The sequence below is a fragment of the Streptomyces kryoterrae genome (assembly GCF_054072135.1).
The window spans coordinates 6,214,611-6,272,281 of sequence record NZ_CM133358.1 but is presented as its reverse complement, the minus strand read 5'-3'; the positions used below and the strand labels follow the sequence as shown (position 1 = coordinate 6,272,281).

The window sequence follows — 57,671 nt, the reverse complement described above, 5'->3', positions numbered from 1 at the left end:
TCGGCCGGTCGATCACCAGCCACGGCACCGACGACTCCACCCGGTACTCGAAGGGCGTACGCCCCCGGTTGAACACCTCGACGTACTGGCCGGGCCGCGTCTGGTACGGGCTGAACACCGGCAGCGCGGCCGGACCGGAGGATCCCCCCGGCCACCACTCCCCCGCGTCCTCGGCCCCGTCGACCGACACCCCCAACTCCCCGCCCACCGGCAGCTCCAGCCGCCGCACGGCCGGGAACAGCACATCCGGGAGCGCCACGTTGTCCTTCTCGGGCTGCTGCCAGGGCGCGTTGGGGCCGTACCGTGCCACGTCCCCGTAGTCGATGTGCGGCTGGGTCTGGAAGCCCTCCCACTTGCCGCCCGCCACCTGGTGGTTGAAGCGGTCGGCGAGCGCGAAGTCCCGTTCCAGGCCGGCTTCCGCCTCCGCCGCGCGGTCGTCGGTCGCCGCGCGTCCCTGGGACGCGTACAGGAGGTTCTCGAACTCGGCCTCGCGCAGGCCGTACAGGTTGGCGGTCGCCTCCACCGCGTACCCGACGAGTTCGTACCAGGCGTCCTGCACCCGGGCGGGCAGGCGTCCGCGCACCCGCTCCGCCTCCTTCGCCAGCCTCCGCCAGTCCTCCGTCACCCGCTCCAACTCCCGGTGGCCGAAGGCGAAGGGGGTCTCCTGGTCGTCGTACACGACCGCCGACTCGTCCTTCGTCGGGTCCTTCGCGGGGTTGAGCGTGATGCGGCGGTTGAGTAACTCGGGCTTGCGGCGGGCCTGGAGCCGTCCGTACTCGGCGAGCACCGAGGCGATCGCCGTGGCGTGCTCGGCGCCGAAGTTCTGGCGGGCGTACCGCCGTTCCCACTCCTCCAGGTTCGTCAGATCCCAACGGGCCGGATTCCAGGCATAGTTCAGGAAGAACTCCGCCGGGAGTTCGTTGCCCTTCAGGTCTCCGACGTTCGCCACCCACAGGCCGTGGTTGCCGTACGCGTGGGCCTGGTGGAGCTGGTCCCAGAGGTTCTGGAGGTTAGTGGTGTCCACCCACTTGTAGTTGCGGCCGACGCCCACGTAGTCGAAGTGGTAGTACAGGCCGTATCCGCCGCTCCTCGCCGGCTCCGCCGGGTCCGGGTGCCTGCGGATGTTGCCCCAGTTGTCGTCGGTGAGGACGACGGTGACATCGCCAGGGACCCGCAACCCCCGGTCCCAGTAGCGCTGGACCTCCTTGTAGAGGGTCCACACCTGCGGGGTTTCCCCTACGGGCTTGCCGGTCACCTCCGCGATGATCCCGCGCTGCGCCTCGATGATCTCCCGCATCAGCTCGATGCCGTCGCCGTCCGGGAGGCTCGTGTCGCCGTTGCCGCGCATGCCCAGGGTGACGACGCCCTCGAAGTCCTCGTCCACCATCCGCCGGATGCCGTCGCGCCAGTACGCCCGGACAGCCTCCGCGTTGCGACGGTACGACCACTCGCCCGTACCCCCGTAGGGGTCCCGACCCGGAGTCACCACATTTCCCGCGCTGTCGCGCACCGCCGGCACCGCGTGCCGGTTCCACTCCTCGATGCCCCGCATCATCGGCGCCTCGTGGGACGTGCCCATGACGATGCCGTACGCCTTCGCCCTCGCGTGGTTCTCCGGGTCGTCCTCGGCGAACGCCCTGCCCCACACGGCCGGCCAGAGATAGTTCGCCTTCAGGCGCAGCAGCACTTCGAATACCCGTTCGAAGAAGGCCGCGTTGAAGCCTCCGGGGTGGCCCGGCGCCTTTCCGGGGCCGAAGAAGCGAGGGGCCCAGGTGCCGAGTGCCGGGTTCTCGTCGTTGATGAAGACGCCCCGGTACTTCACGGCCGGGGTGCCCTGCGTATGCCTCCCCGGCAGCACGTACACCGCGTCCCGGTGGACCGGCGGCACGTCGTCCCACCAGTACCAGGGCGAGACCCCGATGCCGTACGAGACGTCGTACACCCCGAAGATCGTGCCGCGCGGGTCGCTGCCCGCGATGACGAATGCCCGGTCGACGCCGGGCATCGGGCGCTCCACGACCGTCTGGAGCGAGGTCTCCCAGCGGCCGGCGATGCCCCTGACGTCCAGCTTGCCGGCGCGGATCAGACCGTCGATCAGCGGGCTGCGGCCGATCGTGCCGACGAGGATCACCTCACGGGTGACGGTGGCGGCCGGACGTACGCCCGTGACGCGTTCGATGTCGTCCCGCAGGTCACCGGCGACCCGTACGACTCCGGGGTGGTCCTCGGCGCTGACGACGACCGGCGCCCCGACGACCGCGAACACGCCACCGGTGAACGAGATGTACGCCCCGGATTCCGTGCGGCGCACCGCGCCCTGCCCCGCCCACGCGGCCCCCGACAGCACCGGCACCGCGGTAAGACCGGCCCCCGCACCGAGCACAGCCCTTCGGCTGACGGACCCAGACATGACGTACCCACCCCTCCGCCCGAATTTGGTCAGTGGCATGACAAATAGTGGGGGGAGTGACCAGCGGGGGGAACGGGTCGTGCGCGCCGAATAGTTTCGTTACAGCAACCAGGCAAACCCGGGCACAGCGAAGAGGCCCGTACGACCGAAGTCGTACGGGCCTCCTCAGGAAGCTCGTGAGAGCTGCCGGGGTCAGGCTGTCAAGCCAACAAGAACTACTTGTTGATCTTGATGACCTGGCCGGCGCCCACGGTCCGGCCACCCTCACGGATGGCGAACTTCAGGCCCTCTTCCATGGCGATGGGCTGGATGAGCTCGACGGTCATCTCAGTGTTGTCGCCCGGCATGACCATCTCGGTGCCCTCGGGGAGGGTAACGACACCGGTCACGTCCGTGGTACGGAAGTAGAACTGGGGGCGGTAGTTGTTGAAGAACGGCGTGTGACGGCCGCCCTCGTCCTTGGACAGGATGTAGGCCTGCGCCTCGAACGAGGTGTGCGGGGTGACCGAGCCCGGCTTGATGATGACCTGGCCGCGCTCGACGTCCTCGCGCTTGATGCCACGGAGGAGCAGACCGACGTTCTCGCCCGCCTGGCCCTCGTCGAGCAGCTTGCGGAACATCTCGATGCCGGTGACCGTGGTGGTGGTCTTCTCCTGCTTGATGCCGATGATGTCAACGGTCTCGTTGACCTTCAGGACACCACGCTCGATACGGCCGGTGACGACCGTACCGCGACCGGTGATCGTGAAGACGTCCTCGACGGGCATGAGGAACGGCTTGTCGACGTCACGCTCGGGGGTCGGGATCGCCTCGTCGACGGCGGCCATGAGGTCGAGAACCGACTGACCCCACTCGGCGTCGCCCTCGAGCGCCTTGAGCGCCGAGACCTTGACGACCGGCAGGTCGTCGCCCGGGAACTCGTACTCGGAGAGGAGCTCACGAACCTCGAGCTCGACGAGCTCCAGGATCTCCTCGTCGTCCACCATGTCGGCCTTGTTCAGGGCGACGACGATGTACGGCACGCCGACCTGGCGGGCCAGGAGCACGTGCTCCTTGGTCTGCGGCATCGGGCCGTCGGTGGCGGCCACGACCAGGATCGCGCCGTCCATCTGCGCGGCACCGGTGATCATGTTCTTGATGTAGTCCGCGTGACCCGGGCAGTCGACGTGGGCGTAGTGACGGCCCTCCGTCTGGTACTCGACGTGCGCGATCGAGATCGTGATACCGCGCTGACGCTCTTCCGGAGCCTTGTCAATCTGATCGAAGGCCGAGGCCTCGTTCAGGTTGGGGAACTTGTCGTGCAGCACCTTGGTAATGGCGGCCGTGAGGGTCGTCTTACCGTGGTCGATGTGACCGATGGTGCCGATGTTGACGTGCGGCTTAGTCCGCTCGAACTTTGCCTTCGCCACTGGGGTCCTCCTGCGGAGTGGTTCTGGTACGCCTTACTCATCGGCGCCAGGTGATCTTTGCTGGGATGCCGTCCGCCGGGGATTTCCCTCCCGGGTCTCCCCGGCGGTCGGGTCAAGCCTAAAGCGTGTAAAGGGGGTGCGTTACTCGCCCTTGGCCTTCGCGATGATCTCCTCGGCGACGTTCCTGGGAACCTCGGCGTAGGAGTCGAACTGCATCGAGTAGCTTGCGCGACCCGAGGTCTTGCTGCGGAGGTCACCGACGTACCCGAACATCTCCGAGAGGGGCACGAGGCCCTTCACGACACGGGCACCGGCACGCTCCTCCATGGCCTGGATCTGGCCACGGCGGGAGTTGATGTCACCGATGACTTCACCCATGTAGTCCTCGGGCGTGGTGACCTCAACGGCCATCATCGGCTCCAGGAGCACAGGGCTCGCCTTGCGCGCGGCCTCCTTGAAGGCCTGCGAGCCGGCGATCTTGAACGCCAGTTCGGAGGAGTCGACCTCGTGGTAGCCGCCGTCGAGAAGGATGACGCGGACGCCAGTCATCTCGTAGCCGGCCAGGATGCCGAACTGCATGGCCTCCTGCGCACCGGCGTCCACCGACGGGATGTACTCCCGCGGGATACGGCCACCGGTGACCTTGTTCACGAACTCGTACGAAGCGTCGCCGTCGACGATCGGCTCGATCGCGATCTGCACCTTGGCGAACTGACCGGTACCACCGGTCTGCTTCTTGTGCGTGTAGTCGTGACGCTCGACGGTCTTGCGGATCGTCTCGCGGTACGCGACCTGCGGCTTGCCGACGTTGGCCTCGACCTTGAACTCGCGCTTCATACGGTCGACCAGCACCTCGAGGTGCAGCTCGCCCATACCGCCGAGGATGGTCTGGCCCGTCTCCTCGTCCGAGTGAACGTGGAAGGAGGGGTCCTCCTCCGCGAGACGCTGGATGGCTACACCCAGCTTCTCCTGGTCACCCTTGGACTTGGGCTCGATGGCGACCTGGATGACCGGCGCCGGGAAGTCCATGGACTCCAGGATCACCGGGTTCTTGTCATCGCAGAGCGTCTCGCCGGTCGTGGTCTGCTTCAGACCCATCACGGCGACGATGTCACCGGCGCCCACCGCTTCGATCTCCTCACGCTTGTTCGCGTGCATACGGTAGATCTTGCCGATGCGCTCCTTCTTGCCCTTGACGGAGTTCAGCACCGCGGTGCCGGTCTCCAGGCGGCCCGAGTACACCCGGACGAAGGTGAGCTTGCCCAGGTGCGGGTCGCTCATGATCTTGAACGCCAGTGCGGACAGCGGCTCGTCCACGGACGGCTTGCGCTTGACGACGACCTCGGGGTCCTTGACGTCGTGGCCTTCGATGGCCTCGACGTCGAGCGGGGTCGGCAGGTAGCGCACGACCGCGTCGAGCAGGGGCTGAACGCCCTTGTTCTTGAACGCGGTGCCACAGAACACCGGGGTGACCGTGATGCCGTTGGACTTGCCGGACGCGATGGTGATGCGACGGATCGCGGCGTACAGCTGCTCCTCGGTGGGCTCCTGGCCCTCCAGGAACAGCTCCATGATGTCGTCGTCGTGCTCCGCGACGGCCTCGACCAGCTTGCCGCGGTACTCCTCGGCAGCCTCGGTGTGCGTGGCCGGGATGTCGACGACGTCGTACATCTCGCCCTTGGCGGCCTCGGCGGACCATACGAGCGCCTTCATGCGGACCAGGTCCACAACGCCCTTGAAGTCCATCTCGGCACCGATCGGAAGCTGCATGATCAGCGGCACCGCACCGAGGCGGTCCTTGATCATGTCGACGCAGCGGTGGAACTCCGCGCCGGTCCGGTCGAGCTTGTTGACGAAGCAGATGCGCGGCACGCCGTAACGGTCGGCCTGACGCCACACCGTCTCGGACTGCGGCTCGACACCGGCGACGCCGTCGAACACGGTGACGGCACCGTCGAGGACGCGCAGCGAGCGCTCTACCTCAACGGTGAAGTCGACGTGCCCGGGGGTGTCGATGATGTTGATCGTGTAGTCGTTGTCCTCAAGCGGCCAGTGACAGGTGGTGGCAGCAGAGGTGATCGTGATGCCACGCTCCTGCTCCTGCTCCATCCAGTCCATGGTGGCAGCGCCGTCGTGGACTTCACCGATCTTGTAGCTGACGCCGGTGTAGAAGAGGATCCGCTCAGTGGTGGTCGTCTTACCCGCGTCGATGTGAGCCATGATCCCGATGTTGCGGACCCTGGCCAGGTCAAGTGAAGTGGTAGCCATAAGGCTTCGGTCTTCTCTCGGTCTCGATGTGGGGTGCGACTACCAGCGGTAGTGCGCGAAGGCCTTGTTGGACTCGGCCATCTTGTGGGTGTCCTCGCGCTTCTTGACGGCCGCACCGAGGCCGTTCGAAGCGTCGAGAAGCTCGTTGAGCAGACGCTCGGTCATCGTCTTCTCGCGACGGGCGCGGGAGTAACCGACCAGCCAGCGCAGCGCGAGCGTGTTGGCGCGACCGGGCTTGACCTCGATCGGAACCTGGTACGTCGCACCACCGACACGGCGGGACTTGACCTCAAGGGTCGGCTTGATGTTCTCCAGCGCGCGCTTCAGCGTGATGACCGGGTCGTTGCTGGTCTTCTCGCGCAGGCCCTCCATGGCGCCGTACACGATGCGCTCGGCGGTGGAGCGCTTGCCGTTCATCAGGATCTTGTTGATCAGCGACGTGACAAGAGGAGAGCTGTAGACCGGGTCGATGATGACCGGGCGCTTCGGGGCGGGGCCCTTACGAGGCATTCTTACTTCTCCTTCTTGGCGCCGTAGCGGCTGCGGGCCTGCTTGCGGTTCTTGACACCCTGGGTGTCGAGAGAACCGCGGATGATCTTGTAGCGAACACCGGGCAGGTCCTTCACACGGCCGCCGCGCACGAGCACGATGGAGTGCTCCTGCAGGTTGTGTCCCTCACCCGGAATGTAAGCGGTGACCTCGATGCCGCTGGTCAAACGCACACGCGCGACCTTGCGCAGGGCCGAGTTCGGCTTCTTCGGGGTGGTCGTGAACACACGCGTGCAGACGCCACGCCGCTGAGGCGAGTTCTCGAGCGCGGGCGTCATGTTCTTCTTGACCTTGTCTTGCCGGCCATTCCGGACCAGCTGCTGGATCGTAGGCACTACTTCTCCGGTTTCTGTGTGCCGATGGTGAAGCTAACCTGGAACATCGCCGACCCACGCGGTCGGGTGTGTCGAATACTGCAGACTCCCACCGCGAGGCGGGAAGGGCGCAGATTGCGGTGGTCGCTTACGGCTCCCCGCGCGGTTCGCAGGCACGCACGAGGGCCAGGGCACACCCCAGGCACAAGGTCTGAGCGTACCTACCTCAACGACTTCGGTCAAAACAAATGGAGGCGGGTACGACACGCCGGGCCGCGAACGGCCCCAGCGCCCCCTTTTGACCACTTTCGAAAGCTTCTGCCACCTCTTGATCACTTACGAGCCAAGGTGGCTGAATCCATCCCTTTACGGCCCCGCGGGACCGCCCGTTCAGTAGCTTGATCCGTCCGCTGCGACGATTCCGCGACGATTCGAGGGCTGAGCGTGATCAGGACGTCCGCGTACTCACTGGACGACGGGGGCCTGGACGACCGGGTGCCCTTCCTCGCCCGCCTTGAACAGGAAGACCGCACGGCTCTCCTGGCCCTGGGCCGCGAGCTGGGTTTCGCCACCCGGGTGACCCTGATCCACCAGAGCGAACCCTCCTCCCACGTCCTCTTCCTGGTCCAGGGCTGGACAAAGGTCACCGCGTCGGCCGCCAACGGCTACGAGGCGCTCCTCTCCCTGCGCGGCCCCGGCGACATCGTCGGCGAGTCGGCGGCACTCACCGGGCGCCCCCGGTCGGCCACGGTGACCGCGCTGGAGGCGGTGCGGGCGGTGGTCGTCGAACACGAACGCTTCAAGGACTTCCTGGCCCGTTCACCAGCTGTTTCGTTCGCCCTGCTGGGCCTCACGGCCGACCGCACCCGGGCAGCGGACCGCCGCCGCCTGGAGTTCGCGTCCACGAACGTACGGGAACGCTTCGCGATACTCCTCCTCGACCTCGCCCGCACCCACGGCCGCCGCACCCCCGACGGCATCGAACTCTCCGTCCCCCTGAGCAAACAGGAACTGGCGGGCTCGGTGGGCGCCTCCAGGGAGATGGTCCAGCGCCTGCTGCGGGAACTCCGCGAGAAGGACGCGGTGGAAACGGGAAGGCGAGCGATGCTGATACGCCGACCGGACATCCTGCGAAGGATCGCGGCGACGGAGGGGTGACGGCGTCCAGCACATCCGGAGTCGCACCAGACACGTCCACCGCGCCCCGGACCGCGCTTCCCACCTTCCCACCCGTTTGGCGGATCCATCCAGCGCGGGCGTCGGCATTTCGAGCGGGGATGTCGGCATCTGCAGCGCGGGCGTCGGCGTCTCAAGCGGGGATGTCGGAGTCTCCAGCGCCGGCCTCGGCATTTCGAGCGCGGGCCTCGGCGTCTCAGGAGCCGGCCTCCGCGTCTCAAGAGCCGGCCTCGACATCTCCAGCGCCGGCCCGCGTTTCCAGCCCGTCCGGGGGTCCCCCCTCTGGGGGAGATTGAGGACGAGCGCGTTCAGCGCGAACGGGGGGCTGGAGGCAGCGCCCCCAGCAGACGACAACTCCAGCGCGGGCCTCAGCATCTCCAGCGCCGGCCCGCATTTCCAGCCCGTCCGGCGATTGAGGACGAGCGCGTTCAGCGCGAACGGGGGTCTGGGGGCAGCGCCCCCAGCAGAGGGCAACGCCAGCCAACCCGCACCCCCCAATCACCCCTTCTGTGTACCCCGTCACACTCCGACTGCGTCATCCTCCCTCACACCCCACCGCCCCCACCCCCCACGCTGCTGCAAGCAACCACGTGTCGAAGGGCGACCATGACCGACCCCGTGAGCCGCACCATCCTGCTGCTGGACATAGAGAGGTTCAGCGACCGGGACGACGTGGAACAGGCGTACCTGCGACGCATGCTCTACGCCCTCACCGACCGCGCGCTGGAAAGCGCCGGCATCGACGAGACCCGCCGCCTGCGCGCCGACCGCGGGGACTCCGTGATGGAGCTCATCGACGCGAACGCCCCGGTCACCGCCCTGCTGCGGGCCCTGCTCGTGGAGGTGCCGGCGCAGTTGCGGGACGTCAACCGTATGGCGTCCAGCTCGGCCCAGATCCGGCTGCGGGGGGTCGTCGCCACCGGGTACGTGGCCGTGGACGAGCGCGACGGCTGGGTCGGCACCGACCTGAACAACGCCTGCCGCCTGCTGGACGCCCAGCTGCTGCGGGCCGCCCTGCGCGAACGCCCCCACGACTTCGCGCTGCTCGTCTCGGACGCCCTGTACAGCGGAGTCGTACGGCACGGCCACCGCGGCATCCCGGCCGACGAGTTCCACCCGGTCGGGGTGGACACCAAGAACGGCCCGATGAGGGCCTGGCTGCACGGCCCGCCGCCCAGCGGCCACCAGGCGGCCTCGGCCGAGGAAGACCACCGTGACACGGGGACGGGGGAGGCGCCGGGCGGTCCGGGGGACCGCCCGGCGCCACAGACCCCGCCCGCGCCGCGAGTGCCCGCGCAGGGCGCCTCCCCCGAGAGCCGTCCCGCCCCGGGCCCCGTCCTCAACTTCAACGGTGCCGTGACCATCGGCGGCAGCGTGGTGACCGGCGACCAGCACGGCGTCAGCGGCGGCCAGGTCACCGGTGACGTCAACCTCGGCGGCCACAACGGGGGTGACGGCGCATGAGCACCCCGGACGCGTCGGAGGCCGCCCGCCCCGGGCCGGAGGACACGTCCGCCTCCGACGACGGCAGGGACGGCGCCGCGAAGGATGCCGAGGGCTCGGAAGGGTCGGAGGGATCGGAGGAGCGCGAGCAGCCCCAGACCGCCTGGTCGGCCCGGCGCGACCTGATCGACCACAGCCCCAGGACCATGAACGTCGGCGACCGTTCCCGCTTCGGCGGCAGCATGGTCGGCGGCAGCCAGCACGGCGTCAGCGGCGGCCGGGTCGCCGGTGACGTGATCATGGGCAGCAAGACGGAGATCCACCAGTGGTCGATACCCGGGTGGTCCGCCCCGTCCGCAGCCGGCTCCGCCTCCGGCGAGGTCCCGCAGGCCACGCTGGACCGGCTCGCCGCCTCGTTCGTCGCCGCCGACGCGACCGTGGAGGCGCTGCTCGCCCGGCTGCGCAGAGACCGCGTCCTCGTCCTGTCGGGCGCCCGCTTCACCGGCAGACACACGGCCGCCCTGATGCTCCTGCACCGGCTCGGAGCGGCCCCCGTACGCACGCTCGACCGCGACACGAACCCGGGCACCCTGGCGGACAGGTTCACCGCACCGGACGCGACCGCCGGGACAACCGCCGCCGGAACCTCGGACCGGGCCCCGGCCCACCCTCGCGGCTACGTCCTCGCCGATCTCGCCACCCGCCGCGACCGCCCCCTGCGCGAGCACCACCTCCTCGCCGCCCGCGACCGCCTCACCGCGCAGGACGCGTACCTCCTCGTCACCGTCGGCCCGACGGCCGTCCTGGAGGACGTACCGGTCGTCAACTGGCAGCCGCCGGACACGGCCGACGTACTGGCCGCCCACCTCCGTACCCGCGTCGACACCGAGGCGACGGCGGTGAAGCTGCTCGAACTCCCGGACGTCACCGAGTTCCTGGGCCGCAGCCACCAGCTCCGCGAGGTCGCCCACTTCGCCCAGCTGCTCGGCCGGTACGCGGCCGGTGAGGTCGCCGAGAACGCCGTCGCCCAGTTCTCCCTGATCTCCCTGGAGAACCAGGTCCAGGAGTGGTTCGAGGAGGACGAGGCGTCGATCCATCTGCGCGACAAGGCGTTCCTGGTCGCGCCGCGTTCGACGACGGCCCGTACGCCCTCACCGCCGAACTCAGCGATCTGCTCTACCGCTTCCTCCAGCAGACCCAGAACCCGGCAAGCGTTCCCGAGGTCCCCGTCTTCGGCACCCACATCGGCAAACGCCTCCAGCTCGCCCGCGCCGAGCGGTACGAGGACGACGAGCACACCGAGTGGGGCCCGGTCACCCAGCAGAAGGCCCGGTTCACCGACGACCGCGCCTCCCTCGTACTCCTGCGCGAGGTCTGGACGGGCCACCCCTCGGCGCGCCCCGCGCTGATCGACTGGCTGCGCCGGCTGGCCGACGACGGCCGCCCTCTCGTCCGTACCCGGGCCGCGTCCACGGTGGCCGTCCTGGCCCGTACGGACCTGCCCTCGGCCATGGCCCTGGTCATCGAGCCCTGGGCGACCTCCAACCGCTTCCGGCACCGCCTGGTGGCCGTCAACGCGCTCACCCTCGCCCATCTCATCGACACGCCGAACATCCCGCGCATCCTCGACGAGTGGTCCAGGGGCGAGGACCGGCGACTGCGCTGGGTGGCCGTCCGGGCGTACGCGCTGATCGGCGCCGAACGCCCCGAACAGGCCCTGGCCGCCCTGCGCACCGCGGCCCGCGGGCTGTACGGGAATCACGGGACCTACGGGAACACAGCCGCCCAGGACGCCTTCGACCGCGAGATGACCGGCGAACTGCGCGAGGCAGTCGCCCTGTTGCTCCTCTCCGAGGCCGGCGACCGCGTGCTCGCCGAACTGCGCCTGCACCTCCCCGACGACCGCGCGGTGCACGACCTGACCGTCGGCGGCTTCGTCAGCGCCTGCCGCCACACCCAGGACGACGAGCGGTACGGACATCCACTGGTCCTCGGCTGGTACGCGCGGTCGGCCACCGAGGGCTCGGCCGCCGCCCAGGGCATCCCGTTCCTGTGGCGGGCGGCGCTGGGCGACCCGGACGAGACCCGGCACGCCCTGGACGTGCTGCGCGAGTGGGTCCTGATCGCCGACCGCTCGACGACCACGGAGTGGGCCCTGGCGGCCCTGTTCCCGGCCCTGGTCACCACCCCGGCGGAGTACCAGCGCCTGGGCCACCTCCTGCGGACGATGCCGGGCGAGGACGGCGCCCAACCGCCCGCGGTGGCGGCCCGCCTCCTGACGACGCTCCCCATCCGCTAGCACGTCACATCCCCGCCCACCGAGGAGCAACGCACGATGCCCGCCTTCCACCGCCCGCCCGAGTGGCAGCAGTCCGCGGACCGGCACACCCAGTTGATCGACCCCGTGCTCACCGTGCGGCAGCTGTCGCGCTTCGAACTCTCCCTGAAGTCGACGGTCCGCATCGACCACGCCCTCGTCTTCGCGACCGCCAAGGGCGGCTACGAGGCCTACCTCCCGCCCCGCCGCCCGACGCGCAGCGAGATCGCGGCCCGCCACTACACGGCCGTGTACGAGGTCGACATGGGCGTACACCCCTGCTCCGGCACGCTCACGCTCCCCAGTGACAACGACGCGTTCGAGTTCTCGGCCGAGATCGACCTGTCCTGGCAGGTCGTCGACCCGGCCCGGTTCGTGGGCAGCGGCCACCGGGACGTACCGGGCCTGCTCATCGGCGAACTCCAGCGCGCGGCCCGCCCGGTGAGCAGGCGCTTCCCGATCGCGGACAGCGCGGCGGCGGAGGGAGAGCTCCTCCAGGCGATCAACGTCCTGGGCCCGCTGGGCGCCCCGGCCGGCCTCCAGACCACCTGGACCCTGCGCCTGCGCCGCGACCAGGAGAATATCGACCACCAGCGCCGCCTGCAGGCGATCGACCACTCGGCGACCGAGCAGGTCTGGGCGGCCCAGCGCGGCTCAGACATCGACGTGGAGGTGGACCGCCGCAACCGAGGGCAGGACGCCCTCCAGATCGAGCGCTCGCTGGCGTACGGCGCCCAGCAACAGCACCTGGCCCTCCAGCAGCAGCGCTGGGACTACGAGCAGGCGGCCCTGCAGAGCGGCCAGCAGCACCAGCTCTCCATCCAACAGGGCCACCAGGAACTGGAGTTGCAGCAGATCGAGGCGCAGAAGGTCGCCTTCTACCAGTGGCACCTGCAACAGGGCGGCGTCCATGCCTGGGCCCTGCACCTCGCCCAGCACCCCGAGGACTCCCGCATGGTCATGACGAGCATGCGGGACGACCAACTCCGCATGATCCAGGCCCAGATGGACCTGGTGAAGGACCTGCTGCACGGCGACAACGCGGAGAAGTTCGAGCTGGAGGGCCCCAAGCAACTGGCCCTGCGCACGGTGAGCGACATCCTCACCCAACGCCTCCCGGGCGTCCCCCAGACACCTCCCCCACTCCCGGGCGGCGCCCAGGCGCTGGACGACCCGTACGCGGCGTACGGCCAGGGGCCACCGGCGGCGCCCGCACAGCCCGGATTCGTCCCGGGCCGTCCGGGCCCCGGCCGCCCCGAGCCCGCGTACGCCGACCAGCCGCCGCACGACGCGCCCCCGGCCCAGGCCCAGCCGCCGATGCCTCCGTCCGCCGCCTGGGGCACACAGGCCCCGATGCCGGGCACCGCCGCGCCCTACGGAGTCATCCCCTCGTACGACGTCCCGGACTCCGCCGACACCCCTGGGGCACCCACGCCCGTCGCTCCCCCCGCCTACTCGCCGCCGATCCCGCCCGTGCGTCCGCCGGGTGGCCCGGGCCCGTACCAGCAGCCGTACGCCGCGCCCGCGGCCCCCGCCTGGCAGCCGCCCCCGGGCTACGGCAGCACCCCGACCCTTCCCGACCAGCAGAGCGCGGCACCGGGCGAGCCGACCGAGGGCCCCGATGCCGAGACCAAGGAGGACAGGGCAGGCAGCGGCACATGACGACGCTCGACCCCAGCCCCAGCCCCACCCCGACACCGCCCCCACCGGGCGCCCCCGCCACCCCCGCCGACCCCACCCAGCTCTGCGAGCGCCTCCTGACCGACCTCCGCACGGAGATCGCCCGCGCCGACAACAAGGCGTCCGTCCTGGTCGCCGCACTGGGGACGACCGCCGGTGTGTTCAGCGGGCTGCTCGCCGGGCGGAACTGGAACCCGGCCGCGCTCAGCACTGCCGGCACCGTCGTCTGGGCCCTCGGGGCCGCGTCCCTGGTGCTGTCCCTGTTCGCGCTGCTCCTCGCGGTCCTGCCCCGCTACCGCTCCGAACCGTGGGCTCCGGGCCAGCCCCTCTCCTACTTCGGCGACATCCAACAGGCCGTGCGGCTCGGCCAGTTGGATGCAGCGCTCGCCGACACCCAGCACGACCCCACGGCCGCGCTCACCTTGGCGCTCACCGAGACGAGCCGCATCGCCGCACGCAAGCACCAGTGGATCCGTACCGGCCTGATCTCCTTCTGCGCCGGCACGCTCCTCCTCCCCGCCTCACTGCTCATCGGCTGAACACACCGGACCGCTCAGCACCGTCCCCGCACGTGAAGGAAGACCATGACCCAGCCACCCTCCTCACCACCGGAACACCCCGAGCAGACAGCGTCCCAGCAGCCGCCGCAGTACCCGGGCCGGCCCACTCCCCCGTACCCGCAGGCCGAGCAACAACCACCCCGGTACCCGAACCCGGCCCAGCAACCCCGCTCCCCGCGCTCCGCCGAACCCCGGACCTACCCGGACGCCACCCAGCCACCCCCACACCTCGCCCAGCCCCCGACCTCGCCGGGCGCCACCCAGCCACCCCGCTACCCGAGCACTGCCGAACCCCCGACCGCGCCGGGCACGACCCAGCCACCCGCCTACCCGGGCCCCACCCAGCCACCCCGCTACCCGAGCACTGCCGAACCCCCGACCGCGCCGGGCACGACCCAGCCACCCGCCTACCCGGGCCCCACCCAGGAACCCCGCTACCCCGGATCCGCCGAACCCCCGCCCTCGCCGGGCGCGAACCAGCCATCCTCGTACTCGGCCCCCACCCAACCCCCGGCCTACCCGGACTCCGCCGCCCCGCCCGAGTACCCGGGTTCCGCCCAGCCCCCGACCCACCCCGGTGCTGCCCAGCAACCCCAGTACCCGAACTCCGCCCAACCCCCGGCCTACCCGGGCGGGACCCCGACCCAGCCCCAGCCCCAGTCCCAGCCGCCCGCCTACCCCGGTCCGACCCCCAACCAGCCCCCGACCCACCCCCAGGCCACCGCCCAGGTCATCCCCCCGCAGTACGCTCCCCCGCGGCAACCCCCGACCACACCCACCACACCCTTAACGCCCCCGGCGGAGAGCCCCACGTCTCCGCCGCCCCCGGCGCCCGCCGCCGCGCACCCCCACCACATCCCCACCGACCGCCGGCGTGTCCACATCTCCGCCCACCAGCGCCGTACCGACGCCACCGCTGTGGGCAACCTGCTCCTCTACCTGCCGAACTTCCTCTGCAGCCTCCTTGTCGTCAGCATGTTCTCCCTCTTCTTCGGCGACCTCGCGTTCCTCGTGATCATCGCCTGGATACTGAGCGGCGCACTCGTCTTCCACCGGCCCACCGAAAGCGCCCTCGCGCGCCGTTTGCTCCACCTGCGCTACCCCACTCCACAAGAACGAGCCAAACTCGAACCCGTCTGGCGCGAGGTCACCGCGCGCGCGGGCGTCGAGGGCCGCAACTACGAGCTCTGGGTCGAGGACAGCGACGGCCTGAACGCGGTCGCCGCCGCCGGCCACATCGTCGGTGTCACCCGCTTCGCCATGAACGAGCTGCCCAACGGCGAACTCGCCGCCGTCATGGCACACGAGCTGGGCCACCACGTCGGCGGCCACGCCTGGTCCGGGCTCCTCGGCTACTGGTACGCGCAGCCCGGCCGTCTCGCCTGGCGGTTCCTGCGCGCCTTCTCCGTGATCGTCTTCAGGGTGTCCCGCGCCTTCTCCTGCTTCGGCGTCGCCTTCGTCGTACTCGTCCTCGGCGGCATCGCCATGGCGACCATCAGCACCCTGTACGGCCTGCCCCTGCTGATCCTCGGGGTGCCGTACGCGCTCGCCGCCGTCGGCCGCCGCGCCGAACTCCGCGCCGACGAGCACGCGGCGGCCCTCGGCTTCGCCCCGATGCTGGCCTCCGTACTCGACAAGCTCCACCAGGAGGAGCAGCGGCAGACGGCCGCGCTCGCCGCGCTCAACAACGGCGTGGCGCCGGAGGAGAGCCCGCTGAGCAAGCTGCTCTCCTCGCACCCGGACCACCACACCCGGCTGCACCATCTACAGCCCTACCTGCAGCAACAGCGCTGAGCACACGCCGAACGCCGAAGGGCGGCCACCCCGCAACGGGGGTGACCGCCCTTCAGATCAAGCAGATCAAGCAGATCGAACTGCCCGCTTACTGGTTGTACGGACCGTAGTCGTAGTCCTCCAGCGGAACGGCCTGGCCGGAGCCCGTGCCGAACGGCGAGTAGTCGATGTCGTCGTAGCCGACGGCCGAGTACATCGCGGCCTTCGCTTCCTCGGTCGGCTCGACCCGGATGTTGCGGTAGCGGGACAGACCCGTACCGGCCGGGATGAGCTTACCGATGATGACGTTCTCCTTGAGGCCGATGAGGCTGTCGGACTTGGCGTTGATCGCCGCGTCCGTCAGAACTCGGGTCGTCTCCTGGAAGGAGGCGGCCGACAGCCAGGACTCCGTCGCCAGCGAGGCCTTGGTGATACCCATCAGCTGCGGACGGCCGGAGGCCGGGTGGCCGCCTTCCTGGACCACACGACGGTTCTCGGTCTCGAACTTGCCACGCTCGACCAGCTCGCCGGGCAGCAGCTCGGCGTCGCCGGACTCGATGATCGTCACGCGGCGGAGCATCTGCCGGATGATGATCTCGATGTGCTTGTCGTGGATCGACACACCCTGCGAGTTGTAGACCTTCTGGACCTCGCCGACCAGGTGGACCTGGACCGCGCGCTGACCGAGGATCCGCAGCACGTCGTGCGGGTTGGTGGCACCGAAGGTGAGCTTCTGGCCCACCTCGACGTGGTCACCCTCACGCACCATGACCTTGGCACGCTTGGAGATCGGGAACGCCGTCTCCTCGCTGCCGTCGTCCGGGGTGATGACGATCTTCTTGGTCTTCTCGGTCTCCTCGATACGGACGCGGCCGGCCGCCTCCGAGATCGGGGCGACACCCTTGGGCGTACGAGCCTCGAAGAGCTCGACGACACGGGGCAGACCCTGGGTGATGTCGTCACCGGCCACACCACCGGTGTGGAAGGTACGCATCGTCAGCTGGGTACCGGGCTCACCGATGGACTGGGCGGCGATGATGCCGACCGCCTCACCGATGTCGACCAGCTTGCCGGTGGCCAGCGAACGGCCGTAGCACATGGCGCAGGTGCCGACGGCGGACTCGCAGGTCAGGACCGAGCGGGTCTTGACCTCCTCGACGCCGTGCCTGACCAGCTCGTCGATGAGGACGTCACCGAGGTCGGTGTTGGCCGGGGCCAGCACACGTCCGTCGATGGTGATGTCCTCGGCCAGCGCACGGGCGTACACCGACGTCTCGACGTTCTCGGTCTTGCGCAGCACACCGGCTTCGTCGCGCTCGGCGATCGCCAGCTTGAGGCCGCGGTCGGTGCCGCAGTCCTCCTCGCGGATGATGACGTCCTGCGAGACGTCCACCAGACGACGGGTGAGGTAACCCGAGTCGGCGGTACGCAGGGCGGTGTCGGCGAGACCCTTACGGGCACCGTGGGTGGAGATGAAGTACTCCAGCACGGACAGGCCCTCGCGGAAGGACGCCTTGATGGGACGAGGAATCGTCTCGTTCTTGGCGTTCGACACCAGACCACGCATACCGGCGATCTGCCGCATCTGCATCATGTTTCCTCGGGCACCCGAGTCAACCATCATGAAGATGGGGTTCGTCTTGGGGAAGTTCGCGTTCATCGCCTCGGCAACCTCGTTGGTCGCCTTGGTCCAGATCGCGATGAGCTCCTGCGTGCGCTCGTCCTTGGTGATCAGACCGCGCTCGTACTGCTTCTGGACCTTCTCGTCCTGCGCCTCGTAGCCCTTGACGATCTCCTTCTTCGCCTCGGGAACGACGATGTCGGAGATGGCCACGGTGACACCGGAGCGCGTGCCCCAGTAGAAGCCCGCCGCCTTCAGGTTGTCGAGCGTCGCCGCCACGATGACCTTGGGGTAGCGCTCAGCGAGGTCGTTGACGATCTCGCCGAGCTGCTTCTTGCCCACCGAGTAGTCGACGAACGGGTAGTCCTCGGGCAGCAGCTCGTTGAAGAGCGCGCGGCCCAGGGTGGTGCGCAGACGGAAGGTGTCCCCCTGCTGCCACTCCGGGTCGCTCTCCTCGCGGGCCGGCGGGGTCCAGCCGCGCGGCGGGATGGTGCCCACCGGGAAGCGGATGTCGACCGCCGACTGCAGCGCGAGCTCACCGTTGTCGAACGCCATGGTCGCCTCGGCGGTGGAGCCGAACGCACGGCCCTCGCCCTTGACGTCACGCAGTTCACCGTCGGTGGTGAGGAAGAACAGACCGAGGACCATGTCCTGGGTCGGCATCGTCACCGGACGGCCGTCGGCGGGCTTGAGGATGTTGTTCGAGGACAGCATCAGGATGCGGGCCTCGGCCTGCGCCTCCGCGGAGAGCGGCAGGTGGACGGCCATCTGGTCACCGTCGAAGTCCGCGTTGAACGCGGTGCAGACGAGCGGGTGGATCTGGATGGCCTTGCCCTCGACGAGCTGCGGCTCGAAGGCCTGGATGCCGAGGCGGTGCAGCGTGGGCGCACGGTTCAGCAGCACCGGGTGCTCGGCGATGACCTCTTCGAGGACGTCGTACACGACGGTGCGGCCGCGCTCGACCATGCGCTTGGCGCTCTTGATGTTCTGCGCGTGGTTGAGGTCCACGAGCCGCTTCATGACGAACGGCTTGAAGAGCTCCAGCGCCATCGCCTTCGGCAGACCGCACTGGTGCAGCTTCAGCTGCGGACCGACGACGATCACGGAACGCGCGGAGTAGTCCACACGCTTGCCGAGCAGGTTCTGACGGAATCGACCCTGCTTGCCCTTCAGCATGTCGCTGAGGGACTTCAGCGGGCGGTTACCGGGACCGGTGACCGGACGGCCACGACGACCGTTGTCGAACAGCGCGTCAACGGCCTCCTGGAGCATGCGCTTCTCGTTGTTCACGATGATCTCGGGAGCACCGAGGTCGAGAAGCCGCTTCAGACGGTTGTTCCGGTTGATCACACGGCGGTACAGGTCGTTCAGGTCGGAGGTCGCGAAGCGGCCACCGTCCAGCTGCACCATCGGGCGAAGGTCCGGCGGGATGACCGGGACGCAGTCGAGGACCATGCCCTTGGGGCTGTTGGAGGTCTGCAGGAAGGCAGACACGACCTTCAGCCGCTTCAGGGCGCGGGTCTTCTTCTGGCCCTTGCCGGTACGGATGATCTCGCGGAGGCGCTCGGCCTCCTCCTCCAGGTCGAAGGACTCCAGGCGCTTCTGCAGCGCCGCGGCACCCATCGAACCGTCGAAGTAGGTCCCGAAGCGGTCGCGCAGCTCGCGGTAGAGCAGCTCGTCGCCCTCCAGGTCCTGGACCTTGAGGTTCTTGAACCGGGTCCACACCTCGTCGAGCCGGTCGATCTCGCGCTGCGAACGGTCCCGCAGCTGCTTCATCTCCCGCTCGGCACCTTCGCGCACCTTGCGGCGTACGTCGGCCTTGGCGCCCTCGGCCTCCAGCTCGCCCAGGTCGCTTTCCAGCTTCTTGGCGCGGGCTTCGAGGTCCGAGTCACGGCGGTTCTCGATCTGCTGCCGCTCGACCGAGACATGCGCCTCCAGGGAGGGCAGGTCACGCGTACGGCGCTCGTCGTCGACGAACGTGATCATGTACGCCGCGAAGTAGATGACCTTCTCGAGGTCCTTCGGGGCGAGGTCGAGCAGGTAGCCAAGACGCGACGGAACGCCCTTGAAGTACCAGATGTGGGTGACGGGAGCGGCGAGCTCGATGTGGCCCATCCGCTCACGGCGCACCTTCGCGCGAGTGACCTCGACGCCACAGCGCTCACAGATGATGCCCTTGAAGCGGACACGCTTGTACTTGCCGCAGTAGCACTCCCAGTCCCGGGTCGGACCGAAGATCTTCTCGCAGAAGAGTCCGTCCTTTTCGGGCTTGAGCGTGCGGTAGTTGATCGTCTCGGGCTTCTTGACCTCGCCGTGGCTCCACTGACGGATGTCGTCAGCGGTGGCCAGACCGATCCGGAGCTCGTCGAAGAAGTTGACGTCGAGCACTATGCGTCAATCCCTCTCAGGGTTGTAAGTCATGGGGTCTGATACGGGGGTCCTGGGGCCGGCGGGCCTTGTCTCACCTTTTCCAAAGGCGCTCAAAGGCCCGCCGAACTCCCGTCAGACCTCTTCGACGCTGCTCGGCTCACGCCGGGACAGGTCGATGCCGAGTTCCTCCGCCGCGCGGAAGACGTCCTCGTCGGTGTCACGCATTTCGATGGACATACCGTCACTGGACAGCACCTCCACGTTGAGGCAGAGAGACTGCATCTCCTTGATGAGCACCTTGAAGGACTCGGGGATGCCGGGCTCGGGGATGTTCTCGCCCTTGACGATGGCCTCGTAGACCTTCACGCGGCCGGTCACGTCGTCGGACTTGATGGTCAGCAGCTCCTGGAGGGCGTAAGCGGCGCCGTATGCCTCCAGCGCCCACACCTCCATCTCACCGAATCGCTGGCCACCGAACTGGGCCTTACCACCCAGCGGCTGCTGGGTGATCATCGAGTACGGACCGGTCGAACGGGCGTGGAGCTTGTCGTCGACCAGGTGGTGGAGCTTGAGGATGTACATGTAACCGACGGAGACGGGCTCCGGGAACGGCTCGCCGGAGCGGCCGTCGTACAGCGGCGCCTTGCCGGTCGGGAGCACCATGCGCGAACCGTCGCGGTTCGGGAACGTGTGGTTCAGCAGACCGGACAGCTCGTCCTCACGCGCACCGTCGAAGACGGGGGTGGCGACGTTGGTGCCGGGGGCGACCACGTCGGCCCCGATGACCTGGAGGCGCTGCGCCCACTCGTCCTTCAGCCCGGAGACGTCCCAGCCACGACTGGCGAGCCAGCCGAGGTGGATCTCCAGCACCTGTCCCGGGTTCATTCGGGACGGCACACCCAGCGGGTTGAGGATGATGTCGACCGGAGTTCCGTCCTCGAGGAACGGCATGTCCTCGATCGGCAGGATCTTCGAGATAACACCCTTGTTGCCGTGGCGGCCGGCGAGCTTGTCACCGTCCGTGATCTTGCGCTTCTGCGCCACGTAGACCCGAACCAGCTGGTTCACGCCCGGCGGCAGCTCGTCGCCCTCCTCACGGTCGAAGACGCGGACGCCGATGACCTTGCCGATCTCGCCGTGCGGCACCTTCAGCGAGGTGTCACGGACCTCGCGCGCCTTCTCACCGAAGATCGCGCGGAGCAGGCGCTCCTCGGGGGTCAGCTCGGTCTCACCCTTGGGCGTGACCTTGCCGACGAGGATGTCACCGGCGACGACCTCGGCACCGATACGGATGATGCCGCGCTCGTCGAGGTCGGCGAGGACCTCCTCGGAGACGTTCGGGATGTCCCGGGTGATCTCCTCGGGGCCGAGCTTGGTGTCACGGGCGTCGACCTCGTGCTCCTCGATGTGGATCGAGGAGAGGACGTCGTCCTGGACGAGGCGCTGCGACAGGATGATCGCGTCCTCGTAGTTGTGACCCTCCCAGGGCATGAAGGCGACGAGCAGGTTCTTGCCCAGCGCCATCTCGCCTTCCTGGGTGGCCGGACCGTCGGCGAGCACCTGGTGCTCGACGACCCGGTCGCCCTCGTCCACGACGACCTTCTGGTTGACCGAGGTGCCCTGGTTGGAGCGCGAGAACTTCGCGACGCGGTACGTGGTGTACGTGCCGTCGTCGTTGGCGACGGTGACGTAGTCCGCGGAGACCTCCTGGACCACACCCGCCTTCTCGGCCTTGATGACGTCACCGGCGTCGACGGCGCAGCGGTACTCCATGCCCGTACCGACGAGGGGTGCCTCGGCGGTGATCAGCGGCACGGCCTGGCGCATCATGTTCGCGCCCATGAGGGCACGGTTGGCGTCGTCGTGCTCCAGGAAGGGGATCATCGCGGTCGCGACGGACACCATCTGGCGCGGCGAGACGTCCATGTAGTCGACGTCGTCGCCGGGGATGTAGTCGATCTCTCCGCCACGGCGGCGGACGAGAACGCGGGACTCCTCGAAGCGCATGTCCTCGGAGAGGATCGCGTTCGCCTGGGCGATGACGAAGCGGTCTTCCTCGTCGGCGGTCAGGTAGTCGACGTCGTCGGTGACGACACCCTCGACGACCTTGCGGTACGGGGTCTCGACGAACCCGAACGCGTTGACCCGGCCGTAGGAGGCGAGCGAGCCGATCAGACCGATGTTCGGGCCTTCGGGGGTCTCGATCGGACACATGCGGCCGTAGTGCGAGGGGTGCACGTCACGGACCTCGAAGCCGGCCCGCTCACGGGAGAGACCACCCGGGCCAAGAGCCGACAGACGGCGCTTGTGGGTGAGACCCGACAGCGGGTTGTTCTGGTCCATGAACTGCGACAGCTGGCTGGTGCCGAAGAACTCCTTGATGGAGGCGACGACCGGCCGGATGTTGATCAGGGTCTGCGGCGTGATCGCCTCGACGTCCTGGGTCGTCATGCGCTCGCGGACGACTCGCTCCATACGCGCCAGACCCGTACGGACCTGGTTCTGGATGAGCTCGCCGACGTTGCGCAGACGACGGTTGCCGAAGTGGTCGATGTCGTCGGTCTCGACGACCATCGACGTGCCGTTGTTGCCAACGGTCTCGGTCTCACCGGCGTGCAGCTTCACCAGGTACTTGATCGTCGAGATGATGTCCTCGACGGTCAGCACACCGGCGTCCAGCGGGGCCTCGCCGCCCAGCTTCTTGTTGACCTTGTAACGGCCGACCTTGGCGAGGTCGTAACGCTTCGGGTTGAAGTAGAGGTTCTCCAGAAGCGTCTGCGCGGCCTCACGGGTCGGCGGCTCGCCAGGACGGAGCTTGCGGTAGATGTCGAGCAGCGCGTCGTCCTGGCCCTGGGTGTGGTCCTTCTCCAGGGTGGCGCGCATCGACTCGTACTCGCCGAACTCCTCGAGGATCTGCTCGGTCGTCCAGCCGAGAGCCTTGAGGAGGACGGTGACGGACTGCTTGCGCTTGCGGTCGATGCGGACACCGACCATGTCGCGCTTGTCGATCTCCATCTCCAGCCAGGCACCCCGGGAGGGGATCACCTTGGACGCGAAGATGTCCTTGTCGGACGTCTTGTCGATGGAGGAGTCGAAGTAGACACCCGGCGAACGGACCAGCTGCGACACGACGACACGCTCGGTGCCGTTGATGACGAAGGTGCCCTTGTTGGTCATGAGCGGGAAGTCGCCCATGAAGACCGTCTGGGACTTGATCTCGCCGGTCTCGTTGTTGGTGAACTCGGCCGTGACGAAGAGGGGCGCGGAGTACGTGAAGTCACGGTCCTTGCACTCGTCGATCGAGTTCTTCGGAGGCTCGAAGCGGTGGTCGCGGAACGTCAGGGACATCGACCCGGAGAAGTCCTCGATCGGGGAGATCTCCTCGAAGATCTCCTCCAGACCGGACTTGGTGGGGACGTCCTGTCCGCTGTCCAGAGCAGCCTCGACACGAGCCTTCCACGCGGCGTTGCCGAGCAGCCAGTCGAAGCTCTCGGTTTGCAGCGCAAGGAGGTTCGGAACCTCGAGGGGCTCCTTGATTTTTGCAAAAGAGATGCGCAGCGGGGCAGTGCTGGCGCCGTGGTTTGAATTCGCGGAGGCAGTGCGCGAGGCGGCCAAGAGGGGGTCCTTCCGAGGGCTCGGACTCACTACGCGCGTACCGGCCCCTCACCGGTGCACAGAGACAGGCGCTTCACGACCAGCCGGAAAAGGCCAGGTCGGAAAAGGTCCGATCGTCGGTGCTCAAGCGAGGGCATGCCCCTGGTGACGGGCAGGAGGCAGCTAACAGGCAGCGCAAAGGGTCAGTGTAGCCACTAGGCCCACTGATGTCCAGTGCGGGTTTTTGAAGACCCTCGTTGTTCTCAACCCCTGCTGCAAGCCGCGCCTCGATGCCACATCGATACTGCCCTCTTCGCCACCGATCCAACCTCGGATTCGGATCCTTGTGACGACGCGTCCTGAGAATTGCGCGCTCCGTGCGGTTCGTCAAGGCCTCCAAGCCCAAACCCGGTGCTGCCATCGTCACGTGCGGCACAGCATCAGGGGCGTCCGGAGGCACGACGAAGATCACCTTACTCGCCGTCACCGACCGTGCAAGGCAGCCACGACCCGACCCCTCGAACGCCGAAGAGCGACCACCCAAATGGATGATCGCTCTTCACCGCGTCAGCGTTACAGGGCTACCAGTAGCCCTACGTCAGCTGTCGCGAGAGTCCTCGACGGACCCTCAGTGGGGTCACTTGACCTCGACGCCCGCGCCGGCGGCCTTGAGGGACTCGGCAGCCTTCTCGGCGGCCTCCTTGGTGACCTTCTCGAGAACGGGCTTCGGGGCGCCGTCCACGAGGTCCTTGGCCTCCTTGAGACCCAGCGAGGTCAGCTCACGCACGACCTTGATGACCTGGATCTTCTTCTCGCCGGGACCGGTGAGGATGACGTCGAACTCGTCCTGCTCCTCGACGGCCTCAGCGGCGGCGGCGGGGCCGACCGGGGCAGCGGCGACGGCCGCGGCGGCGGTGACGTCGAACTTCTCCTCGAAGGCCTTAACGAACTCGGAGAGCTCGATGAGGGTGAGGGTCTCGAACTGCGCGAGCAGCTCTTCCTGGGACAGCTTCGTCGCCATGATGGGCGATCCTTCCAGTCAATTCGGCAGGTGCCGATGTAAGTGTCGGCGGGCGTACGTTCGGCCCGCGTCGACCGCCACGTCAGGCGGCGGTCAGAGTGCGAGCCGAATTACTCGGCACCGCCCTGCTCGGCGAGCTTGACGCGAAGCGCTTCCGCGGTGCGGACGAACTTCGACGGAAGCGCCTGGAAGAGCGAGGCAGCCTGAGACTGCTTGCCCTTCATGGCGCCCGCCAGCTTGGCGAGCAGAACCTCGCGGGACTCGAGGTCCGCAAGCTTCTTGATCTCGTCGGCGGACAGCGCCTTACCGTCAAGGACACCGCCCTTGATGACGAGGTTCGGGTTGTCCTTGGCGAAGTCACGAAGACCCTTCGCCGACGTCACCGGGTCACCGGTGATGAAGGCAACCGCCGTCGGACCGTTGAACAGGTCGTCGAGCGTCGAGATCCCGGCCTCGTTGGCCGCGATCTTGGTCAGCGTGTTCTTCACCACGGCGTACTGGGCGTCTTCACCGAGCGAACGACGCAGCGTCTTGAGCTGCGCCACGGTGAGACCCCGGTACTCGGTCAGCACGGCGGCGTTCGAGCTACGGAACTGGTCCGCGAGCTCGGCTACCGCGGCAGCCTTGTCGGGCCTTGCCATAAGCGTGGCCTCCTTCCGGGTGATGAGGACCGCTCAGAAGGAGACTGGGAAAACGAAACGCCCCGGCGCAGGCGCTCGGGGCGTGAGCTCGACCAACCGAATTCCGTGAGCGGATTCCGTCCGGGAGCACATCCACAGTCACACCTGCGCGGGTCGTCCGCAGTTCAGCGGATCCTTCGGTCACCAGGTCCTCTTACGAGGACAAGGCAACGACCAGCGGTCTTTGGCTTCTGGACGAGAGTACGTGAGGGTGTCCCCGCCAAGCAAATCCGCCCGTACGGAGCAGCTACGGGCAGGTCAGCCCTCCTGCGCACCCTTCATCATTTCGGCCAGGTCCGCGACGTCCTTGGCCGGCGGGGCGGCGATCGTCACCGGCTTGTTGAAGTCGTCGAAGGTGATCGTCATGTCGAGCGGCCCCTTGTCGGCCGCGCCGCGCATCCGGAACTGCTTGGTGACGTCGCCCTCGCCGATCCACATGTCCATCGTGAACTTGTCGATGCCCAGCTTCTCGTACTGCTCAAGGCTCTTCTCGCGCTGCTCGCGGGTCACCTTGCTCTGGGACTTGAGGGAGGCGCGGAACTGGTCGAGGGTGACCGTGCCCTTGTAGTGGGTGGTCTTCACCCCGTCCACGGTCTCCGTGCCGACCTTCTTCACGTCCTTGGAACCGGTGAGGAAGGTGGATTCCTGGGCAGGGTTCTTGTCTGCCTGTCCGGCGGCCCCGAGGGACTCACCGGCGGCGCCCATCGCGGCCATGTCGAACTTGATCCAGCTCTTGCCGTCCATCTCCTTGGCGGCCGCCGCGCCCCCGCCTATGAACATCGCCTTGTCGACGAGACGGATCTCGGCGGTGCCGTCCGCGCCCTTGTCCAGGGCGGTGATCTTCATGCTCATCGCCACGTCGGGCTTGAGGCGCATCTTGGCCTCGGCCTTGACGCGGCCCTCCTCGGGCGTCTTGCCGGTCATCCGGTAGCTGAGGGAGGTGATGTCCTCGACGTTCTTCGCCGCCTTGGCGACAGCCGCCGCCGGCGTCATCTTCGGCGACTCCTCCGACGCCCCCTTGGAACAGGCCACAGCGCCGGTACCGAGAAGCAGCACAGCGAGGCCTACACGTCCTGCGCGCACAGAAGTAGAACCCATGATTCCCCCAAAAAACACAGACCAAAGAACACAGAACACAGAACGCTGTGAACACATGGTCGATTCACAGAAACGACCGTGAGCCTAACCCGGCGGGGCGGACGAGGCCTCTGAATTCCCCAACAGGTCCTTGAAGTCCACGGTGTCCCCGCCCTCCGGCGCCGCCACCGCCGCCTTCACCCCGTACGCGCTGTAGTACGCCGTGGAGGACATCCGCCCGCTCGACAGCTCACCCCGCTCGACCTTCTTGACCAGCAGGTTCCGGTCGTTGACCCAGATGTCGACCGTCTCGGTGGTGACGCCGGCCTGGACGAGCTGCTCCTTCAGAGCGGAGTCGGTGAGGCCGACCACCTCCACCGCGCCCGAGTAGTGCGTCGTACGCTCCCCGCGCACCGTCTCGGTCCCGGCCCTGCGGACGTCACCGGAGGCCAGCAGGAGCTTGACCGGCTGGATCGGGGCGGTGTTGCGCAGCTGGTCCTTCAGATACGTCCCCGAGCCGCCGGGCAGGTCCGCCAGGTCGTCGTAGTCGTACCTGATCCAGTGCTTGCCGTGCATCTGGGCGGCGAACTTGTCGCCGACCTTGGCGTAGTAGGCGTCGGGCAGCAGCCTGGCCTCCATGGAGGAGCTGTTGAGCGCCCGCATGGACTCGGCCAGTTCGCCGCCGGTGTAGGTGATGCTGAGCCTGCCGACCGGCTCGCCGGCCCAGCCGAGGACGCCGGCAGTCCGCATGGAGAGCAGATCGCCCATGACGGAGGAGGAGCTGACCCGGGCGGAACCGGCCAGCTCGGTGGCCTCCTCCACGGCGTGCAGCGCGGCGGCCGTACGGGCGTCGAGGCGGCCCGCGCTACGGGTCGGGTCGGTGTCCTCGCCGTCGGGCCCCCCGGAGAAGCTGCACGCCGACATGGCCACGCCCACCACGACCAGCGCGGCGGTCACCGCGACCGGCCGGACTCCCCGCGGTACGCCCCGTATACCCCGTACGCCGCTGTCCGTCATGCGTCCCCTGCCCCCTCGACACCCCGTGATCTTCACGCTAACCCTTCGGTACGACAACGGGCCCCGCACCTCGAAAGGTTGCGGGGCCCGTCGTACGAAACGCGTACGCGCGGCTACCGGGGTGAGCGGGAGGCTCAGACGGAGGCCGGGTCCTCCTCGACGAGGAGGTTGCGGGTGCGGTTGGAGTCGAGCGGAATGCCGGGGCCGATCGTCGTGCTGAGGGCGGCCTTCTTGATGTAGCGGCCCTTCGCGGCGGACGGCTTCAGACGGAGGATCTCGTCCAGCGCGGCGCCGTAGTTCTCCACCAGCTTGGTGTCGTCGAACGACGTCTTGCCGATGATGAAGTGCAGGTTCGAGTGCTTGTCGACGCGGAACTCGATCTTGCCGCCCTTGATCTCGGTCACGGCCTTGACCACGTCCGGGGTCACCGTGCCCGTCTTCGGGTTCGGCATCAGACCACGCGGGCCGAGGACGCGGCCGAGGCGGCCGACCTTGCCCATGAGGTCCGGGGTGGCGACGACGGCGTCGAAGTCCAGACGGCCCTTCGCCACCTCGTCGATCAGTTCGTCGGAGCCGACGATGTCGGCGCCCGCGGCGAGCGCTGCCTCGGCACGGTCACCGGTCGCGAAGACCAGGACCCGGGCGGTCTTACCGGTGCCGTGCGGGAGGTTCACGGTGCCACGGACCATCTGGTCGGCCTTGCGCGGGTCGACACCCAGGCGGAAGGCGACCTCGACGGTGCCGTCGAACTTGCTCGTGGAGGTCTCCTTGGCGAGACGGACGGCCTCGAGCGGGGCGTAGAGCTTGTCCCGGTCGATCTTGGCGTCCGCAGCGCGGAGAGACTTGCTGCGCTTGCTCACTACTGCTCCTGATGTTGTTCCGAGGAGTCGTGGTACGGACCGAGCAGGTCCTGCCACGCACTGCTTGAAGACTTACGAGGTGGGGCTCAGCCCTCGACCGTGATGCCCATCGAACGGGCGGTGCCGGCGATGATCTTCGACGCGGCGTCCAGGTCGTTGGCGTTCAGGTCGGGAAGCTTGGTCGTGGCGATCTCGCGGACCTGCGCCTGGGTGATCTTGGCGACCTTGGTCTTGTGCGGCTCGCCGGAGCCCTTCTCGACACCCGCGGCCTTGAGGATCATCTTCGCGGCCGGCGGCGTCTTGGTGATGAAGGTGAAGGAGCGGTCTTCGTAGACCGTGATCTCCACCGGGATCACCCAGCCACGCTGCGACTCGGTCGCGGCGTTGTAGGCCTTGCAGAACTCCATGATGTTGACGCCGTGCTGACCGAGCGCGGGGCCGACCGGCGGGGCGGGGTTCGCCGCACCGGCGTTGATCTGGAGCTTGATGAGCCCCGTGACCTTCTTCTTCTTGGGAGGCATTCCGGGTCCTCTATCTTCGTTTTTCTTCGGTCTTCGCTGTGCCTGGCATCAGCCAGGCAACCGCACCACGATAAGGGACACCATGGCGAGGCGTGAAACCGAGCAGGTCAGGCCAGCTCCAAGAGAGCCGACCTGACCTGGACGGAAGTCAAATGGTGCGTGCTAGTTCTTCTGGATCTGGTCGAACGACAGCTCGACCGGAGTCTCGCGGCCGAAGATCTCGACGAGGCCCTTGACCTTCTTCGAGTCGGCGTTGATCTCGTTGATCGTCGCCTGCAGCGTCGCGAACGGGCCGTCGGTGACGGTGACCGAGTCGCCGACCTCGAAGTCCAGCACCTGGACCTCGAGCTTGCGGGCCGGAGCCGGCCTGCCCTCGGCCTCGGCGAGCTCACGGGCGGCCTTCTCCTCGGCCTCAGGAGCGAGCATCTTGACGATCTCGTCCAGCGTCAGCGGGTACGGGTCGTACGCGTTGCCCACGAAGCCGGTGACACCGGGGGTGTTCCGGACGACGCCCCAGGACTCGTTCGTCAGGTCCATGCGGACGAGAACGTACCCGGGAAGCTTGTTCTGACGGACCGTCTTGCGCTCGCCGTTCTTGATCTGGGCGACCTCTTCCTGCGGCACCTCGGCCGCGAAGATGAAGTCCTCGACGTTCAGTGAGACGGCACGCTGTTCGAGGTTGGTCTTCACACGGTTCTCGTAACCGGCGTACGTGTGGATGACGTACCACTCGCCGGGGAGGAGGCGCAGTTCCTCGCGGAGCGCCGCGACGGGGTCGACGGGCTCGGCCTCTTCTTCGGCTTCCTCAGCCTCGGCCTCTACCTCGTCGTCGCCTTCGGCGTCGGCCTCGACGAGCTCTTCGTCCTCGTCGGCCTCGGCCTCGGCGACATCGCCGTCTTCATCCCCATCGGTCTCAGCCTCATCGGCCTCGATGTGGATGGCGTCTTCCTCGGCGGGCTCCCCCACGGCGGCGTCCGCAGCGTCGACCTCGTCCTCGACCTCGTCAACGCCCTCGACGATGTCGAGCTCGTCATCCACGGACTCGTCCGGCACGAGGGCGTCGTTCAGGTTCGGGTCAGTGTCAGACACGGTGGCTGCTTCTTCCTGGATACATGTGGGTGGAACATGCGAAAGGGGCGCCGCACCCGGCGCCCTTCGCTCTTGGCTCAGCCGAAGACGTACTTGGCGGCTTTGTTGAGGCCAAAGTCAATCACAGTCACCAGGCCGATCATGACGATCACAAAGACGATCACCACGGTCGTGTACGTCGTCAGCTGGTTGCGCGTCGGCCAGACGACCTTGCGGAGCTCCGCGACGATCTGGCGGTAGAAGACCGCGAGACGCTTCAGCGGGCCCTTCTTGGCGCGCTTACCGCCCTTGCGAGTCTTCTTGTCCGACTCGGGCGCCTCATCCTGGGCATCAGGCATATCGATGGAGCCCACGGCGTCCGCCATTCGTCCTCACCTGTTCCCGGGTCGTGGCCGTGCCGCGCCCGGTCTGAGCCGCACGGCGATGCAAAAACAATGCAAGTGGTACATGCGCACACCGCCTGGTGAAAGGCGCGTGTAGCAGGGCCGGAGGGACTTGAACCCCCAACCGCTGGTTTTGGAGACCAGTGCTCTACCAATTGAGCTACGACCCTTTGTGGTTACTCCAACGTACCGTACTCGTCCGGAAGCAGGGTGTGCACCGAATAAGCGCGGGCCGCTGAAGGCCAACGAGGTGAGAGTGTACGTGCTCCGGAGCCGGTCGTCGAACAGAAAGCGCCCGCCGGGCCGTTGTGGGCGGAAGATCGCCCAGCCCAGGCGCCGGATCCGGACGCTTGTCCAGCCGTCCACCCGGCCCGGCGTCCGTCCATGGTCCCGCAGGTGGTCCGGTCCGACCAATAAGTGAAACCCGTGTGCCGCGTAGGTTTCCGGTCTGAAACGATGGGCGCCATGAGCGCTGCAACCCCTTCCACCGCGCGCCGGGTCTCCGCCCGAGTCGGCGCGATCTCCGAGTCCGCCACCCTCGCCGTGGACGCCAAGGCCAAGGCCCTGAAGGCCGCTGGGCGCCCGGTGATCGGCTTCGGCGCCGGTGAGCCGGACTTCCCGACCCCGGACTACATCGTCCAGGCCGCCATCGAGGCCTGCTCGAACCCGAAGTACCACCGCTACACGCCGGCCGGTGGTCTGCCCGAGCTGAAGGCCGCGATCGTCGCCAAGACGCTCCGCGACTCGAACTACGAGGTGGACGCCTCCCAGGTCCTGGTGACCAACGGCGGCAAGCAGGCCATCTACGAGGCGTTCGCCGCGATCCTCGACCCGGGCGACGAGGTCATCGTCCCGGCCCCGTACTGGACGACGTATCCGGAGTCGATCCGTCTCGCCGGCGGTGTCCCGGTCGAGGTCGTCGCGGACGAGACCACCGGCTACCGGGTCAGCGTGGAGCAGCTGGAGGCGGCCCGCACGGAGCGGACGAAGGTCGTCCTGTTCGTCTCCCCCTCCAACCCGACCGGCGCGGTGTACAGCCCCGAGGACACCGAGGCGATCGGCCGCTGGGCCGTGGAGCACGGCCTGTGGGTGCTGACGGACGAGATCTACGAGCACCTCGTCTACGGCGACGCGAAGTTCACCTCGCTGCCCGCGGTCCTCCCCGAGCTGCGCGACAAGTGCATCGTGGTCAACGGCGTCGCCAAGACGTACGCCATGACGGGCTGGCGGGTCGGCTGGATCATCGGCCCGAAGGACGTCGTCAAGGCCGCGACCAACCTCCAGTCGCACGCCACGTCCAACGTGTCGAACGTGGCCCAGATCGCCGCCCTCGCCGCCGTCTCCGGGAACCTGGACGCCGTCGCGGAGATGCGCGTGGCCTTCGACCGCCGCCGTCACACCATCGTGCGCATGCTCAACGAGATCGACGGCGTGGTCTGCCCGGAGCCCGAGGGCGCCTTCTACGTCTACCCGTCGGTCAAGGCCCTGCTGGGCAAGGAGATCCGCGGCAAGCGCCCGCAGGACTCGGTCGAGCTGGCCGCGCTGATCCTGGACGAGGTCGAGGTGGCCGTCGTACCCGGTGAGGCGTTCGGCACACCGGGCTACCTGCGCCTGTCGTACGCCCTGGGCGACGAGGACCTCGTCGAGGGCGTCAGCCGCGTGCAGAAGCTGCTGGCCGAGGCGACGGACTGAAGCGTGTGATGTGAGTGGCCGCTTCCTTCGGGAGGCGGCCTTCTTTCGTCTCCCGGTGCGAGCGTCAGTGCGAGCAAGACCACGTTCAGGGAAAGCGCTACCGATACGAGCCGGACGTACGGCAGGATCCGAGAATGGAGCACGTACGTGATGTCTCTGAACTGCCGAAAGCCCATCTGCACCTGCACTTCACCGGGTCGATGCGGTCCGCGACCCTGCTGGAACTCGCCGACAAGTACGGTGTGCGGCTGCCCGAGGCGCTGACCGACGCCCTGACCAGTGGTGAGCCGCCGAAACTCCGGGCGACCGACGAGCGGGGCTGGTTCCGCTTCCAGCGCCTGTACGACGCGGCCCGGTCCTGTCTGCGGGAGCCCGAGGACATCCAGCGGCTGGTCCGCGAGGCCGCCGAGGAGGACGCGAAGGACGGCTCGGGCTGGCTGGAGATCCAGGTCGACCCGACGTCGTACGCCCCTCGCCTGGGCGGTCTCATCCCGGCGCTGGAGATCATCCTGGACGCGGTGGAGACCGCGGGCCGGGAGACGGGGATCGGGATGCGGGTGCTGGTGGCCGCGAACCGTATGAAGCACCCGCTGGACGCGCGCACGCTGGCCCGCCTCGCCGTGCGGTACGCGGACCGGGGTGTCGTGGGCTTCGGGCTCTCCAACGACGAACGGCGGGGCATGGCCCGGGACTTCGACCGGGCCTTCGCCATCGCGCGCGAGGGCGGTCTGCTGTCGGCCCCGCACGGCGGCGAGCTGACGGGCCCGGCGTCGGTCCGCGACTGCCTGGACGATCTGCACGCGTCCCGGATCGGCCACGGTGTGCGGGCGGCGGAGGACCCGCGCCTGCTGAAGCGCCTCGCGGACCGCCAGATCACCTGCGAGGTGTGCCCGGCGTCGAACGTCGCCCTGGGGGTGTACGAGAAGCCCGAGGACGTGCCGCTGCGCAAGCTCTTCGAGGCGGGTGTCCCGCTGGCGCTGGGCGCCGACGACCCGCTCCTGTTCGGTTCCCGGCTGGCGGCCCAGTACGAGATCGCCCGCCGGTACCACGCCTTCACGGACGCCGAACTGGCCGAACTGGCCCGGCAGTCGGTACGCGGTTCGGCGGCGCCGGAGGACGTACAGGCGAAGCTGCTGGCGGGCATCGACAACTGGCTGGCCGACTGAAGGACACGCCTCAGAGGCTGACGCCGACCGTCACCGGTTCGTTGACGAGGGTGACCCCGAAGGTGTCCCGGACCCCGGCGACGACCTCGCGGGCGAGGGCGAGCAGGTCCTCCGTGGTGGCCCGGCCGCGGTTGGTGAGGGCCAGGGTGTGCTTGGTGGAGATACGGGCGGGGCCGGTGCCGTACCCCTTGGTGAAGCCGGCCTTGTCGATCAGCCAGGCCGCCGAGGTCTTGGTGCGGCCCTCCCCGGCCGGGTAGGCGGGCGGTACGGCGTCGGCGCCGAGCCGTTCCGCCACGCGCGCGTGGAACGCGGCGAACTCGGCGTCCGTGAGGATCGGGTTGGTGAAGAAGGACCCGGCGGACCAGGTGTCGTGGTCCTCGGGGTCCAGCACCATGCCCTTCCCGGCACGCAGTTTCAGCACCGTCTCACGGGCCGCCTCCAGCGGCACCCGCTCGCCGGGCCCGACACCGAGGGCGCGGGCCGTCTCGGCGTACTTCAGGGGCGCCGACAGCCCGCCGGCGTCCTCCAGGGCGAAGCGGACACGCAGGACGACATGGCGCTCGGGGTCGGCCTTGAAGCGGCTGTGGCGGTACGAGAAGGCGCACTCGGCGCCGGTGAGGGTGACCGTCTCGCGGGTGACCCGGTCGTAGGCGATGACCTCGGTGATCGTCGAGGACACCTCCTGCCCGTACGCCCCCACGTTCTGGATGGGCGTCGCGCCCGCGGAACCGGGAATGCCGGCGAGGCACTCGATCCCGGCGAGCCCGGCCTCGACCGTGCGCGCGACGGCGTCGGTCCACACCTCGCCGGCGGCCAGCTCCACCCCGGTCCCGTCGAGGGCAACGCCGGTCGTGGCGATCCGCAGAGCCGTCCCCGCGAACCCCTTGTCGCCGATGACCAGGTTCGAGCCACCGCCGATGACCAGCAGCGGGGTTCCGGAGTCGTCGGCCTCACGGACGGCGGCGATGATCTCGGCGTCGGTCGTCGCCGTGATCAGCCGGTCGGCGGGACCGCCGAGCCGGAAGGTGGTCAGCGGGGCGAGGGGAGCGTCGTGGATTGCCTGCACGCGCCCAAGACTACGAGACCCCACTGACAGCCCCGGACGGCAACGCGACGACAGCGGCTCGCGCGCGTACGGCCCCGCCGGTGAGCCTCGGGGCCGTACGCGCGCGTGCCGCTGTCCTACGTCGTTCAGTGGGCGGCCGTCTCCAGCACCGGCTCGGCGGGCTCCGTCACCGGCGCGGAGCGGCGGGCGGCCGGGATCAGCAGGGCCGCGACGCCCGCGAGGGCGACCACCGCGGAGCCGACCACGAGAGCGGGCCGGAGGCCGTCGACGAAGGTCTGGCCGGTCTCGTAGCCGCCCTGGGCCGCGAAGATCGAACCCATGACGGCGATTCCGAGGGCGCCGCCGACCTCGCGCAGGGCGTTGTTGGCGCCGGAGGCGATGCCCTGTTCGCTCGGGCGGACGCTGGACATCACCAGGTTGGCGGCCGGGGCGAAGAACAGGGCCATGCCGATGCCGCTGATGATCAGGCCGGGCAGCTGGACGGCGTAGGAGGCGTCCGCGGTGACCACGAAGGCCAGGTAGCCGAGACCGGTGGCCTGGAGGAAGAGACCGGTGGCGACGACGGGCCGACCGCCGATCCGGTCGGAGAGGATGCCGGCGATCGGGGCGACAAGCATCGGCATGCCGGTCCAGGGCAGCATCCGCAGGCCCGCCTCGGTGGGCGAGTAGCCGAGCACGCCCTGCATGTACTGGCTGAGCAGGAAGATCGAGCCGAACATCCCGAGGAACATCAGCAGGGAGGCCGCGTTGATCCCGGCGAAGGCGCGGGAGCGGAAGAGGCGCATGGGCAGCATCGGGTTCTTCGCCCGGGTGCCGTGGACGACGAAGGCGACGAGGAGCGCACCGCCCGCGACCAGCCCGGTCAGGACGTAGGAGCTGGTCCAGCCGTCGGCCGGGCCACGCACGAGCCCGTAGACGATGCCGAACAGACCGCCGCTGGCCAGCAGGGTGCCGGTGATGTCGAGCGGGGCGCCGGTGCCGTGCGACTCGGCGAGGCGCAGCCGGGCGAGCGGCAGCAGAACGAGGCCCAGCGGAACGTTCAGCCAGAAGATCCAGTGCCAGGAGATGTGCTCGGTGAGGCTGCCGCCGATGAGGGGTCCGGAGGCCACGGCGAGCCCGTTCACCGCACCCCAGATGCCGAACGCCATCCCGCGTTTGGCGGCCGGGACGGCGGCCGTGAGCAGGGTCAGCGTCAACGGCATCATGATCGCCGCGCCGACGCCCTGGACCGCGCGGGCCGCGATCAGCGAGTCGATGCCGGGTGCCATGGCCGCGGCGGCGGAGGCACCGGTGAAGACGGTGAGCCCGGCGAGGAACATCCGACGGCGGCCGAAGCGGTCACCGAGGGCCGCGCCGAACATCAGCAGCACGGCGAAGGTGAGTGTGTAGGCGCTCACGGTCCATTCCAGGTCGCCCAGCCCTCCCCCGAGATCCTTGCGGATGGAGGGCAGCGCGGTGGTGACGACGAGGTTGTCGAGGGCCGCCATGAACCCGGCGACGCTGGTGATGACGAGCGCCCAGACGAATCCGCCGCGCGGTGCGCCGGTCCTGCTCTCCTGCTGTGACATCGTTCCCCCTTTGAATTAGTTATTAGTCACTAACTTTTACGGCGAAAAAGATCACGCACCCGGACCCGTACCTCTCAGGCTTCGGCCCGCCCCTTGATCTGCGCCGAGGGCCACATCCCCTGCCAGACCCGATGTCCGGGCGGAAACCCCAAGGCGGCAAGGGTGTTGATGAGCATTCCGTACGCCAGGAAGGTCGTCGTCTCCTCCCCCACGGGCACCTCCACGGTGTCCCAGAGCTTCATCCAGCCTGCCCGTACGGCCTCGCCGAACTCATGCTCACCCTCGGCCTCGGCGGCGGCGACGGCCACGTAGGTCTGCATCTGCATCTGCAGCAGCTCGGGATGCTCACCGATCAACCGGGCGTACGCGTCCGCCATGGCATGCAGGGCTTCCTCACCCTCCAGCCCCTCGGCCGCCTCCCCCAGCACCCGGCACACATCACCCATGCACCGCTGGGAGGCGGCGGCGAACATCGCCTTCTTGCCCGGGAAGAGCCGGAAGAGGTACGGCTGCGAGACTCCCACCCGCTTGGCGATCGCCTCGGTGGAGGTGCCGTAGTAGCCCCTCCGCGCGAACTCTGCGATCGCCGCGCGAATGACGCTCTCGCGTCGCTCCTCTGCGCTCATCCTGACCATGCGAGTAAGTTAGTGCTCAATCACTAACTACGTCAAGGGGTGCCCAGAGAAGGTCGGGCGAGGAGGTCGGGTAAGGGGCGCCCGCCCATGGCGAACGCCCCTTACCCGAGCCGGAACCGGAATGCTCCGAACTGCCGTGCTCAGCCCAGCCGGACAACGGCCCGGGACATGCCCAGCACCTTCTGTCCGGCGCACCTCGCGACGAGGTCGACGCGGACCGTGTTGTCGTCGAGCTTGGCCGCGACCTTGCCGCTGACCTCGATGGTGGCGCCCTGGTCATCGTTGGGGACGACGACCGGCTTGGTGAAGCGGACGCCGTACTCGACGACCGCGCCCGGGTCGCCGACCCAGTCGGTGACGACGCGGATCGCCTCGGCCATCGTGAACATGCCGTGCGCGATGACGTCGGGCAGACCGACCTCGACCGCGAACTTCTCGTTCCAGTGGATGGGGTTGAAGTCCCCGGAGGCGCCCGCGTACCGGACGAGGGTGGCGCGGGTCACGGGAAACGTCTGGACGGGCAGCTCGGTGCCGACCTCGACGTCGGCGTAGGAGATCCTCGCCGGGTCGTTCGCTGAGTCGTTCGCGGAATTGGCCGTCATGGGGTCAGCCCTTCTCGGCCGCGCGGGCGACGAGCTTGGTCCAGGCGGTCACGACGTGCTCGCCCGCCTCGTCGTGGACCTCGCCGCGGATGTCGATGATCTCGTTGCCCGCCATGGACTTGATGGCCTCGATGGTCGAGGTGACGGTGAGCCGGTCGCCCGCACGGACGGGACGGACGTACGCGAACTTCTGGTCGCCGTGCACCACCCGGCTGTAGTCCAGGCCGAGCCGCGGGTCCGCCACGACATCTCCCGCCGCCTTGAAGGTGATGGCGAACACAAAGGTGGGCGGGGCGATCACATCGGCGTGGCCGAAGGCCTTGGCGGCCTCGGGGTCCGTGTACGCGGGGTTACTGTCTCCCACCGCCTCCGCGAACTCGCGGATCTTCTCCCGGCCGACCTCATAGGGCTCGGTGGGCGGATAGGACCGCCCCACGAAGGACTGGTCGAGCGCCATGGGCTCGGCACCTCCCGAATCGAAGTGGATACGCACTGGTTCGCGTGGTCGTGTGGCCGCGAGGTTCGCAGCCGGCGTGCGAGGTGATGGTGCGCCGCTGTAACGACGCGAGGCCGCCCCCCAACCAACAGGGGACGGCCTCGCGTACGAGCCTGAATTACCGCGTTTCGCGATGCGCGGTGTGCGCATTGCAACGCGGGCAGTGCTTCTTCATCTCCATTCGATCCGGGTTGTTACGCCGGTTCTTCTTGGTGATGTAGTTCCGCTCCTTGCACTCCACGCAGGCCAGCGTGATCTTCGGGCGGACGTCGGTGGCAGCCACAGGAGTGCTCCTTGACGAACGGATGGGACGTTGAACGCATAACAGAATAGCCGATCGAAGGACCGACCCCGCAATCGGCTACTGTCAGTAGCGGTGACCGGACTTGAACCGGTGACACAGCGATTATGAGCCGCTTGCTCTACCGACTGAGCTACACCGCTGTGATGCGATCGGCCCTGCCTTGCGGCAGGGGCCTCTCACACCAGAGCCCCAATACGGAATCGAACCGTAGACCTTCTCCTTACCATGGAGACGCTCTACCGACTGAGCTATTGGGGCGAGCGATGAAGACATTACACGCTCGCCACCGTTCACCCAAATCCGTTTCGCGGCACCCACCCGGGCCTGTTCCGGCCCGCGTTCCGCGCTCAGTCGGCGGTTCGGGAACCCCTCCCCCAGCGGCCTCAAAGCCCTCTCCCGCAACCCCTCCCACGACCCCTTACACACCCCCTCGCCAGCGATCTTTCCGAGCCGGCGGACCACACCGGTACGACTATTGCGCTCCTCCGCAACAGGGGCGGATGCCCGCCCTAGGCTCGACTCACTCTGCGTGATCTTGTGTCCCCGCTTGCGCGCAGCCGCCCCCGAGCACAGGAGCGCGATGCCCGACAGCCAGCCGCAGCCGCCCCACTCCTCGTCGCCCGCTCCTTCGGGGGACCCGGCAGCGCTCCTCCTCTGTGGGGCACATCTCACCGACGGCCGGACCGTGGACGTACGGCTGGGCGGCGGTCGTATCGAGGCGGTCGGCACGGTCGGCAGCCTCAGCGCGTACGCCACCCGCGTGGACCTCAGCGGCTACCTCCTCCTGCCGGCCCCCGCCGAACCGCACGCGCACGGCGACACGGCCCTGTCCGCCGACGCCGACGGCCCGGTCTCCTACGACCCCCAGGACGTCCAGCGCCGGGCCACCGAGGCCGCGCTGCTGCAACTCGGCCACGGGGCCACCGCGTTGCGCTCGCACGTCCGTATCGGCGACGTACCGGGGCTGGGCGCCCTGGCCGCCGTACTGCAGGCGCGGCGGGCGCTGCGTGGCCTCGCCGAGCTGACGGCGGTGGCGATGCCGCGCGTGCTGACCGGCGCCGCCGGGGCGGACGGTCTGGCGATGCTGCGGGACGCGGTGAAGATGGGCGCGTCGGTGGTGGGCGGCTGTCCGGACCGCGACCCCGATCCGACCGGCTACGTGGAGGCGGTCCTGGAGGTCGCATCGGAACACGGCTGCCCGGTCGACCTGCACACGGACGGTGACGACCCGGCCCGCCTGGCCCGGCTGGCGGCGATGGCGGGCGGCCTGCGCCCGGGCGTGACCATCGGCCCCTGCGGCGGCCTCGGCCGGCTGCCCGCCGAGGTGGCCTCACGGGCCGCGGACCAGCTCGCCGCGGCGGGCGTGACGGTGACGTGCCTCCCCCAGGGCGGCTGCGGGGGCGCTGAACGCCGTGCCACGGCTCCGGTACGTCTGCTGCGGGCGGCCGGGGTGCGGGTGGCCGCGGGCAGCGGCGCGCTGCGCGACGTGGCGAACCCGGTGGGCCGCGGGGACCCCCTGGAGGCGGCGTACCTGCTCGCGTCCCGCCACGGCCTGCGCCCGGAGGAGGCGTACGACGCCGTGAGCGCGTCGGCGAGGGCGGTACTCGGCCTGCCGGAGGTGCGGGTCGAGGCGGGCTTCCCGGCTGAACTGCTGGCGGTCCGGGGCGACCGTCTGGCGGGCGCGCTGTCCCTCGCCTACAGCCGGTTCGTGGTGCACAGGGGGCGCGTTGTGGCACGGACGAGCGCGGTACGGGAGTACTGCAACACACCGGCGGTGGCAGCGCTGGACCTGCCGCGGCAGGGGCGTACGGGGCGGTCGTGAGGCAAGGGAAGGGTGAGGCTTCGGCGAAGCGGACGGACGTCGTACGGACTGTGCGGCGAACGGGTTCGGCGGGGCGTACGGTCGAAGGCATGCGCATTGTCATCGCTGGAGGTCATGGTCAGATCGCGTTGCGGCTGGAGCGTCTGCTCGCCGCGCGCGGTGACGAGGTCGCGGGCATCATCCGCCGCCCCGAACAGGGCGACGACCTGCGGGCGGCCGGCGCGGAACCGGTCGTGTGCGACCTGGAGGCGGCGTCGGTGGACGAGGTCGCCGAGCTGCTGCGGGGCGCTGACGCGGCGGTCTTCGCGGCGGGCGCCGGCCCGGGCAGCGGGACGGCCCGCAAGGACACGGTGGACCGGGGAGCGGCGGTGCTGTTCGCGGACGCGGCGGTTCGGGCGGGAGTGCGCAGACATGTGGTCGTGTCGTCGATGGGCGCGGATCCGGCCCATCGGGGCGACGACGTCTTCGACGTCTACCAGCGGGCGAAGGGCGAGGCGGACGCGTACGTCAGCGGCCTGGACGCGCTCGACTGGACGATCCTGCGCCCCGGCGCATTGACGGACGACGCCGGCACGGGCCGCGTACGCCTGGAGGCCGACACGGGGCGCGGCGCGATCCCGCGCGACGACGTGGCCGCCGTCCTCACCGAGCTGCTGGACACTCCGGCGACGGCGGGCCTGACACTGGAGCTGATCGGCGGTTCGACGCCGGTTTCGGTGGCGGTGAAGTCGGTGGCGGGAAACTGAGGACGGCCGGTCGAGGGGCCGGGACTCTAGAAGAGGGGCAGCTGGCCGGGGAATGCGGGTGGGACGTACCCGTCCAACGACGGCTGGGCCGCCCCGAGTTCCGCCTGCCGCCGCGACCCCGGACACGAAACGAGTTCACCGCTCCCCCGGGCTCCCTGCGGATCGTGCCGCGCGAACCTCCCGGCGACGACAGCGATCTCCCGCCGGCACTCGGGACAGCTCCGGCGACGGGACGACGACACGAACGACGGCCGTGACTGCGATGGCATGGGGTCACTCTCCCTCATGGCTTCAGCGGGCGCCCGCAACGAAAAGACCCTCTTTTCTCTGCGTAATCGCAGAGAAAAGAGGGTCTCTCTCACCTGTGGCGGCGCCAGGGTTCGAACCTGGGTAGGCTGAGCCGGCAGATTTACAGTCTGCTCCCTTTGGCCGCTCGGGCACACCGCCAGGGTTTGCTGCCCTTTCGAACCGCTTTTCGGCGGCGCTCCGTGGCAACGACGTAAACGATACCTGATGGGTAGGGGTGCTTCGCCACCCGATTGAGCGGCGCCCGGAGGGGAGGGGGTGGCTACCCTTGTGCGGATGCGGCCCGGGACGTACACCGGGCTCGGCTGCTGTGCCCACGCATGCCGATACGCACCCCACAGTTTCCGACACGCACCCCATACAAGGAGCCACAGGACATGGCCGACTCCAGTTTCGACATCGTCTCGAAGGTCGAGCGGCAGGAGGTCGACAACGCCCTCAACCAGACCGCCAAGGAGATCTCCCAGCGCTACGACTTCAAGGGTGTGGGTGCCTCGATCTCCTGGTCCGGCGAGAAGATCCTCATGGAGGCGAACTCCGAGGAACGGGTCAAGGCGGTCCTCGACGTGTTCGAGACCAAGTTGATCAAGCGCGGCATCTCGCTGAAGTGCCTGGACGCGGGTGAGCCGCAGCTCTCCGGCAAGGAGTACAAGATCTTTTCCTCGATCGAGGAGGGCATCTCCCAGGAGAACGCCAAGAAGGTCGCGAAGATCATCCGCGACGAGGGCCCGAAGGGCGTGAAGGCCCAGGTCCAGGGGGAAGAGCTGCGCGTCAGCTCGAAGAACCGCGACGACCTTCAGGCCATCATCGCCCTTCTCAAGGGCAAGGACTTCGACTTCGCGCTGCAGTTCGTGAACTACCGGTAGTCCACGAGGGGTTGAAGAGGGGTGGGCGCCCTGCGACGCCCACCCCTCCCTTCTGCCTGCTGCGGACCCCGGCGCCCGGCCAGGTACGCGGTCAGTCGCGCGAGTTGCCGAACAGAAGGCGGTACGCGATCAGCAGCACCAGCGATCCGCCGATCGCCGCCGCCCACGTGGTGCCGTCGTAGAACTGTTTACTGATGGGGTGGTCGAGGAAGCGCGCCGAGATCCAGCCGCCGAGGAACGCGCCCGCGACGCCGATGACCGTCGTGCCGATGAAACCGCCCGGGTCGCGCCCGGGCAGCAGGAACTTGGCGATGGCCCCGGCCAACAGCCCCAGGATGATCCAGCCGATGATGCCCATGTCCTGAACCTGCCCCTCTGTGCTGTGCTCGAACTGTCCCGGCGCTGTGACTTGCGACGTTGTCGGTCTCGTCGTGTCTGTGCGTTCGGGTTGGTGCGGTGTTCGTGTCGTGTTGCTGTACACGACGTCAACGCGGTGCCTGGCGGTTGCACCGGTCAGTAGGGTGCGGCACATGACACAGCCCGGTGCCCAATCGCCCCCTGAACTGCGCCGCACGCTGGGCGTCGGGGACGCCGTGGTCATCGGGCTCGGTTCGATGGTCGGGGCCGGTGTCTTCGCGGCCCTGGGACCCGCGGCACGCGCGGCGGGGTCCGGGCTGCTGCTCGGGCTCGCCACGGCGGCCGTGGTCGCCTACTGCAACGCCATGTCGTCCGCCCGGCTGGCCGCGCTCTATCCCGCCTCCGGTGGCACCTACGTGTACGGGCGGGAGCGGCTCGGCGCCTTCTGGGGCTATCTCGCGGGCTGGTCGTTCGTCGTCGGGAAGACGGCCTCCTGTGCGGCGATGGCGCTCACTGTGGGCACGTATGTCTGGCCGGGTCAGGCGCACGCGGTGGCGGTCGCGGCCGTGGTGGCGCTGACCGCGGTGAACTACGGCGGTGTCCAGAAGTCCGCCTGGCTGACGCGGGCGATCGTGGCGGTGGTCCTCACTGTCCTCGCTTCCGTGGTGGTGGTGAGCCTGACCTCCGACGCCGCCGATGCCGGCCGACTGGAGGCCGGGGCCTCCGGGGGTGTGGGCGGAGTGCTTCAGGCGGCGGGGCTGCTGTTCTTCGCGTTCGCCGGGTACGCCCGGATCGCGACCCTCGGCGAAGAGGTCCGGGATCCCTCGCGCACCATCCCGCGCGCGATCCCGACGGCCCTGGGCATCGCGCTGGTGGTGTACGCGGCGGTGTCGGTGGCTGTCCTTTCCGTGCTGGGGTCTGGTGGGCTCGGGCAGGCGACCGCCCCACTGGTCGACGCGGTCCGGGCGGCGGGCGTGCCGGGGCTGGTGCCTGTCGTCCGGGCAGGTGCCGCCGTGGCCGCGCTCGGCTCGCTGCTCGCCCTGATCCTGGGTGTCTCACGGACGACGCTGGCCATGGCCCGTGACCGTCATCTGCCCGGCGCCCTGGCCACCGTGCATCCACGCCTCCAGGTGCCGCACCGGGCCGAGCTGGCCGTGGGCGCGGTGGTCGCGGTGCTGGCCGCGACGGTGGACGTACGGGGTGCTGTCGGCTTCTCCTCCTTCGGGGTTCTGGCGTACTACGCGGTGGCCAACGCCTCCGCCTGGACGCTGAGTTCGGCTCCGGCGTCCCGGTTGGTGCCGGCGGTGGGGTTCCTCGGCTGTGTGACGCTGGCGTTCGCGCTTCCGGGGGTGTCGGTGGTCGTGGGCGCGGGCGTGCTGGGCCTGGGGGCGGTCGCGTACGGCGTGCGGTGGTGGTCGGCGACGAATGATTCGCGGGCGTCGGCCGGGCCTCACGGCTGACGGAACTCGCGTCGGCTACGAGGGCTGGGCCGGCGCAGGCGGTGTCGCTGTCGCCGCCGCCGTCGCCATACGTATGCGGAATTCGGGCCAGGGCTCCAGGTCCGTATCGTCGCTGGACTCCTCGTACCAGCCCGAACCGTCGAGCCAGGTGGCCAGCCACTTCGCGAGGTCCGGGGCGTCGACATACCACGCGTGGTCGGCGTCGGCGGTGTTCGGTTCGAAGAGCAGTACGGTGCCTTCCCGGGTGCGGCAGTCCACGCACGCGTACATCCCGCAGCCCCAGTGGGATATCGGCAGGATGCCCTCGGGCCAGGGCCAGTCCGGGTCCTTGCGGGTCTCCTCGCGGTTGGCGAGGTACTGGGCGACGACGGGCGGCTCACCGGCGGACGAGCTGTCGAGCAGGGGCAACAGGCCGTAGGACGGGCCGAATCCGCCGTCTCCTATCCGGAGGTAGAGCTCGGCGAGGAGCGGCGGCAGCGGGAAACCGAGGGCGGTCTCGGCACGGTCGAGCGTGGCCGCGTCAACGGGGGCGGGCAGTGAAGGCCAGCCCCACGGCCGGGTGTCGCGTGCCTCAGCGGCCACCCGTGTCAGCAACTGCTCGATCTCGGTCATGGATTCATCATGCAGGCCGCCACTGACAATCGCGGCGGCCTGTGGACAACCGGCGGGCGGCTCGCTACCAGCGCGAGCTGAACGGCTCGTCCGTCGGCACGATTTCGCGGCCCAGCGGCAGCAGCGAGACGGGGATGAGCTTGAAGTTGGCGATGCCGAACGGGATGCCGATGATCGTGATGCAGAGGAGAACGCCGGTGACGACGTGGGCCAGGGCGAGCCACCAGCCCGCGAGAACCAGCCACAGGACGTTGCCGATGCAGGAGGGGGCGCCCGCGTCGCGCCGCTCGACCGTCGTGCGGCCGAAGGGCCACAAGGCGTAGGCACCGATCCGGAAAGCCGCGATTCCGAACGGAATTCCGATAATCGTGATGCAGAGCAGCGCGCCGGCCGCCAGATAGGCGAGGAACAGCCAGAAGCCGCTCAGGACGAGCCAAATGACGTTGAGGATTGTCTTCACTGGTGGCGACCTGCCATCTTTTCGAGCCGGGCGATGCGCTCCGCCATCGGCGGGTGCGTAGAGAACATCTTGGAGAGTCCCTGGCCTGGGCGGAAGGGGTTCGCGATCATCATGTGGCTCGCGGTCTCGATACGGGGCTCGGGGGGCAGCGGGAGTTGCTTCGTGCCCGCTTCCAGTTTGCGCAGGGCGCTCGCGAGGGCCAGTGGGTCGCCGGTGAGCTGGGCGCCCGACGCGTCGGCCTCGTACTCCCTGGAGCGGCTGATGGCGAGCTGGATGACAGTGGCCGCGAGCGGACCCAGGATCATGATCATCAGCATGCCGAGGATGCCGGGGCCGTCGTCGTCGTTCGAGCGGCCGATCGGGATCAGCCAGGCGAAGTTGACCAGGAACATGATCACGGAGGCCAGCGCGCCGGCGACCGACGAGATGAGGATGTCGCGGTTGTAGACATGGCTCAGCTCATGGCCGATGACGCCGCGCAGTTCGCGCTCGTCCAGGATGTGCAGGATGCCTTCGGTGCAGCACACCGCCGCGTTGCGCGGGTTGCGGCCCGTGGCGAACGCGTTCGGCGCTTCGGTGGGCGAGATGTACAGGCGAGGCATGGGCTGGCGGGCCTGGGTGGAGAGGTCACGGACCATGCGGTACAGGGCCGGGGCCTCGAATTCGCTCACCGGGCGGGCGCGCATCGCGCGTAGAGCCAGCTTGTCGCTGTTCCAGTACGCGTACGCGTTGGTGCCGATCGCGACGAAGAGTGCGATCACCAGGCCCGTACGGCCGAAGAAGCTGCCGATGACGATGATGAGTGCGGACAGTCCCCCGAGGAGCAGGGCTGTCCTGAGCCCGTTGTGCCGGCGGTGCACGGTACGCCCTCCTGGTGGTGCGGCAGGGGAACCCTGATGTCAGGTCCAGTGGACCCTTCCGTACTGGTCAACGCCAGGCGGGGATTCGCAGTTCCCTTGCGCGCTCTCAGGCGCGCGTGAGCCGTCCGGGTGGTCCACGCGCGCGTGCGGGCGTCGGGGGTCAGAAGAGGCCGGTGCCGGCGAAGCGCAGTACCAGCTGGGGTGCGCCGGAGAGGGCGATACCGAGGACGGCGGTCAGGGCGATCGCGGCCGTGAGGGGGGCCGGGACGCGGTGGCGTTCCTCGGCTCCCTCGGGGGTGCGGAAGAGCAGGGCCGTCCACTGGAGGTAGTAGAAGAGAGCGATCACCACGTTGACGGCCATGATCACGGCCAGCCAGCCGAGTCCGGCGTCGACGGCCGCGGAGAAGACGGTGACCTTCGCGAAGAGGCCGATGATGCCCGGCGGCAGGCCGGCGAGGCACAGCAGGAAGAAGCCCAGAACGAGCGCTGCGAGGGGGCGGGTGGCGTAGAGGCCCCGGTAGTCGCTGACGCGGTTCAGGGGCTTCGTACGGGCCACCAGGGCCGCCACGGCGAAGGCGCCGAGGTTCACGGCGGCGTACATGAGGGCGTACGCGACGGTGGAGCCGATCGTCTTCTGGGCGTCGTCGGAGTACGCGGCGGCGGCGATCGGTACGAGGAGGTAGCCGGCCTGGCCGACGGACGACCAGGCGAGCAGGCGTACCGCGCTGTACGCGCGCGTGCTCTGCTGGCGCAGGGCGCCGACGTTGCCGACGGTCATGGTGAGCGCGGCAAGGGCTGCCAGTGCCGGGCCCCAGACGTCCGCGTACGACGGGAAGGCGACGACCGTGACGAGGATCAGGCCGGAGAAGCCGACGGCCTTGCCGACGACCGACAGGTAGGCGGCGATCGGCAGGGGCGCCCCCACGTAGGTGTCGGGTACCCAGAAGTGGAAGGGCACGGCGGCCGTCTTGAAGGCGAAGCCGATGAGAGTGAGGACGACGCCCGCCTGGGCGAGGGTGTGGAGTTGCGGGTCGACGTGCTGGATCCGGTCGGCGATCTCGGTGAGGTAGAGGGTGCCCGTGGACGCGTACACGAAGCTGATGCCCATGAGGCTGACCGCGGTCGCCGTCACGGAGGACAGGAAGAACTTCAGGGCCGCTTCGGAGGACTTCCGGTCGCCGTGCCGGATGCCGACAAGGGCGAAGGCGGGCAGGGAGGCGACCTCCAGGGCGACGATCAGGGTCGCGAGGTCGCGGGAGGCGGGCAGCAGGGCCGCTCCGGCGGCGGAGGACAGCAGCAGGAACCAGTACTCCCCTTCGGGGAGTCCGCGGTCGGCGTCCTTGAGGGCGGTGACCGAGAGAAGGGCGGCGAGCAGCGCGCCACCGAGCACCAGGAACTGGATGACGAGGGTAAAGCGGTCGGCCGTGTAGCTGCACGCGTGCGTGCTGCCGGTGAGGCAGAAGGTGGAGCGGTCGCCGTCCAGGAGGGGCAGCAGGAGGAGGCCGGACGCGGCGAGGCCGGCGACCGAGGTCCAGCCGAGGAGTGCCTTCCTGTTGTCGCCGATGAACAGGTCGGCGACCAGCACGGCGAGCCCCACGAGGGCCGCGACGGTGGGCGGCGCGATGGCGAGCCAGTCGACGGACTGGACGACTGACTGAGCCGCGGACTGGGCCGGGGAGCTCATCGGGGGCCTCCTGAGAGGAGCTGCTGCACGGCCGGGTCGGTCAGGCCGAGGAGGGCCTTCGGCCAGAGTCCGGCGACGACGGTGAGGGCGACGAGCGGGGTCCAGGCCGCGAGTTCGTACGTCTGTACGTCGGCGAGCCGGGGGGCGTCCGGCTGCGGGGCGGCGCCCATGCAGACGCGGCGTACGACGATGAGCATGTAGGCGGCGGTGAGCAGGGTGCCGAAGGCGGCGATCGCCGTGTAGGTGAGGAAGGCGGGGCGGCTGAGGTCGTCGGCGGGGTCGAACGCGCCGAACAGGGCCAGCATCTCGCCCCAGAACCCGGCGAGGCCGGGCAGTCCGAGCGAGGCGACGGCGGCGAAGGCAACGAGGCCGCCGAGGCGCGGGGCCCGGCCGTAGAGGGCGGCGCCGGTGCGGTCGGCGAGGGTGTCGAGGTCGGTGGTGCCCGTGCGGTCCTTCAGCGCGCCGACCAGGAAGAAGAGGAGGCCGGTGATGAGGCCGTGGGCGATGTTGGCGAACAGGGCGCCGTTCACGCCGGTCGGGGTCATGGTCGAGATGCCGAGCAGGACGAAGCCCATGTGGCCGACTGAGGAGTAGGCGATGAGCCGCTTGAGGTCGCCCTTCGCGCCCTGCCGGGCGAGGGCCAGGCAGGCCAGGGATCCGTAGATGATCCCGACGACGGCGAACGCGGCGAGGTAGGGCGCGAACGTCCGGAATCCGTCGGGTGTGACCGGCAGCAGGATGCGTACGAACCCGTACGTGCCCATCTTGAGCAGGACGCCTGCCAGCAGGACCGAGCCGACGGTCGGGGCGGCGGTGTGGGCGTCCGGCAGCCAGCTGTGCAGCGGCCACATCGGCGTCTTGACCGCGAGCCCGATCCCGATCGCCAAAGCGGCGGTGACCTGCACGGATGTGGTCAGTCCTGAGCCGTTGTCAGTGGTGAGTGCCATGATGTCGAACGTGCCCGCTTTGATCCCGATCTGGAGCAGGCCCAGCAGCATGACCACGGATCCGAGCAGGGTGTAGAGGATGAACTTCCAGGCCGCTCGGGTCCGTTGCTCACCGCCCCAGCGGGCGATGAGGAAGTACATCGGGATGAGCACCGTCTCGAAGGCGAGGAAGAACAGCAGCAGGTCGAGGACGGCGAAGGTCGCGAGGGTGCCGGACTCCAGGACGAGGAGGAGTGCGACGAAGGCCTTCGGGGAGGGGCCGACGGGCAGCTTGAAGTAGGAGTAGAGCGCGCAGAGGAAGGTCAGGAGCGCGCTCAGGACCAGAAGGGGGAGGGAAATGCCGTCGACGCCGAGGTGGATGCGCACGTCGAGTGCGGGGATCCAGCTGATGTCGGTCGTGGCCTGCATCTTCGACGGATGGTCGTGGTCGAAGCCGAGCGCCAGGACGATCGCGGCGATGAGCACCACGCCGGTGACGGTCACGCCGTGCCGCAGCACGGCCTGCTCGGGCGACTTCCCTCTCAGTCCGGGCGGGGCCGGCAGGAGAGCGGCGACGGCACCGATCAGCGGGCCTACGACGAGAAATGCCAGAAGGAACCGCATCACTGACTCGTTGATATCGATCACGCCTGCTCACGCTCCCGTGGCGACGAGGAGGACGGCGACCACCAGGACGACGGTGCCGGCGAGCAGCGCGCTCACATAGGTCTGGACGTTGCCGGTCTGGGCGCGCCGTACGGCGGTACCCAGCAGGCGGGGCACGGCGCTCGCGCCGCGTACGTAGGTGTCGACGACCTCTCGGTCGAGGAAGCGGACGAGGGTGGCGGCGGCCTGGACCGGGCGGACGAACAGTGCCGTGTACAGGGCGTCCAGGTGGAAGCCGACGGCCGCGTGGCGGTGGAGCGGGCCGAGCAGGAGGCGTCCGGGATCGGCCGGGTCGGGTGCGGTGGCCATGTCTCCGTATGCGGGGGTGTGGGTGGCGATGGCCTCGGCCTCGACCAGGCCGCCGTCCCCTTCCGGATGGGCCGCGACCGCACCCAGGGGGACGCGGGCCGCCAGGGCGGTGAGCTGGCGCCAGGCTCCGTAGGTGACGAGGCCACCGACGAGGGCCGTTCCCGTGCCGAGGACGGAGGTGGTGAGGGTCGGGGTCAGGCCGTGTCCGTCGAACCAGTCGGGCAGCCTGCCGTAGGCGAGCCCGCCGAGGGCGAGGGACGGGACCGCGAGCGCCCAGAGCACCGATGTCATCGCGACGGGCTGTCTTCCGTGGTCGGGGGCCTCGACGCCCCGGCCGCGGAAGGCGAGCAGCCACAGGCGGGTCGCGTAGGCGGCGGTGAGCAGGGCCGAGACCAGGCCTGCGACGAGGACGATCCAGCCTGCGGCACCGGGGATGCCCCCGGCGTGGCCGGTGGTGACGTCCTCGGCGGCGCCGAGTACGGACTCCTTGGAGAAGAAGCCGCTGAAGGGCGGGATCGCGGCGAGCGCGAGGAGCGCCACGGTCATCGTCCAGTAGGCGTCGGGGATGCGGGCGCGCAGGTTGCCCATGCGGGACATGGCGGCCAGCGAGTTGGTGCCGGAGGCGTGGATGATCACGCCGGCCGCGAGGAAGAGCAGCGCCTTGAAGGCGCCGTGGGTGAGGAGGTGGAAGACGGCGGCACCGCGGTCGCCGACGGCGAGGGCGCCGGTCATGTAGCCGAGCTGGCCGATCGTCGAGTAGGCGAGGACGCGTTTGATGTCGTCCTGGGCGAGGGCGGCGAGGGCTGAGCCGGTCATCGTGACGGCTGCCATGACGGCGAGGACGACCAGTGCGGCCGAGGAGGCCGCGAAGACCGGGAGGAGCCGGGCGATGAAGTAGACACCGGCGGCGACCATCGTCGCGGCGTGGATCAGCGCGGAGACGGGAGTGGGGCCCGCCATCGCGTCGGGGAGCCAGGTGTGCAGCGGGAACTGCGCCGACTTGCCCGCCACGCCGGCCAGGAGCAGCAGGGCGACCAGTGTCGGGTGGTCGAGTCCGCCGCTCGCGACGGAGCCGAGGATCTTCGTGATCCGGAAGGACCCGGCGTCGGTGGCGAGCGCGAACAGGCCGATCAGGAAGGGGACATCGCCGAGTTTGGTGACGAGGAAGGCCTTGAGGGAGGCGGCGCGGGCTTCCGGGGTCTCCCAGTAGTGGCCGACCAGGAAGTAGGAGCAGATGCCCATGATCTCCCAGCCGACCAGCAGCACCATCAGGTCGCCGGAGTAGACGACGAGCAGCATCGCGGAGGTGAAGAGGGAGACGAGAGCGGCGTACGACGGGTAGCGCGGGTCGTCGCGCAGATAGGCCGTCGAGTAGATCTGCACACAGGTCGCGACCAGGGCGACCAGGACGGCGACGAGGGCGGCGAAGCCGTCGATGTGCAGGGCGAGTTCGACGGGTACCGAGCCGGTGGGCGTGAGCTCGGTGGCGGCGTCGACGGCCCGGTCGCCACCCTGGCGTACGGCGACGACCACGGCGAGGGCGAGCGCCGTGAGGGGCGGCAGTACGGCGAGGGGGCGTACGAAGCCGGGGGCCGTGCGGCCCAGGAGCAGGCCGGCCGCGGCGCCCAGGAACGGGAGAAGGGGGACGAGGACGGCGAGGGTGGTCGTGGTCACGCGGTGGCCTCAGCCTTCTCGTCTTCCGTGAGGGTGGCTTCGTCGGGGCCGTGCGGCTCGGCGGTGTCGCGGAGCTTGTCGATGTCCGCGGTGCCGCGGCCCCGGTGGACGGCGAGGACGATCGCCAGGCCGATGCCGATCTCTGCGGCGGCGATGGCGATGGTGAACAGGGTGAGGGCCTGGCCGGAGTGCAGGGTCTCCCGGGTGGTTCTGCTGAGCCAGACGTCGAAGGCGACGAGGTTGAGGTTGACGGCGTTGAGCATCAGCTCGACGGACATCAGGACCAGGATCGCGTTGCGGCGGGCCAGGACGCCGTAGAGGCCGGTGCAGAAGAGGAGGGCGGAGAGTACGGCGGGATAGGCGAGGTGCATCAGAGGGCACCTTCCTGATCGGCCGGGCTGGTTCGCTCGATCGGGTGATTCCGGGAATCCGGGACAGAGGGGGAACCACCGGTCGCGGCTCGGGAGTTCACAAGGGGAGAGCTCGACTCCGCCTTCGTCTTGCGGGACAGGACGATCGCGCCGACCAGGGCCGCGAGGAGGAGGACGGAGAGGGCCTCGAAGGGGAGGACCCAGTTCTGGAAGAGGCTCGCGCCGGTGACTGCGGTGGAACCGGCGGCGGCGCCGTCCAGGTCGATCCAGGTTGCGCGGAAGGCGTCGACGACGACCCAGACCAGGGCGGCGGCGGAGGCGAGGGCCACAGCGAGGGCGGCCCACCGGTTGCCGGAGTCGGCGTCCGGGGAGCGGCCGATGGGGGCCCTGGTGAGCATCAGGCCGAAGAGGAGGAGGACGACGACGGAACCGACGTAGATGAGGACCTGTACCCAGGCGATGAACTCGGCTGTGAGGAGGAGGTATTCGACGGCGAGGCCGCCGAGGGTCACCACCAGCCACAGGGCAGCGTGCACCAGTTGCCGGGTGGTGACGGTGACGAGCGCGGCGCCGAAGGTGACGAGGCCGACAAGGAGGAAGGCGATCTCGACGCCGGTCGGGGAGAGGAAGCCGTGGGTTGCGGCGGCGAGGGTCACGACGTTCCCTCCTGCGGCTCGGTGGACACGCTGGGCTCGTGCGGCTCAGCCTCTGTGGCCTGCGTGGTCGCCAGTTTCTCCGCCGTCTTTCGGGCGGTGGCGATCTCCTTCGGTTCCTCGGCGGCGGGGTCGAGGGCGGGCGGGGCCGGGACCGTCCACATCCACTCGCGGAGCTTGTCGCGTTCGTGGGTGAGTTCGTGGATGTCGGTCTCGGCGTACTCGAACTCCGGGGACCAGAAGAGGGCGTCGAAGGGGCACACCTCGATGCAGATACCGCAGTACATGCAGAGGGAGAAGTCGATGGCGAAGCGGTCGAGGACGTTGCGGCTGCGCTCGCGGCCACCGGGGGCGGCGGCCGGGACCGTCTCCTTGTGGGAGTCGATGTAGATGCACCAGTCCGGGCACTCGCGGGCACACAGCATGCAGACCGTGCAGTTCTCCTCGAAGAGGCCGATGACTCCGCGGGAGCGGGGCGGGAGGTCGGGCTGGACGTCCGGGTACTGCGCGGTGACGGTCTTCTTCGTCATCGTACGGAGGGTGACGGCCAGGCCCTTGGCCAGGCCGATGCCGGGAATGCGGGACCTGGCGGGCGGGAGGGGCTCAGCCGTGGTCACGAGATCACCACCTTCACGATGCCGGTGAGGGCGATCTGGGCGAGGGAGAGGGGGACGAGGAGGGTCCAGGAGAGCTTCTGGAGCTGGTCCTCGCGCAGACGGGGGTAGGTGACGCGCAGCCAGATCACGACGAAGGCCAGCACCGCCGTCTTCAGGAGGGTCCAGACCCAGCCGAGGCCGTCGGCGGCCCAGGGGCCGTGCCAGCCGCCCAGGAAGAGGACGGTGGTCAGTCCGCACAGGACGACGATCCCGGCGTACTCGGCGAGGAGGAAGAGGGCGAAACGGAGGCCGGTGTACTCGGTGTAGGCGCCGAAGATGATCTCCGAGTCGGCCACCGGCATGTCGAAGGGGGGCCGTTGGAGTTCGGCGAGGCCGGCCACGAAGAAGACGATCGCGCCGACGATCTGCCAGGGCAGCCACCACCACTCGAAGGCGTCGAGGATGCCGGGGATCGAGACCGTTCCCGCCGCCATCGCGACCGAGGCGGCGGTGAGGAGCATCGGGAGCTCGTAGGCGAGGAGTTGGGCGGCGGTGCGCAGGCCGCCCAGGAGGGAGAACTTGTTGGCCGACGCCCAGCCGGCCATGAGCGAGCCGAGGACGCCGACGCCCATGACGGCGAGGACGAAGAAGATGCCCGCGTCGACGACCTCGCCGACGGCGCCGTCGCCCGGGCCGATCGGGATGGCGAGGAGGACGACGAGATACGGCAGGAGGGCCACGGCGGGGGCGAGCTGGAAGATACGGCGGTCGGCTCCGGCCGGGACGATATCTTCCTTCTGAGCGAACTTGACGCCGTCCGCGACCAGTTGGGCCCAGCCGTGGAAGCCGCCCGCGTACATCGGGCCGAGGCGGCCCTGCATGTGGGCCATCACCTTGTGCTCGGCCTGACCGACGATCAGGGGGAAGGTGAGGAAGACGACGAAGACGATCAGAAGTCGCAGGGTGACGTCGAGCGCGTCGTTCACTGCGAGCCTCCTGGCGGGTTGTCGGGGTCTTCAGTGGCGGGGGGTTCGGCCGGCTCGGTGGCCTTCGGGGTGGGTTCGTCGAAGGCCGGCCGGGCGTGGTGCCAGGGGGCGTCCGCCGTGGGTGGTGGCTCGGGGGCCTCGGTCGCCGGTGTCCGCGGGTGCTGCGATGCCGAGCCCTGGCTCGCGCTGCGCGCTCGGCGGGGTGCCACCGTCGGGGTCGGCGTGGTCGGCGAGGCCTCCGTGGCGGTGCCCTCCGGCGCCGGGGTCCCGCTTTCCGGGGGCTGGCTTGCCGAGCCGTCCGATGCCGTGCGGGTGCGGCGTACCGGGCGGTCGCCGGTCGCCCGGCCGGCGGTGGCGCGGGCCGGGCGGGTCGGGGCCGGGGGCAACTGGCCCTTCAGGGGGCCCCATTCGTTGGGGTCGGGGACGCCGGGCGGGAGCATCTGGCGGCGCTTCGGGCCACCGTGCTCCGACTCCCCCGGCTCCTTCGCGCCCGGCCACGCCTTGGCGACCCGCGCCGCCAGCACGAAGTCCTTGCGGAGGGGGTGGCCCTCGAAGGTCTCCGGGAGGAGGAGGTGGTCCAGGCCCGGGTGGCCCTCGAAACGGACGCCGAACATCTCGTGCGTCTCGCGCTCGTGCCAGGCGGCGCCCGCGTAGACGTCCACGAGGGAGGCCAGTACGGCGGACTCGTGCGGGACCGTCGTCCGTACGAGGAGGCGGCGGACCGGCGAGAGGGCGACCACGTGGGCGGCGACGCGGAAGCCCGTGCCCGGTTCGTCGACCGCGCTGAGCCAGTCGAAGTAGGTGCAGGAGAGGCGGTCACGCGCGGTCTTCAGGGCCTCGGTCCAGGACGCCGGGGGTACGTCGACGGTCAGGACGTCGTACGACTCCTCGGCCGTGGCCTCCGTACCGAAGAGTTCCTCGGTGGGGGCGGGCAGCCAGCCGGTTGCCGCCGTCATGTTGTCTCTCCCGCGGTCGGGGGCTGTACCAGGGGGCTCTGAAGCTCGGCCGGTGAGGGGCGCGTCGCCGGTCCGGACGCGTACCGCTCGCCCAGGGACTCCCGGGCGATCTTCTCCTGGAGCTTGAGGATGCCCTGGAGCAGCGCCTCGGGCCGGGGCGGGCAGCCGGGGACGTAGACATCGACCGGGATGATCTGGTCGACGCCCTTCGTCACGGAGTAGGAGTCCCAGTACGGGCCGCCGCAGTTGCTGCACGCGCCGAAGGAGATGACGTATTTCGGCTCGGGCATCTGTTCGTACAGGCGCCGTACCGCCGGGGCCATCTTGTCCGTGACCGTGCCCGAGACCACCATCAGGTCGGCCTGGCGCGGCCCCGGGGCGAAGGGGATCACGCCGAGGCGGATGAAGTCGTGGCGGGCCATGGACGCGGCGATGAACTCGATCGCGCAGCAGGCGAGGCCGAAGTTGAAGACCCAGAGCGAGTAGCGGCGGCCCCAGTTCAGGACCACCTTCATCGGTTCGGGGGCCAGGCGGGCGAGGGCGCCCAGCCGCTTGGGCTCCGGCAGCAGCACGGGCACAGGCGCCGGCACGGGTACTGGCACAGGTGCGGCTACAGGTACAGGCGCCGGCGAGTTCGCTTCTGGCGTCACGTCCACGTCAGGACGCCCTTCTTGTATGCGTAGAGCAGGCCCACGGCCAGGAAGCCGAGGAAGACGAACATCTCGACGAGGGTGGCCGCGCCGTAGCCGGGAGCCGCGAAGACGGTCGCCCAGGGGAACAGGAAGATCGAGTCGACGGCGAAGACGACGTAGAGGAAGGCGTAGACGTAGTAGCGGACCTGGGTGTGGGCCCAGCCCTCGCCGACGGGGTCGACACCGCACTCGTACGTCAGGAGTTTCTCGGGGGTCGGGACCACTGGGCGCAGCAGGCGCCCGGCCCCGAAGGCGACCGCGACGAAGAGCACGCCGACGGCGGCGAGCAGTCCGACGACGGAGTAGGACTGGAAGTACTCCGACGCTGCGATGTGCTCTGTCGTGGCTACGGCGGTCGGTCCCGGCATGTCCGTCCCTCGCTCCCTGGCCTCGTGACATCTCGCCCCTGGTGTTCGGCGATCTGTACGGACGGGAGTCTAGGGCCTGCTAAAGAGACCGTAAGCAGCCCGTCACACATGGCCATGTCCGGCTGGTGTGCAAGTGGTGTGCAAGGTGGGGTTTTCCCCCGGGCCGCCGGGCGGTCCACCTCATGGCGCCGTGGCGCGCCGACGGGCAGGCTGTCGGGCATGACCGCACGTATCACCGCCACCAGCGCGGAAACCGAGGGCGACCGACTGCCCCCTGTCCGTTTCGCCCTCGAACCGCACACCTGGAAGGAGATCGCCCACCTCCTGGCCAACCTGCCGATGGCGCTGTTCGGTTTCGTGTACGTGGTGACCGTGGTGAGCGTGGGTTCAGCCCTCACCTTCACGGTGATCGGTCTTCCGGTACTCGCCGCCGCGCTGATGGGCGCGCGTCTGCTGGGCCGGTTCGAACGGGCGCGGGCCAGGGCTCTGCTCGGGGTGCGGGTGGACGAACCGAGTCCGCTGCCGCTGAGTGGCGGGCCAGGCGCCCGCGGCGAACAGCTCGGGTTCTTCGGGCGGTTGATGCTGGCGCTCAAGGACCCGGTCGGCTGGCGCACCATCCTGTACGACTTCATCAGGCTGCCCTGGGGCATCCTCACCTTCACCGTCGTGCTCGCGTCGCTCTTCGTGCTGTGGCCGGTGCTGCCGTTCCTGGCACGGGGGCTCACGAACGTGGACCGGATGATGGTGCGCGGGCTCCTGTCGCCCTCCGACGAGCTGGAACGCCGTATCGCCGAACTGGAGTCCGACCGGGGGGTCGTGATCGACACGGCCGCCGCCGATCTGCGGCGCATCGAGCGCGATCTGCACGACGGGGCGCAGGCCCGGCTCGTGAACCTCGCGATGGGGCTCGGGCTGGCCAAGGAGAAGCTGCTGGAGGGCCAGGCCGACGAGCAGGTGGCCGCGATGGTCGACGAGGCGCACGGTGAGGTGAAGCTCGCCCTTCAGGAGCTGCGTGACCTGGCGCGCGGGATCCATCCGGCCGTGCTGACCGACCGCGGGCTGGACGCGGCGCTGTCCTCGGTGGCCTCGCGGTGCACCGTGCCGGTGAAGGTGAGCGCCGACCTGCCGGCCAGGCCTGCCGCCGCCATCGAGGGCATCGCCTACTTCACGGTCTCCGAGCTGCTCCAGAACATCAGCAAGCACAGCGGGGCGCGGAACGCCTCCGTCGACGTCTGGCGTACCGACGAACGGCTGCTGATCCAGGTCTGGGACGACGGGTGCGGCGGTGCGCGGCTCGACGGCGGTACGGGGATGGCGGGGCTCGCGGACCGGCTGGGCGCGGTGGACGGGCTGTTCGTCATCGACTCGCCCGAGGGCGGGCCCACGACGGTCACGGCCGAGCTGCCCTGGCGGGAACGGGTCGAGGCGTAGGTGTCGAGGCGTAGGTAGGGAAAACCCCCGGGGGAAGACGCCTACGTGCTCCATGGTCCGTGGCGCTCGGCGCGAGCAGGCTGATGACAGACGAGCCGACCTGACAGAACGGACTGGACCGATGGCCATGGAGTACGGACAGGGGTACGGGCGCCAGGGCGGTCCCGGGGCGGGATTTCACGGAACGGCCGGCGGGGGCGCCGGGGAGCGGCGGCATCGGTTGCCGGCCGCCTTGCGGGCGCCCGTCGAGGCGCGCAGCTTGCGGGAGTTCGGGTATGTGCTGCTGAGCCTGCCGGTCAGCGTGCTGGTGTTCTCGTACGCCGTCACCCTGGCCTTCACCGGCTCGCTTCTCCTCATCACCTTCCTCGGGATCCCGGTGCTGGCCGTGGGGCTTGCGGGGTGCCGGGGGTTCGGTGTGCTGGAGCGGAAGATGGCGCGCGGGCTGCTCGGGCTCGACGTGGCCGAACCGGAGCCGGTGCGGGGACGGAAGCCCGGGGCGGCGGCCTGGATGGGGGCCGTGCTGAAGAGCGGGACCTCGTGGCGGCATCTGCTGTACTCGGTGCTGCACATGCCGTGGGCGGTGTTCTCGTTCGTGGTCTCGGTGACCTTCTGGGTGTACGGGTGGGCGCTGCTCACGTATCCGGTGTGGTTCTGGCTCTTCCCGATGTACGGCGGGCAGGACGGCCTCCAGCTGTACGGCGACGAGACCCACAGCATCTATCTCGACAACCCGTTCGAGATCACGATGACCGCGCTGGTCGGACTGTTGTTCACCATGGCCACGCCCTGGATCGTGCGGGCGCTGACCCTCGTGGACCGGCTGATGGTGCAGGGGTTGCTCAGCCCGTCGCGGCTGGCGACGCGGGTCGTCGAGCTGGAGTCCGACCGGGGGGTGGTCGTCGACACCGCCGCGGCCGATCTGCGGCGTATCGAGCGGGATCTGCACGACGGGGCACAGGCGCGGCTGGTGGCGCTGGCCTTGGATCTGGGGCTCGCGAAGGAGAAGCTCACGGAGGATCCGCGGGCCGCGGCGCGGATGGTGGGCGAGGCGCACGGTGAGGTGAAGACGGTGTTGCAGGAGCTGCGGGATCTGGCGCGCGGGATTCATCCGGCGGTGCTGACGGATCGGGGGCTGGACGCGGCGCTGTCCGCGGTGGCTTCTCGGTGTGTGGTGCCGGTGCGGGTGGAGGTCGATCTGGTGGAGCGGCC

The 57,671-nt window shown here is 69.2% G+C and carries 49 protein-coding genes, 4 tRNA genes and 1 pseudogene (2 of these 54 cut by a window edge); 14 read left to right on the top strand and 40 right to left on the bottom strand.

Annotated features, from left to right (window positions below; translation table 11 throughout):
- From ACW4TU_RS27750 to rpsL, 5 genes are all read right to left on the bottom strand, one after another.
- Nucleotides 1-2,410, bottom strand: the 5' portion of a protein-coding gene (locus tag ACW4TU_RS27750; protein WP_457417480.1) for a glycosyl hydrolase 115 family protein. Its footprint begins 698 nt before the window's first position; 2,410 of the gene's 3,108 nt are visible here — the first part of the coding sequence; it begins with the start codon at nt 2,408-2,410; its stop codon lies off the left edge, out of view.
- 215 nt (nt 2,411-2,625) lie between these two features.
- Nucleotides 2,626-3,819 (bottom strand): elongation factor Tu, encoded by a 1,194-nt coding sequence (tuf, locus tag ACW4TU_RS27745; RefSeq protein WP_164407118.1) that lies wholly within the window; start codon nt 3,817-3,819, stop codon nt 2,626-2,628.
- A 141-nt stretch (nt 3,820-3,960) separates the two neighbouring features.
- Nucleotides 3,961-6,087 carry an elongation factor G gene (gene fusA, locus ACW4TU_RS27740; protein WP_457417479.1) on the bottom strand — a complete coding sequence of 709 codons (2,127 nt, stop codon included), beginning with the start codon at nt 6,085-6,087 and terminating at the stop codon, nt 3,961-3,963.
- Between the two features lie 39 nt (nt 6,088-6,126).
- The gene (gene rpsG / locus ACW4TU_RS27735) at nt 6,127-6,597 is read right to left on the bottom strand and encodes a 30S ribosomal protein S7 (protein WP_006376039.1); all 471 of its coding nucleotides are present in this window, start codon (nt 6,595-6,597) and stop codon (nt 6,127-6,129) included.
- 2 nt (nt 6,598-6,599) lie between these two features.
- Nucleotides 6,600-6,971, bottom strand: coding sequence for a 30S ribosomal protein S12 (rpsL, locus tag ACW4TU_RS27730; protein ID WP_398401865.1), 372 nt, complete (start codon nt 6,969-6,971; stop codon nt 6,600-6,602).
- Between the two features lie 423 nt (nt 6,972-7,394).
- Here rpsL and ACW4TU_RS27725 point away from each other — a divergent pair, with 423 nt between their 5' ends.
- The 6 genes and pseudogenes from ACW4TU_RS27725 (at nt 7,395) to ACW4TU_RS27700 (ending at nt 15,920) form a co-directional block, all read left to right on the top strand.
- Nucleotides 7,395-8,108, top strand: coding sequence for a Crp/Fnr family transcriptional regulator (locus tag ACW4TU_RS27725; protein ID WP_457417478.1), 714 nt, complete (start codon nt 7,395-7,397; stop codon nt 8,106-8,108).
- A 624-nt stretch (nt 8,109-8,732) separates the two neighbouring features.
- The gene (locus tag ACW4TU_RS27720; RefSeq protein ID WP_457417477.1) at nt 8,733-9,590 is read left to right on the top strand and encodes a hypothetical protein; all 858 of its coding nucleotides are present in this window, start codon (nt 8,733-8,735) and stop codon (nt 9,588-9,590) included.
- Nucleotides 9,587-11,868: pseudogene (locus tag ACW4TU_RS27715) on the top strand (hypothetical protein). Before ACW4TU_RS27720 ends, ACW4TU_RS27715 begins: the two are co-directional and overlap by 4 nt.
- Before the next feature lie 36 nt (nt 11,869-11,904).
- On the top strand, nt 11,905-13,548 hold the full coding sequence (locus ACW4TU_RS27710; protein WP_457417476.1) for a hypothetical protein: 1,644 nt from the start codon (nt 11,905-11,907) through the stop codon (nt 13,546-13,548).
- On the top strand, nt 13,545-14,105 hold the full coding sequence (locus ACW4TU_RS27705; protein ID WP_457417475.1) for a Pycsar system effector family protein: 561 nt from the start codon (nt 13,545-13,547) through the stop codon (nt 14,103-14,105). Before ACW4TU_RS27710 ends, ACW4TU_RS27705 begins: the two co-directional genes overlap by 4 nt.
- A 45-nt stretch (nt 14,106-14,150) precedes the next feature.
- Nucleotides 14,151-15,920, top strand: a complete 1,770-nt coding sequence (locus tag ACW4TU_RS27700; protein WP_457417474.1) for a M48 family metalloprotease — start codon at nt 14,151-14,153, stop codon at nt 15,918-15,920.
- Nucleotides 15,921-16,008: 88 nt separating this feature from the next.
- Here the strand turns inward: ACW4TU_RS27700 and ACW4TU_RS27695 are convergent, their stop codons facing one another.
- The 11 genes from ACW4TU_RS27695 to ACW4TU_RS27645 form a co-directional block, all read right to left on the bottom strand.
- Nucleotides 16,009-19,908, bottom strand: a complete 3,900-nt coding sequence (locus ACW4TU_RS27695; protein ID WP_457417473.1) for a DNA-directed RNA polymerase subunit beta' — start codon at nt 19,906-19,908, stop codon at nt 16,009-16,011.
- A 114-nt stretch (nt 19,909-20,022) separates the two neighbouring features.
- Nucleotides 20,023-23,505, bottom strand: coding sequence for a DNA-directed RNA polymerase subunit beta (rpoB, locus tag ACW4TU_RS27690; RefSeq protein WP_457417472.1), 3,483 nt, complete (start codon nt 23,503-23,505; stop codon nt 20,023-20,025).
- Between the two features lie 616 nt (nt 23,506-24,121).
- Nucleotides 24,122-24,505, bottom strand: a complete 384-nt coding sequence (gene rplL / locus ACW4TU_RS27685) for a 50S ribosomal protein L7/L12 (RefSeq protein ID WP_457417471.1) — start codon at nt 24,503-24,505, stop codon at nt 24,122-24,124.
- Between the two features lie 110 nt (nt 24,506-24,615).
- Entirely contained in the window at nt 24,616-25,146 is a 531-nt protein-coding gene (gene rplJ, locus ACW4TU_RS27680; protein ID WP_020132671.1) for a 50S ribosomal protein L10, read from the bottom strand.
- 297 nt (nt 25,147-25,443) lie between these two features.
- Nucleotides 25,444-26,283 (bottom strand): SCO4651 family lipoprotein, encoded by an 840-nt coding sequence (locus ACW4TU_RS27675; RefSeq protein WP_457417470.1) that lies wholly within the window; start codon nt 26,281-26,283, stop codon nt 25,444-25,446.
- Nucleotides 26,284-26,367: 84 nt separating this feature from the next.
- On the bottom strand, nt 26,368-27,279 hold the full coding sequence (locus tag ACW4TU_RS27670) for an SCO4651 family lipoprotein (RefSeq protein ID WP_457417469.1): 912 nt from the start codon (nt 27,277-27,279) through the stop codon (nt 26,368-26,370).
- 134 nt (nt 27,280-27,413) lie between these two features.
- Entirely contained in the window at nt 27,414-28,139 is a 726-nt protein-coding gene (gene rplA, locus ACW4TU_RS27665) for a 50S ribosomal protein L1 (RefSeq protein ID WP_457417468.1), read from the bottom strand.
- An 86-nt stretch (nt 28,140-28,225) separates the two neighbouring features.
- Complete coding sequence (rplK, locus tag ACW4TU_RS27660) at nt 28,226-28,660, bottom strand: 50S ribosomal protein L11 (RefSeq protein ID WP_006383482.1); 435 nt, start codon at nt 28,658-28,660, stop codon at nt 28,226-28,228.
- A 162-nt stretch (nt 28,661-28,822) separates the two neighbouring features.
- The gene (nusG, locus tag ACW4TU_RS27655; RefSeq protein ID WP_457417467.1) at nt 28,823-29,749 is read right to left on the bottom strand and encodes a transcription termination/antitermination protein NusG; all 927 of its coding nucleotides are present in this window, start codon (nt 29,747-29,749) and stop codon (nt 28,823-28,825) included.
- Nucleotides 29,750-29,826: 77 nt separating this feature from the next.
- Complete coding sequence (gene secE / locus ACW4TU_RS27650) at nt 29,827-30,114, bottom strand: preprotein translocase subunit SecE (RefSeq protein ID WP_006383475.1); 288 nt, start codon at nt 30,112-30,114, stop codon at nt 29,827-29,829.
- Between the two features lie 115 nt (nt 30,115-30,229).
- Nucleotides 30,230-30,302 (bottom strand) — tRNA-Trp (locus tag ACW4TU_RS27645).
- A 295-nt stretch (nt 30,303-30,597) separates the two neighbouring features.
- Between ACW4TU_RS27645 and ACW4TU_RS27640 the strand changes: the two genes are divergently transcribed.
- Both ACW4TU_RS27640 and ACW4TU_RS27635 read left to right on the top strand, forming a co-directional pair.
- A complete protein-coding gene (locus tag ACW4TU_RS27640) occupies nt 30,598-31,824 on the top strand; it encodes a pyridoxal phosphate-dependent aminotransferase (protein WP_457417466.1) in 1,227 nt (408 codons plus the stop codon).
- A 134-nt stretch (nt 31,825-31,958) separates the two neighbouring features.
- Entirely contained in the window at nt 31,959-32,990 is a 1,032-nt protein-coding gene (locus ACW4TU_RS27635; RefSeq protein WP_457417465.1) for an adenosine deaminase, read from the top strand.
- Nucleotides 32,991-33,000: 10 nt separating this feature from the next.
- On the opposite strand, the gene ACW4TU_RS27630 is transcribed toward ACW4TU_RS27635, so the two are convergent.
- The 8 genes from ACW4TU_RS27630 to ACW4TU_RS27595 all read right to left on the bottom strand — a co-directional run bounded on the left by ACW4TU_RS27630 (nt 33,001) and on the right by ACW4TU_RS27595 (nt 37,919).
- Nucleotides 33,001-34,056, bottom strand: coding sequence for a UDP-N-acetylmuramate dehydrogenase (locus ACW4TU_RS27630; protein ID WP_457417464.1), 1,056 nt, complete (start codon nt 34,054-34,056; stop codon nt 33,001-33,003).
- Between the two features lie 125 nt (nt 34,057-34,181).
- Entirely contained in the window at nt 34,182-35,624 is a 1,443-nt protein-coding gene (locus tag ACW4TU_RS27625) for an MFS transporter (RefSeq protein WP_457417463.1), read from the bottom strand.
- A 74-nt stretch (nt 35,625-35,698) separates the two neighbouring features.
- Complete coding sequence (locus ACW4TU_RS27620; RefSeq protein WP_457417462.1) at nt 35,699-36,259, bottom strand: TetR/AcrR family transcriptional regulator; 561 nt, start codon at nt 36,257-36,259, stop codon at nt 35,699-35,701.
- A 140-nt stretch (nt 36,260-36,399) separates the two neighbouring features.
- Nucleotides 36,400-36,861 (bottom strand): MaoC family dehydratase, encoded by a 462-nt coding sequence (locus tag ACW4TU_RS27615; protein WP_457417461.1) that lies wholly within the window; start codon nt 36,859-36,861, stop codon nt 36,400-36,402.
- Nucleotides 36,862-36,865: 4 nt separating this feature from the next.
- Nucleotides 36,866-37,318, bottom strand: a complete 453-nt coding sequence (locus ACW4TU_RS27610) for an FAS1-like dehydratase domain-containing protein (RefSeq protein WP_457417460.1) — start codon at nt 37,316-37,318, stop codon at nt 36,866-36,868.
- Between the two features lie 157 nt (nt 37,319-37,475).
- Nucleotides 37,476-37,640, bottom strand: a complete 165-nt coding sequence (gene rpmG / locus ACW4TU_RS27605; protein ID WP_018834916.1) for a 50S ribosomal protein L33 — start codon at nt 37,638-37,640, stop codon at nt 37,476-37,478.
- Nucleotides 37,641-37,728: 88 nt separating this feature from the next.
- Nucleotides 37,729-37,801: transfer RNA gene (locus ACW4TU_RS27600), tRNA-Met, on the bottom strand.
- A 45-nt stretch (nt 37,802-37,846) separates the two neighbouring features.
- A tRNA-Thr gene (locus tag ACW4TU_RS27595) sits at nt 37,847-37,919 on the bottom strand.
- Nucleotides 37,920-38,241: 322 nt separating this feature from the next.
- Here ACW4TU_RS27595 and ACW4TU_RS27590 point away from each other — a divergent pair.
- Together ACW4TU_RS27590 and ACW4TU_RS27585 are read left to right on the top strand one after the other, a co-directional pair.
- Nucleotides 38,242-39,483, top strand: a complete 1,242-nt coding sequence (locus tag ACW4TU_RS27590) for an amidohydrolase family protein (protein WP_457417459.1) — start codon at nt 38,242-38,244, stop codon at nt 39,481-39,483.
- Nucleotides 39,484-39,572: 89 nt separating this feature from the next.
- Complete coding sequence (locus ACW4TU_RS27585; protein WP_457417458.1) at nt 39,573-40,229, top strand: SDR family oxidoreductase; 657 nt, start codon at nt 39,573-39,575, stop codon at nt 40,227-40,229.
- 26 nt (nt 40,230-40,255) lie between these two features.
- Here the strand turns inward: ACW4TU_RS27585 and ACW4TU_RS27580 are convergent, their stop codons facing one another.
- Together ACW4TU_RS27580 and ACW4TU_RS27575 are read right to left on the bottom strand one after the other, a co-directional pair.
- Nucleotides 40,256-40,498 carry a hypothetical protein gene (locus ACW4TU_RS27580; protein WP_457417457.1) on the bottom strand — a complete coding sequence of 81 codons (243 nt, stop codon included), beginning with the start codon at nt 40,496-40,498 and terminating at the stop codon, nt 40,256-40,258.
- 96 nt (nt 40,499-40,594) lie between these two features.
- Nucleotides 40,595-40,676 (bottom strand) — tRNA-Tyr (locus tag ACW4TU_RS27575).
- Nucleotides 40,677-40,912: 236 nt separating this feature from the next.
- Between ACW4TU_RS27575 and ACW4TU_RS27570 the strand changes: the two genes are divergently transcribed.
- Entirely contained in the window at nt 40,913-41,401 is a 489-nt protein-coding gene (locus tag ACW4TU_RS27570; protein WP_457417456.1) for a YajQ family cyclic di-GMP-binding protein, read from the top strand.
- Between the two features lie 91 nt (nt 41,402-41,492).
- Here the strand turns inward: ACW4TU_RS27570 and ACW4TU_RS27565 are convergent, their stop codons facing one another.
- Complete coding sequence (locus tag ACW4TU_RS27565; RefSeq protein ID WP_457417455.1) at nt 41,493-41,759, bottom strand: GlsB/YeaQ/YmgE family stress response membrane protein; 267 nt, start codon at nt 41,757-41,759, stop codon at nt 41,493-41,495.
- A 172-nt stretch (nt 41,760-41,931) separates the two neighbouring features.
- Here ACW4TU_RS27565 and ACW4TU_RS27560 point away from each other — a divergent pair, with 172 nt between their 5' ends.
- A complete protein-coding gene (locus tag ACW4TU_RS27560; protein WP_457417454.1) occupies nt 41,932-43,218 on the top strand; it encodes an APC family permease in 1,287 nt (428 codons plus the stop codon).
- 15 nt (nt 43,219-43,233) lie between these two features.
- Here the strand turns inward: ACW4TU_RS27560 and ACW4TU_RS27555 are convergent, their stop codons facing one another.
- From ACW4TU_RS27555 to ACW4TU_RS27495, 13 genes are all read right to left on the bottom strand, one after another.
- Complete coding sequence (locus ACW4TU_RS27555) at nt 43,234-43,830, bottom strand: SMI1/KNR4 family protein (RefSeq protein WP_457417453.1); 597 nt, start codon at nt 43,828-43,830, stop codon at nt 43,234-43,236.
- 64 nt (nt 43,831-43,894) lie between these two features.
- The gene (locus ACW4TU_RS27550; RefSeq protein WP_457417452.1) at nt 43,895-44,290 is read right to left on the bottom strand and encodes a YccF domain-containing protein; all 396 of its coding nucleotides are present in this window, start codon (nt 44,288-44,290) and stop codon (nt 43,895-43,897) included.
- Nucleotides 44,287-45,150 carry a zinc metalloprotease HtpX gene (gene htpX / locus ACW4TU_RS27545; RefSeq protein ID WP_329276005.1) on the bottom strand — a complete coding sequence of 288 codons (864 nt, stop codon included), beginning with the start codon at nt 45,148-45,150 and terminating at the stop codon, nt 44,287-44,289. The genes ACW4TU_RS27550 and htpX overlap by 4 nt, the downstream gene beginning before the upstream one ends.
- Nucleotides 45,151-45,310: 160 nt before the next feature.
- Nucleotides 45,311-46,834, bottom strand: a complete 1,524-nt coding sequence (locus tag ACW4TU_RS27540; protein ID WP_457417451.1) for an NADH-quinone oxidoreductase subunit N — start codon at nt 46,832-46,834, stop codon at nt 45,311-45,313.
- The gene (locus ACW4TU_RS27535) at nt 46,831-48,408 is read right to left on the bottom strand and encodes an NADH-quinone oxidoreductase subunit M (RefSeq protein WP_457417450.1); all 1,578 of its coding nucleotides are present in this window, start codon (nt 48,406-48,408) and stop codon (nt 46,831-46,833) included. The genes ACW4TU_RS27540 and ACW4TU_RS27535 overlap by 4 nt, the downstream gene beginning before the upstream one ends.
- 6 nt (nt 48,409-48,414) lie before the next feature.
- Entirely contained in the window at nt 48,415-50,409 is a 1,995-nt protein-coding gene (locus ACW4TU_RS27530) for an NADH-quinone oxidoreductase subunit 5 family protein (protein ID WP_457417449.1), read from the bottom strand.
- Complete coding sequence (gene nuoK, locus ACW4TU_RS27525) at nt 50,406-50,780, bottom strand: NADH-quinone oxidoreductase subunit NuoK (RefSeq protein WP_457417448.1); 375 nt, start codon at nt 50,778-50,780, stop codon at nt 50,406-50,408. The genes ACW4TU_RS27530 and nuoK overlap by 4 nt, the downstream gene beginning before the upstream one ends.
- Nucleotides 50,780-51,436 (bottom strand): NADH-quinone oxidoreductase subunit J family protein, encoded by a 657-nt coding sequence (locus tag ACW4TU_RS27520; RefSeq protein ID WP_457417447.1) that lies wholly within the window; start codon nt 51,434-51,436, stop codon nt 50,780-50,782. Before ACW4TU_RS27520 ends, nuoK begins: the two co-directional genes overlap by 1 nt.
- Nucleotides 51,433-51,963, bottom strand: coding sequence for a 4Fe-4S binding protein (locus tag ACW4TU_RS27515; RefSeq protein ID WP_457430335.1), 531 nt, complete (start codon nt 51,961-51,963; stop codon nt 51,433-51,435). The genes ACW4TU_RS27520 and ACW4TU_RS27515 overlap by 4 nt, the downstream gene beginning before the upstream one ends.
- 83 nt (nt 51,964-52,046) lie before the next feature.
- Complete coding sequence (locus ACW4TU_RS27510) at nt 52,047-53,015, bottom strand: complex I subunit 1/NuoH family protein (RefSeq protein WP_457417446.1); 969 nt, start codon at nt 53,013-53,015, stop codon at nt 52,047-52,049.
- Nucleotides 53,012-53,971, bottom strand: coding sequence for an NADH-quinone oxidoreductase subunit C (locus ACW4TU_RS27505; protein ID WP_457417445.1), 960 nt, complete (start codon nt 53,969-53,971; stop codon nt 53,012-53,014). Before ACW4TU_RS27505 ends, ACW4TU_RS27510 begins: the two co-directional genes overlap by 4 nt.
- Nucleotides 53,968-54,627, bottom strand: coding sequence for an NADH-quinone oxidoreductase subunit B (locus ACW4TU_RS27500; protein ID WP_457417444.1), 660 nt, complete (start codon nt 54,625-54,627; stop codon nt 53,968-53,970). Before ACW4TU_RS27500 ends, ACW4TU_RS27505 begins: the two co-directional genes overlap by 4 nt.
- Nucleotides 54,618-55,031: an NADH-quinone oxidoreductase subunit A gene (locus ACW4TU_RS27495; RefSeq protein ID WP_457417443.1), complete on the bottom strand. Its 414-nt coding sequence runs from the start codon at nt 55,029-55,031 to the stop codon at nt 54,618-54,620. Before ACW4TU_RS27495 ends, ACW4TU_RS27500 begins: the two co-directional genes overlap by 10 nt.
- A gap of 219 nt (nt 55,032-55,250) precedes the next feature.
- Between ACW4TU_RS27495 and ACW4TU_RS27490 the strand changes: the two genes are divergently transcribed.
- Both ACW4TU_RS27490 and ACW4TU_RS27485 read left to right on the top strand, forming a co-directional pair.
- On the top strand, nt 55,251-56,462 hold the full coding sequence (locus ACW4TU_RS27490; protein ID WP_457417442.1) for a sensor histidine kinase: 1,212 nt from the start codon (nt 55,251-55,253) through the stop codon (nt 56,460-56,462).
- 121 nt (nt 56,463-56,583) lie between these two features.
- Nucleotides 56,584-57,671 carry the 5' portion of a sensor histidine kinase gene (locus tag ACW4TU_RS27485; protein ID WP_457417441.1) on the top strand. Its footprint extends 283 nt past the window's final position, so 1,088 of the gene's 1,371 nt are visible here — the first part of the coding sequence; its start codon is at nt 56,584-56,586; its stop codon lies beyond the right edge, outside the window.

Bases quoted from the DNA above. Each gene is read 5' to 3' on its own strand.
- fusA (WP_457417479.1), bottom strand. From the start codon at position 6,087: ATGGCTACCACTTCACTTGACCTGGCCAGGGTCCGCAACATCGGGATC.
- rpsG (WP_006376039.1), bottom strand. From the start codon at position 6,597: ATGCCTCGTAAGGGCCCCGCCCCGAAGCGCCCGGTCATCATCGACCCG.
- ACW4TU_RS27720 (WP_457417477.1), top strand. From the start codon at position 8,733: ATGACCGACCCCGTGAGCCGCACCATCCTGCTGCTGGACATAGAGAGG.
- ACW4TU_RS27710 (WP_457417476.1), top strand. From the start codon at position 11,905: ATGCCCGCCTTCCACCGCCCGCCCGAGTGGCAGCAGTCCGCGGACCGG.
- ACW4TU_RS27705 (WP_457417475.1), top strand. From the start codon at position 13,545: ATGACGACGCTCGACCCCAGCCCCAGCCCCACCCCGACACCGCCCCCA.
- ACW4TU_RS27700 (WP_457417474.1), top strand. From the start codon at position 14,151: ATGACCCAGCCACCCTCCTCACCACCGGAACACCCCGAGCAGACAGCG.
- rplL (WP_457417471.1), bottom strand. From the start codon at position 24,505: ATGGCGACGAAGCTGTCCCAGGAAGAGCTGCTCGCGCAGTTCGAGACC.
- rplJ (WP_020132671.1), bottom strand. From the start codon at position 25,146: ATGGCAAGGCCCGACAAGGCTGCCGCGGTAGCCGAGCTCGCGGACCAG.
- ACW4TU_RS27675 (WP_457417470.1), bottom strand. From the start codon at position 26,283: ATGGGTTCTACTTCTGTGCGCGCAGGACGTGTAGGCCTCGCTGTGCTG.
- ACW4TU_RS27670 (WP_457417469.1), bottom strand. From the start codon at position 27,279: ATGACGGACAGCGGCGTACGGGGTATACGGGGCGTACCGCGGGGAGTC.
- rplK (WP_006383482.1), bottom strand. From the start codon at position 28,660: ATGCCTCCCAAGAAGAAGAAGGTCACGGGGCTCATCAAGCTCCAGATC.
- secE (WP_006383475.1), bottom strand. From the start codon at position 30,114: ATGGCGGACGCCGTGGGCTCCATCGATATGCCTGATGCCCAGGATGAG.
- ACW4TU_RS27640 (WP_457417466.1), top strand. From the start codon at position 30,598: ATGAGCGCTGCAACCCCTTCCACCGCGCGCCGGGTCTCCGCCCGAGTC.
- ACW4TU_RS27635 (WP_457417465.1), top strand. From the start codon at position 31,959: ATGGAGCACGTACGTGATGTCTCTGAACTGCCGAAAGCCCATCTGCAC.
- ACW4TU_RS27625 (WP_457417463.1), bottom strand. From the start codon at position 35,624: ATGTCACAGCAGGAGAGCAGGACCGGCGCACCGCGCGGCGGATTCGTC.
- ACW4TU_RS27620 (WP_457417462.1), bottom strand. From the start codon at position 36,259: ATGGTCAGGATGAGCGCAGAGGAGCGACGCGAGAGCGTCATTCGCGCG.
- ACW4TU_RS27615 (WP_457417461.1), bottom strand. From the start codon at position 36,861: ATGACGGCCAATTCCGCGAACGACTCAGCGAACGACCCGGCGAGGATC.
- ACW4TU_RS27610 (WP_457417460.1), bottom strand. From the start codon at position 37,318: ATGGCGCTCGACCAGTCCTTCGTGGGGCGGTCCTATCCGCCCACCGAG.
- ACW4TU_RS27590 (WP_457417459.1), top strand. From the start codon at position 38,242: ATGCCCGACAGCCAGCCGCAGCCGCCCCACTCCTCGTCGCCCGCTCCT.
- ACW4TU_RS27585 (WP_457417458.1), top strand. From the start codon at position 39,573: ATGCGCATTGTCATCGCTGGAGGTCATGGTCAGATCGCGTTGCGGCTG.
- ACW4TU_RS27580 (WP_457417457.1), bottom strand. From the start codon at position 40,498: ATGCCATCGCAGTCACGGCCGTCGTTCGTGTCGTCGTCCCGTCGCCGG.
- ACW4TU_RS27570 (WP_457417456.1), top strand. From the start codon at position 40,913: ATGGCCGACTCCAGTTTCGACATCGTCTCGAAGGTCGAGCGGCAGGAG.
- ACW4TU_RS27565 (WP_457417455.1), bottom strand. From the start codon at position 41,759: ATGGGCATCATCGGCTGGATCATCCTGGGGCTGTTGGCCGGGGCCATC.
- ACW4TU_RS27560 (WP_457417454.1), top strand. From the start codon at position 41,932: ATGACACAGCCCGGTGCCCAATCGCCCCCTGAACTGCGCCGCACGCTG.
- ACW4TU_RS27555 (WP_457417453.1), bottom strand. From the start codon at position 43,830: ATGACCGAGATCGAGCAGTTGCTGACACGGGTGGCCGCTGAGGCACGC.
- ACW4TU_RS27540 (WP_457417451.1), bottom strand. From the start codon at position 46,834: ATGAGCTCCCCGGCCCAGTCCGCGGCTCAGTCAGTCGTCCAGTCCGTC.
- nuoK (WP_457417448.1), bottom strand. From the start codon at position 50,780: ATGCACCTCGCCTATCCCGCCGTACTCTCCGCCCTCCTCTTCTGCACC.
- ACW4TU_RS27515 (WP_457430335.1), bottom strand. From the start codon at position 51,963: ATGACGAAGAAGACCGTCACCGCGCAGTACCCGGACGTCCAGCCCGAC.
- ACW4TU_RS27505 (WP_457417445.1), bottom strand. From the start codon at position 53,971: ATGACGGCGGCAACCGGCTGGCTGCCCGCCCCCACCGAGGAACTCTTC.
- ACW4TU_RS27495 (WP_457417443.1), bottom strand. From the start codon at position 55,031: ATGCCGGGACCGACCGCCGTAGCCACGACAGAGCACATCGCAGCGTCG.
- ACW4TU_RS27490 (WP_457417442.1), top strand. From the start codon at position 55,251: ATGACCGCACGTATCACCGCCACCAGCGCGGAAACCGAGGGCGACCGA.